This window comes from Salicibibacter cibarius, from assembly GCF_016495725.1.
Lineage (GTDB): Bacteria > Bacillota > Bacilli > Bacillales > Marinococcaceae > Salicibibacter > Salicibibacter cibarius.
The window spans coordinates 4,203,311-4,260,981 of the sequence record NZ_CP054705.1; the positions used below are offsets into that span (position 1 = coordinate 4,203,311).

At 46.4% G+C, this 57,671-nt stretch carries 62 protein-coding genes and 1 other RNA gene (2 of these 63 running past the window's edge); 4 read left to right on the forward strand and 59 right to left on the reverse strand.

The genetic code is table 11. The features are described 5' to 3' along the window. The 5 genes from HUG15_RS23230 to HUG15_RS21170 all read right to left on the reverse strand — a co-directional run. A protein-coding gene (locus HUG15_RS23230) for a C40 family peptidase (protein WP_246516427.1) crosses the window boundary here: on the reverse strand, positions 1-391 show its start. 704 nt of this gene lie to the left of the window's left edge; 391 of the gene's 1,095 nt are visible here — the first part of the coding sequence; its start codon is at positions 389-391; its stop codon lies beyond the left edge, outside the window. Between the two features lies 1 nt (position 392). Further along, on the reverse strand, positions 393-2,321 hold the full coding sequence (locus tag HUG15_RS21155) for a VirB4 family type IV secretion system protein (RefSeq protein WP_200129094.1): 1,929 nt from the start codon (positions 2,319-2,321) through the stop codon (positions 393-395). A 20-nt stretch (positions 2,322-2,341) separates the two neighbouring features. Further along, on the reverse strand, positions 2,342-2,977 hold the full coding sequence (locus tag HUG15_RS21160; protein ID WP_200125549.1) for a hypothetical protein: 636 nt from the start codon (positions 2,975-2,977) through the stop codon (positions 2,342-2,344). After that, positions 2,974-3,282 (reverse strand): DUF5592 family protein, encoded by a 309-nt coding sequence (locus HUG15_RS21165; protein ID WP_200125551.1) that lies wholly within the window; start codon positions 3,280-3,282, stop codon positions 2,974-2,976. Before HUG15_RS21165 ends, HUG15_RS21160 begins: the two co-directional genes overlap by 4 nt. Before the next feature lie 102 nt (positions 3,283-3,384). Continuing rightward, complete coding sequence (locus HUG15_RS21170; RefSeq protein ID WP_343073167.1) at positions 3,385-5,139, reverse strand: pLS20_p028 family conjugation system transmembrane protein; 1,755 nt, start codon at positions 5,137-5,139, stop codon at positions 3,385-3,387. Positions 5,140-5,254: 115 nt separating this feature from the next. On the opposite strand from HUG15_RS21170, the gene HUG15_RS21175 reads away from it, so the two are divergent. Then, complete coding sequence (locus tag HUG15_RS21175; RefSeq protein WP_200124195.1) at positions 5,255-6,490, forward strand: ISAzo13 family transposase; 1,236 nt, start codon at positions 5,255-5,257, stop codon at positions 6,488-6,490. 64 nt (positions 6,491-6,554) lie between these two features. Here HUG15_RS21175 and HUG15_RS21180 read toward each other — a convergent pair whose 3' ends face one another. The 13 genes from HUG15_RS21180 to HUG15_RS21235 form a co-directional block, all read right to left on the reverse strand. Further along, positions 6,555-6,719 (reverse strand): hypothetical protein, encoded by a 165-nt coding sequence (locus tag HUG15_RS21180; protein WP_200125555.1) that lies wholly within the window; start codon positions 6,717-6,719, stop codon positions 6,555-6,557. 21 nt (positions 6,720-6,740) lie between these two features. Then, positions 6,741-6,875 carry a hypothetical protein gene (locus HUG15_RS23450; RefSeq protein WP_281393571.1) on the reverse strand — a complete coding sequence of 45 codons (135 nt, stop codon included), beginning with the start codon at positions 6,873-6,875 and terminating at the stop codon, positions 6,741-6,743. A 78-nt stretch (positions 6,876-6,953) separates the two neighbouring features. Next, positions 6,954-9,503, reverse strand: coding sequence for a VirD4-like conjugal transfer protein, CD1115 family (locus HUG15_RS21185; RefSeq protein WP_200125557.1), 2,550 nt, complete (start codon positions 9,501-9,503; stop codon positions 6,954-6,956). Between the two features lie 93 nt (positions 9,504-9,596). Then, entirely contained in the window at positions 9,597-10,709 is a 1,113-nt protein-coding gene (locus HUG15_RS21190) for a hypothetical protein (protein ID WP_200125559.1), read from the reverse strand. A gap of 59 nt (positions 10,710-10,768) precedes the next feature. Continuing rightward, positions 10,769-11,044, reverse strand: a complete 276-nt coding sequence (locus HUG15_RS21195) for a hypothetical protein (protein ID WP_200125561.1) — start codon at positions 11,042-11,044, stop codon at positions 10,769-10,771. After that, positions 11,041-11,319 (reverse strand): hypothetical protein, encoded by a 279-nt coding sequence (locus tag HUG15_RS21200; RefSeq protein ID WP_200129116.1) that lies wholly within the window; start codon positions 11,317-11,319, stop codon positions 11,041-11,043. The genes HUG15_RS21195 and HUG15_RS21200 overlap by 4 nt, the downstream gene beginning before the upstream one ends. A 135-nt stretch (positions 11,320-11,454) precedes the next feature. Next, positions 11,455-11,886: a hypothetical protein gene (locus tag HUG15_RS21205; protein WP_200125563.1), complete on the reverse strand. Its 432-nt coding sequence runs from the start codon at positions 11,884-11,886 to the stop codon at positions 11,455-11,457. Positions 11,887-12,089: 203 nt separating this feature from the next. After that, positions 12,090-12,512 (reverse strand): hypothetical protein, encoded by a 423-nt coding sequence (locus tag HUG15_RS21210; RefSeq protein WP_200125565.1) that lies wholly within the window; start codon positions 12,510-12,512, stop codon positions 12,090-12,092. Between the two features lie 88 nt (positions 12,513-12,600). After that, a complete protein-coding gene (locus HUG15_RS21215) occupies positions 12,601-13,884 on the reverse strand; it encodes a replicative DNA helicase (RefSeq protein WP_200125567.1) in 1,284 nt (427 codons plus the stop codon). Beyond that, a complete protein-coding gene (locus HUG15_RS21220) occupies positions 13,871-14,206 on the reverse strand; it encodes a replicative helicase loader/inhibitor (RefSeq protein WP_200125569.1) in 336 nt (111 codons plus the stop codon). The genes HUG15_RS21215 and HUG15_RS21220 overlap by 14 nt, the downstream gene beginning before the upstream one ends. A 3-nt stretch (positions 14,207-14,209) precedes the next feature. Next, positions 14,210-14,950: a DnaD domain-containing protein gene (locus HUG15_RS21225; RefSeq protein WP_200125571.1), complete on the reverse strand. Its 741-nt coding sequence runs from the start codon at positions 14,948-14,950 to the stop codon at positions 14,210-14,212. Between the two features lie 57 nt (positions 14,951-15,007). Further along, positions 15,008-15,205, reverse strand: a complete 198-nt coding sequence (locus tag HUG15_RS21230; RefSeq protein ID WP_090396072.1) for a helix-turn-helix transcriptional regulator — start codon at positions 15,203-15,205, stop codon at positions 15,008-15,010. Further along, on the reverse strand, positions 15,196-15,438 hold the full coding sequence (locus HUG15_RS21235) for a helix-turn-helix transcriptional regulator (RefSeq protein ID WP_200125573.1): 243 nt from the start codon (positions 15,436-15,438) through the stop codon (positions 15,196-15,198). The genes HUG15_RS21230 and HUG15_RS21235 overlap by 10 nt, the downstream gene beginning before the upstream one ends. Before the next feature lie 177 nt (positions 15,439-15,615). Here HUG15_RS21235 and HUG15_RS21240 point away from each other — a divergent pair, with 177 nt between their 5' ends. Together HUG15_RS21240 and HUG15_RS21245 are read left to right on the forward strand one after the other, a co-directional pair. Continuing rightward, the gene (locus tag HUG15_RS21240) at positions 15,616-16,311 is read left to right on the forward strand and encodes an XRE family transcriptional regulator (protein ID WP_200125575.1); all 696 of its coding nucleotides are present in this window, start codon (positions 15,616-15,618) and stop codon (positions 16,309-16,311) included. A gap of 11 nt (positions 16,312-16,322) precedes the next feature. Further along, positions 16,323-17,384: a tyrosine-type recombinase/integrase gene (locus tag HUG15_RS21245; protein WP_200125576.1), complete on the forward strand. Its 1,062-nt coding sequence runs from the start codon at positions 16,323-16,325 to the stop codon at positions 17,382-17,384. 67 nt (positions 17,385-17,451) lie between these two features. Here HUG15_RS21245 and ssrA read toward each other — a convergent pair. The 13 genes from ssrA to HUG15_RS21310 all read right to left on the reverse strand — a co-directional run bounded on the left by ssrA (position 17,452) and on the right by HUG15_RS21310 (position 32,362). After that, positions 17,452-17,825, reverse strand: a transfer-messenger RNA (tmRNA) gene (gene ssrA, locus HUG15_RS21250). Between the two features lie 153 nt (positions 17,826-17,978). Further along, the gene (gene rnr, locus HUG15_RS21255) at positions 17,979-20,270 is read right to left on the reverse strand and encodes a ribonuclease R (RefSeq protein ID WP_200125578.1); all 2,292 of its coding nucleotides are present in this window, start codon (positions 20,268-20,270) and stop codon (positions 17,979-17,981) included. Between the two features lie 13 nt (positions 20,271-20,283). Continuing rightward, a complete protein-coding gene (locus HUG15_RS21260; RefSeq protein ID WP_200125580.1) occupies positions 20,284-21,033 on the reverse strand; it encodes an alpha/beta hydrolase in 750 nt (249 codons plus the stop codon). Positions 21,034-21,129: 96 nt separating this feature from the next. Beyond that, positions 21,130-21,363 (reverse strand): preprotein translocase subunit SecG, encoded by a 234-nt coding sequence (gene secG, locus HUG15_RS21265; protein ID WP_200125582.1) that lies wholly within the window; start codon positions 21,361-21,363, stop codon positions 21,130-21,132. Between the two features lie 324 nt (positions 21,364-21,687). Continuing rightward, entirely contained in the window at positions 21,688-22,779 is a 1,092-nt protein-coding gene (locus HUG15_RS21270) for a PRK06851 family protein (protein ID WP_200125584.1), read from the reverse strand. Between the two features lie 339 nt (positions 22,780-23,118). Next, a complete protein-coding gene (gene eno / locus HUG15_RS21275; RefSeq protein WP_200125586.1) occupies positions 23,119-24,402 on the reverse strand; it encodes a phosphopyruvate hydratase in 1,284 nt (427 codons plus the stop codon). A gap of 6 nt (positions 24,403-24,408) precedes the next feature. Then, entirely contained in the window at positions 24,409-25,959 is a 1,551-nt protein-coding gene (gene gpmI, locus HUG15_RS21280) for a 2,3-bisphosphoglycerate-independent phosphoglycerate mutase (RefSeq protein WP_200125588.1), read from the reverse strand. Next, positions 25,956-26,711, reverse strand: coding sequence for a triose-phosphate isomerase (gene tpiA / locus HUG15_RS21285; RefSeq protein ID WP_200125590.1), 756 nt, complete (start codon positions 26,709-26,711; stop codon positions 25,956-25,958). The genes gpmI and tpiA overlap by 4 nt, the downstream gene beginning before the upstream one ends. Before the next feature lie 15 nt (positions 26,712-26,726). Next, entirely contained in the window at positions 26,727-27,914 is a 1,188-nt protein-coding gene (locus tag HUG15_RS21290) for a phosphoglycerate kinase (protein ID WP_200125592.1), read from the reverse strand. A 90-nt stretch (positions 27,915-28,004) separates the two neighbouring features. Beyond that, a complete protein-coding gene (gap, locus tag HUG15_RS21295; protein WP_200125594.1) occupies positions 28,005-29,012 on the reverse strand; it encodes a type I glyceraldehyde-3-phosphate dehydrogenase in 1,008 nt (335 codons plus the stop codon). 21 nt (positions 29,013-29,033) lie between these two features. After that, the gene (locus HUG15_RS21300; protein WP_281393623.1) at positions 29,034-30,059 is read right to left on the reverse strand and encodes a sugar-binding transcriptional regulator; all 1,026 of its coding nucleotides are present in this window, start codon (positions 30,057-30,059) and stop codon (positions 29,034-29,036) included. A gap of 680 nt (positions 30,060-30,739) precedes the next feature. Further along, positions 30,740-32,071, reverse strand: a complete 1,332-nt coding sequence (rpoN, locus tag HUG15_RS21305) for an RNA polymerase factor sigma-54 (protein WP_200125598.1) — start codon at positions 32,069-32,071, stop codon at positions 30,740-30,742. Positions 32,072-32,107: 36 nt separating this feature from the next. Next, positions 32,108-32,362: a hypothetical protein gene (locus tag HUG15_RS21310; RefSeq protein WP_200125600.1), complete on the reverse strand. Its 255-nt coding sequence runs from the start codon at positions 32,360-32,362 to the stop codon at positions 32,108-32,110. Positions 32,363-32,753: 391 nt separating this feature from the next. Between HUG15_RS21310 and clpP the strand changes: the two genes are divergently transcribed. Further along, entirely contained in the window at positions 32,754-33,350 is a 597-nt protein-coding gene (gene clpP / locus HUG15_RS21315) for an ATP-dependent Clp endopeptidase proteolytic subunit ClpP (RefSeq protein ID WP_200125602.1), read from the forward strand. A 47-nt stretch (positions 33,351-33,397) separates the two neighbouring features. Here the strand turns inward: clpP and HUG15_RS21320 are convergent, their stop codons facing one another. The 28 genes from HUG15_RS21320 to uvrB form a co-directional block, all read right to left on the reverse strand. Next, positions 33,398-33,652 carry an HPr family phosphocarrier protein gene (locus tag HUG15_RS21320; protein WP_200129095.1) on the reverse strand — a complete coding sequence of 85 codons (255 nt, stop codon included), beginning with the start codon at positions 33,650-33,652 and terminating at the stop codon, positions 33,398-33,400. Positions 33,653-33,677: 25 nt separating this feature from the next. Next, the gene (gene whiA / locus HUG15_RS21325; RefSeq protein ID WP_200125604.1) at positions 33,678-34,616 is read right to left on the reverse strand and encodes a DNA-binding protein WhiA; all 939 of its coding nucleotides are present in this window, start codon (positions 34,614-34,616) and stop codon (positions 33,678-33,680) included. A 48-nt stretch (positions 34,617-34,664) separates the two neighbouring features. Then, positions 34,665-35,609, reverse strand: a complete 945-nt coding sequence (locus HUG15_RS21330; protein WP_200125605.1) for a gluconeogenesis factor YvcK family protein — start codon at positions 35,607-35,609, stop codon at positions 34,665-34,667. Beyond that, complete coding sequence (rapZ, locus tag HUG15_RS21335) at positions 35,609-36,445, reverse strand: RNase adapter RapZ (protein WP_425504066.1); 837 nt, start codon at positions 36,443-36,445, stop codon at positions 35,609-35,611. Before rapZ ends, HUG15_RS21330 begins: the two co-directional genes overlap by 1 nt. A gap of 52 nt (positions 36,446-36,497) precedes the next feature. Continuing rightward, positions 36,498-36,956: an NUDIX domain-containing protein gene (locus tag HUG15_RS21340; protein ID WP_200125609.1), complete on the reverse strand. Its 459-nt coding sequence runs from the start codon at positions 36,954-36,956 to the stop codon at positions 36,498-36,500. A gap of 319 nt (positions 36,957-37,275) precedes the next feature. Beyond that, positions 37,276-38,226, reverse strand: coding sequence for a thioredoxin-disulfide reductase (trxB, locus tag HUG15_RS21345; RefSeq protein ID WP_200125611.1), 951 nt, complete (start codon positions 38,224-38,226; stop codon positions 37,276-37,278). A 72-nt stretch (positions 38,227-38,298) separates the two neighbouring features. Next, entirely contained in the window at positions 38,299-39,351 is a 1,053-nt protein-coding gene (locus tag HUG15_RS21350) for a tetratricopeptide repeat protein (RefSeq protein ID WP_211202298.1), read from the reverse strand. A gap of 413 nt (positions 39,352-39,764) precedes the next feature. Continuing rightward, positions 39,765-40,028: a type II toxin-antitoxin system RelE family toxin gene (locus tag HUG15_RS21355; protein WP_200125615.1), complete on the reverse strand. Its 264-nt coding sequence runs from the start codon at positions 40,026-40,028 to the stop codon at positions 39,765-39,767. Beyond that, positions 39,997-40,257: a hypothetical protein gene (locus HUG15_RS21360; protein WP_200125618.1), complete on the reverse strand. Its 261-nt coding sequence runs from the start codon at positions 40,255-40,257 to the stop codon at positions 39,997-39,999. The genes HUG15_RS21355 and HUG15_RS21360 overlap by 32 nt, the downstream gene beginning before the upstream one ends. A gap of 236 nt (positions 40,258-40,493) precedes the next feature. Beyond that, positions 40,494-41,114 carry a bifunctional phosphoribosyl-AMP cyclohydrolase/phosphoribosyl-ATP diphosphatase HisIE gene (hisIE, locus tag HUG15_RS21365; protein ID WP_200129096.1) on the reverse strand — a complete coding sequence of 207 codons (621 nt, stop codon included), beginning with the start codon at positions 41,112-41,114 and terminating at the stop codon, positions 40,494-40,496. 2 nt (positions 41,115-41,116) lie between these two features. Continuing rightward, positions 41,117-41,875 carry an imidazole glycerol phosphate synthase subunit HisF gene (hisF, locus tag HUG15_RS21370; protein ID WP_200125620.1) on the reverse strand — a complete coding sequence of 253 codons (759 nt, stop codon included), beginning with the start codon at positions 41,873-41,875 and terminating at the stop codon, positions 41,117-41,119. Then, a complete protein-coding gene (gene hisA, locus HUG15_RS21375) occupies positions 41,869-42,609 on the reverse strand; it encodes a 1-(5-phosphoribosyl)-5-[(5-phosphoribosylamino)methylideneamino]imidazole-4-carboxamide isomerase (protein WP_200125622.1) in 741 nt (246 codons plus the stop codon). The genes hisF and hisA overlap by 7 nt, the downstream gene beginning before the upstream one ends. Then, entirely contained in the window at positions 42,596-43,249 is a 654-nt protein-coding gene (gene hisH / locus HUG15_RS21380; protein WP_200125624.1) for an imidazole glycerol phosphate synthase subunit HisH, read from the reverse strand. The genes hisA and hisH overlap by 14 nt, the downstream gene beginning before the upstream one ends. Beyond that, entirely contained in the window at positions 43,250-43,843 is a 594-nt protein-coding gene (gene hisB, locus HUG15_RS21385) for an imidazoleglycerol-phosphate dehydratase HisB (protein WP_200125626.1), read from the reverse strand. Next, complete coding sequence (gene hisD / locus HUG15_RS21390; protein ID WP_200125628.1) at positions 43,836-45,122, reverse strand: histidinol dehydrogenase; 1,287 nt, start codon at positions 45,120-45,122, stop codon at positions 43,836-43,838. The genes hisB and hisD overlap by 8 nt, the downstream gene beginning before the upstream one ends. Further along, the gene (gene hisG, locus HUG15_RS21395; RefSeq protein WP_200125631.1) at positions 45,119-45,766 is read right to left on the reverse strand and encodes an ATP phosphoribosyltransferase; all 648 of its coding nucleotides are present in this window, start codon (positions 45,764-45,766) and stop codon (positions 45,119-45,121) included. The genes hisD and hisG overlap by 4 nt, the downstream gene beginning before the upstream one ends. Then, the gene (locus HUG15_RS21400; RefSeq protein ID WP_343073139.1) at positions 45,759-46,949 is read right to left on the reverse strand and encodes an ATP phosphoribosyltransferase regulatory subunit; all 1,191 of its coding nucleotides are present in this window, start codon (positions 46,947-46,949) and stop codon (positions 45,759-45,761) included. Before HUG15_RS21400 ends, hisG begins: the two co-directional genes overlap by 8 nt. A gap of 568 nt (positions 46,950-47,517) precedes the next feature. Next, positions 47,518-48,003, reverse strand: coding sequence for a hypothetical protein (locus tag HUG15_RS21405; protein WP_200125633.1), 486 nt, complete (start codon positions 48,001-48,003; stop codon positions 47,518-47,520). Then, positions 48,003-48,509: an acyltransferase gene (locus HUG15_RS21410; RefSeq protein WP_200125635.1), complete on the reverse strand. Its 507-nt coding sequence runs from the start codon at positions 48,507-48,509 to the stop codon at positions 48,003-48,005. Before HUG15_RS21410 ends, HUG15_RS21405 begins: the two co-directional genes overlap by 1 nt. Beyond that, the gene (gene ppaX, locus HUG15_RS21415) at positions 48,506-49,156 is read right to left on the reverse strand and encodes a pyrophosphatase PpaX (protein ID WP_246516428.1); all 651 of its coding nucleotides are present in this window, start codon (positions 49,154-49,156) and stop codon (positions 48,506-48,508) included. The genes HUG15_RS21410 and ppaX overlap by 4 nt, the downstream gene beginning before the upstream one ends. Next, entirely contained in the window at positions 49,128-50,084 is a 957-nt protein-coding gene (locus tag HUG15_RS21420) for a nucleoside recognition domain-containing protein (protein ID WP_200125639.1), read from the reverse strand. The genes ppaX and HUG15_RS21420 overlap by 29 nt, the downstream gene beginning before the upstream one ends. Before the next feature lie 23 nt (positions 50,085-50,107). Beyond that, positions 50,108-50,968, reverse strand: coding sequence for a prolipoprotein diacylglyceryl transferase (lgt, locus tag HUG15_RS21425; RefSeq protein ID WP_200125642.1), 861 nt, complete (start codon positions 50,966-50,968; stop codon positions 50,108-50,110). 68 nt (positions 50,969-51,036) lie between these two features. Beyond that, positions 51,037-51,972, reverse strand: a complete 936-nt coding sequence (gene hprK, locus HUG15_RS21430; RefSeq protein ID WP_200125644.1) for an HPr(Ser) kinase/phosphatase — start codon at positions 51,970-51,972, stop codon at positions 51,037-51,039. 726 nt (positions 51,973-52,698) lie between these two features. Then, positions 52,699-53,049, reverse strand: a complete 351-nt coding sequence (locus tag HUG15_RS21435) for a phage holin family protein (protein WP_200125646.1) — start codon at positions 53,047-53,049, stop codon at positions 52,699-52,701. Beyond that, on the reverse strand, positions 53,049-53,246 hold the full coding sequence (locus HUG15_RS21440; protein WP_200125648.1) for a PspC domain-containing protein: 198 nt from the start codon (positions 53,244-53,246) through the stop codon (positions 53,049-53,051). Before HUG15_RS21440 ends, HUG15_RS21435 begins: the two co-directional genes overlap by 1 nt. A gap of 31 nt (positions 53,247-53,277) precedes the next feature. Continuing rightward, complete coding sequence (locus HUG15_RS21445; protein WP_200125650.1) at positions 53,278-54,462, reverse strand: DUF4097 family beta strand repeat-containing protein; 1,185 nt, start codon at positions 54,460-54,462, stop codon at positions 53,278-53,280. Positions 54,463-54,655: 193 nt separating this feature from the next. Next, complete coding sequence (gene uvrA, locus HUG15_RS21450) at positions 54,656-57,526, reverse strand: excinuclease ABC subunit UvrA (RefSeq protein WP_200125652.1); 2,871 nt, start codon at positions 57,524-57,526, stop codon at positions 54,656-54,658. Between the two features lie 69 nt (positions 57,527-57,595). Beyond that, positions 57,596-57,671 carry the final stretch of an excinuclease ABC subunit UvrB gene (gene uvrB / locus HUG15_RS21455; RefSeq protein WP_200125654.1) on the reverse strand. 1,907 nt of this gene lie beyond the right edge of the window, so only the last 76 of its 1,983 coding nucleotides appear in the window; its start codon lies off the right edge, out of view; the stop codon is at positions 57,596-57,598.

The following is a 57,671-nucleotide window of genomic DNA, read 5'->3' on the forward strand; positions in this document are numbered from 1 at the left end:
TCCACCCAACCCACGTACAAGGCATAAACTGCATGTGTCCTTCGGCCCCAACATCACTGACCCAGTCTTCTTCATCGCCCTCGGAAAAAACGGTCTCTACACGATGAACCGCCGCAAGCAATGCTGGCGGTACAGAAAATTCCGCGCCGGCTTCTTCATAAATCGGAATGTATTCTTCGGGGATTTCATCGCCGGACACACCGTCCACGGATTCAACATCATCATCTTGCTGTTGGTCAAACTGAGCCGCCAATGCCATAACCGCCACGACAACCGTGCCAATCAAACCACCGATCACGACAATAACGCCTAAGACAGCAAGTCCTTTCCACTTACTAGGAATCAAGGAAAAAAGGAAAACGAGGAACGCGATCATCGCAGAGGCAGACATCTTACGCCCCTCCTCCGAACAACGCCAATTCCTCCTCAGAGACTTCTACGGAAAAGCGTAGGTTTTTCACGGCCTGGATATTCAAAATCACATCCCCCGTTTGCAAATACGGCACTTGCGCGACCTCACTTTCGGATAACTGTCCGGCAAACACGCGCTCTAACATTTCCAGATTATTGCTGTCCTGCTGCATGATCCATTTATATTGGGTCAGCTCAAACAACGTTTTAATTTCTTCGACGAGCGTTTGGTCGGAGCCTTCCGGCACAAAATCCCGGATCGAGTGCGACGCATAGGTAAACCCGGCGAAATACTTACGAGCTTCCCGGACAAACGTTGTGAGAAATTCAAGGGCGTGGCCACTGCCTTTCTTGGTGTTGATGATGTGATGCGCTTCATCCATCAAGATGAGATACCGTTCCACATCCTCGAAGGCTAATTCTCCTTTGTTGTACGCCTCAAATTGTGGTGCTCCGTTGGTGAGCATCGCATCCCACAACAAATTCATCACGTTAAACAGTTGCGCTTGAAAAATTTCCGTTCGCATCTGACTGAGGCCACGGAGTTGGAAAACAACCACTTTTTCTTCCTGGAAATCAGCGATGCTGGATGGGCCATCAAACAAATGCTTATACGTTTCGACGATGTTTTGCACGTTCAGTTCAATCGTCTCTAACCGACGTTTGCGTTCCGGGCTCAGGGTTGATCGTTGTCTCCCTTGTTCTTCGTCCTCATATAATTCCTGGCGTATGAACGTCAAAAAATCTGAAAAGATGGGATAGGCATCAACGGATTGTTGGGTAATCGCTAAATCATGATCATCACTCCATAAATGTAATGATTTGTACAATTTCCGTAACATATTTTCATATTCTTTCAGTTCATTGTCAGAGGCTTCCGGGGCCAAAAATCGGTAAAACGAGACCATTTTGGATAAATGTTGCGTAAAAGACGTAAATTCATCTTTCGCCGTCCGATAGACTTGCAAGGGATTAATAATTCCGTCTGTGCCATCTAAGGATAACTTTTGCCCGCCTATTTCATCCACCAGACCTTGAAACTCGCCGGTGGCATCAAAGGCACGGACTTTGTGCTTTTTAATGGCATTATCGAGCGCGATTTTTTTCAAAAGCGTCGATTTTCCGGCGCCCATCGCGCCGATCACCACGGAGCTATACGACTTCCGGTCTTTATCCCGATGAAACAAATCAAAAACGACATTACCGCCGGTCATTGTCGTACCATGAAACGTTCCGGTGGGGTCATGCAGTTGGGTGAAGTGGAAAGGGAACCCCCCGGCTAATGTCATCGCTGGCATTCCTTGCCCTTGGCGGCGGTTGCGTTGTTTCGCTTGATCGGCATACGATTCATGGAGGGCTTTCCATTCCATATCCAATTCATTTAAAAAGACCGCGCCCCTAAAGTTCTCCCCTTCGAGCGCGGTTAAGACCACGTTGACGTTGCTTTCCAGTTGGTCTTGGGTCCGAGCACTCACGTAAAAGCGCAAATGCACCCGTTTAATGACCTCTCCTTCTTGATAGATGGAGGCATACAGTTCTTCTAAATCGTTTAAATCGTCTTTGGCCTCCAGTATATTGACACTTTCTTTTTCGGTCATCATCCGAGAGCTTTTCTCATCAATCCCTTTATTTAAGCCTTCGCGTACCTTGTGATGATCTTCCGAGGCGACATCGATGGTGGTGATGACGTTTTCCATATTGACGATGGACTCCAACCAAAAATCCTGCGTATTTTTCGGATAACTATACACATGGATGCACGTTTCATAGCCGTCGCCTTTGCGTATAAAACTTTCCTTAAAACTGACACCGCCTTGCGGTTGAATGTTGGCAAGCAAATAGGGATTATACCCTTTCCGTTCCGTCTCTGTGGCTTCGGTTGTATCTTTGCGTTTCCACGGTGCAAACATTTGTAAAAGACTCATCGCTATTACCCCCTCTGATGATCGAGTTTAGAGTTTTGATTATTGAGTTTATAAATCACATCTAATTTTTTCGTTGTTTCCAGGTTTTCCATAGGGATGGTTCGTTGCAATTTCCGGCGCGCAAACTGGCAACGCTCCGTTAAATCTTTCACCGTCTCCCCGTATACATAAAGATAAAATTCCCGATTGGTCCGGTGTTTCTCTAAAAATTCAAGTTCCGCCTTTTTCTTTTGTAAAAAGTGGTCAATGAGGGGCGAGTCGTTCGCGTCGATTTTCTTTTGCAAGTGGGAGATTTGAACGGCCATATTCACCGGGAAGTTGAGTGAGACGATCTTAATATCGGCATCAAACGCTCTTAGAAATTGTGTGAGTGCCAAAATATCAAATTCTGTTTCTTGATCACTTTGCGCGTACACATCTTTGCTTCGAACTTGAAACATGTCCGCATAACCACGATCGCCTTGCAAAACAAAAGCCCCATCATCGGTCATATCCCCGATCGGAAAAATGTCGGCGATTTTGTCCGGCACTCGCGCCCGTTTCTCTTTCGGTTTGGCTTTTGATCCGGTCTTTAACCCTCGTTTTGATTTCGATTGTTCATCAAAGAGAGCTTCTTGGTCCAACGTTTCTTCAACAATCATGCTTTATCCTCCTTCGCTTCGTCTTCATGGGGATCATGCGCGTGATACGTAGCTCGGTCACGACTGAGCATCATCCAAACTGCACTCAGCATCCGCATATTCGGATTCGTCTTGGGTTTCCAAAGCCAAAAGCCATACAAAGCGACCATAAAGATAATAAACGGAATGGTGAGCGACGGATGAATCATTGCGTGAAGAACAAAACCCATAACAAGCATCCCAATCAAGACCAATAAATCGGTTAAATAAAACCATTTATTCAGTTTTAATTCCGCCGTAATTTCGGTCGGGATTTTATAGTTCATGACATGGCCCCTTTCCAACCAAAAAACGCAGATTTCAAGGAAAGGAAACCTGCGCATTGGTTTAGTTTGATGTTCTATATGCGTTTGGATTGGTGACGGGCTTTACTGATGGTTTCTTTTACTCCGCCAATTCTCTGTCGTGTTTTTGCCAACTTGATAACTGCGTTTGCCGGTCTGTACGTAACGATTGTTGTTCCATCGGCGTGATACGCCATCGCCCATCACTTGGCCAAGGGTTCGCTTTTCTCCGGCTGACCGTTGCGGCATCGGAATATCGCTTGTGCTCGGCGGTTCTTCGCCGCCGGCGGCCGCCTGCATCTGTTGATTCAGCGTTGCCGGGCGTCGCTGTTTTGCGCCGCCTTGTTGGCGTTCGCTCTCTCTCATTTCAGAGTGTAAAGACGGGGTCTTGCCGCCTTGTGGGTTCGCCTGACCAGGCGTTTCCTTGCCACTGGCAGGTTGGGTTTGTTGGTAAGCCTGAGCATTAGCATTCGCCGTGGAGCCCTCGCCTTCGCTAGGCGCTGCTTGGGCGTTCGTCGGCGATCCTGCGCCTGGTGTTCCCGGCGCTGATTGACCTTTGGGTTGTGAGCCTTGTTGTTGCCCTTGACCTGTCGAGGCTTTCGTTGGCGATCCTTGTTGACCGGTCGCCCCGTTGTTGGTTGAACTTGCGCCTTGACCATTTGCCAATCCTTTGATGCCTCCGGCCGTTGCCGCCGCCGTACTTACACCGCCTGTGGCAGCGCCTTTCGCTCCTTTACTCGCTATTTTTCCAGCCCCCTGCATCACTGGTTTGGCAGCTTTTCCGGCGAAATAGGAACCGGCGGCCACCGTCCAGGCATTCCGTAAACCGGCGTCAATACCAAACAGTTTTTGCACAATGTTCGGGCCGTCGATCACGGCCAGGCTTCCGGCGATGATCGCGATTAAATATCCAAACCCACTCAATTGGTCCGCGATATACTCCGTGTAATACATATACATCCGCAAGCTGAGAAATACCATGATAATGGAAACAAAAATGCTGCCGATGTTTTTCAATATTTCTTTAAGACGTTGGCCACTACTAATATCCGCATAGGCCATAATCAGAGCGACAACTTTGTTAAACGCGAGTTCAAAGCACAACTTAGCGATTTTGATCGAAACCAAAATCATCGTCAATGCCATAACGCCAAGCGTAATTAAAGCTGTACCCCAATTGACATCCCAGCGATAATAGTTTTCGGGGAAGAAATCAAACCAACCGTCATCGCCAATACTGACAAGTCCTTCTTCGCCGTTGGATTCAATTCCAATCTTATTCGTTAATATTTCTTGGCCGCTATTGGAAAGGGGTTCTCCGTCTGCCCTTTCAAAGTCATCCGTAATCTCCTCATTTATATCAATTTGGTCAATGTTTTCCGGATCGACATGGTGTTGCGTATCCACATCCGGGCTTTGCCAGCCGGTTTCATCGTAAATGGCTACATCGGTAATATGGTCATGAACAATTTGATCGGCCATATCAAACGCATCGTCACCGACCGATGCCACTTCCACCGCATCATCCGTAAAGTCACTGCCCAGGTCCATGCCCCAGGTCAAAAGCGTCACCGTCATAATCGAAATGAAGATGTTGACCGGAATCTGGGAACGCTGCTGGTTTCTCTGGAATATGAGTTGATAACCAATAAAGGCGAGAGCAAGGGCAAGAAGAATATACAAAGCCGGTTGAATCATTCGTAAAAACGATTGCACCGGTTCGGTTTGAAAGAAGTCCAGGAGGACAAGAACACCATCAATCACGCCCTCCATGCCACTCACCAGTGCCCGAAAACCTAAAAGAAGCCACCAACCGACAAATCGGAATAGGTAGCTTATAAGGGATGTTCAAATAAATAATTAGTCAATTATGGTAATATACACAAAAGTATCCTTTGTATATGTTTTAATGGTAGTAACAGCAACCAAAAATATAACAAAGGATACTGATACCATGATACAGAAATTATCTAACGGATTCAAAGAAATTATGATAGAAACGATCGACAAATTAAAAAGTTCCGATAAACGCATCGCTTTAGCCAAGATCGCCAAAACCTATGGAGATGGAGGACAAACAGCTGTAGCGGAAACATTTCATGTGAGTAGAGATACGATAAGAAAAGGAAGTTATGAGCTAGAATCAGGGTTTCCAATCACAGATGCTTTTCAAGCAAGGGGTAGAAAGAAAGTCGAAAAAGGCCATCTCCCTCACCTGTTAGAAGATATCCAAGCCATTGTAGATGGCCAAAGCCAAACCGACCCCAGTTTCAACACGACTCAACTGTATACAAGAATGACCATTCAAGAAGTCAGAGATCAACTCGTTCTCCAAAAAGGCTATCAAGATGCAGATTTGCCGACCAACCAGACGTTAAATACCAAACTCCATCAATTGGGCTACCACCTCAAGAAGGTGCAGAAAACAAAACCGGTCAAGAAAATCGAAGAAACCGATGCGATCTTTGAAAATCTCCACGCCACTCATGAAGCTTATCAAGGAGAAAGCAATGCGGTTCGTCTTTCCTTTGATACCAAGGATCGAGTGAAAATCGGACCGTTTTCGAGAGGTGGAAAAAGTAGAGTGCGTGTAGAGGCCGCAGATCATGATTTTGGTCAGACATTTTTATCACTATTTGGAATCCTGGATATGTCCAATGAGCATGTCGAACTCACTTTCACGGCATCGAAAGTGACAGCTGATTTAATCGCTGATCAAATCGAAGCCTATGTTCACAAGTTGCGTTCACAACAGGAGGTGGATACCCTCATCATAAACGCCGATAATGGTCCTGAAAATAACAGTCGTCGAACACAATTCATGAAAAGAATGATTGAGTTTGCGGCTACCTACGACATCAAAGTCATCTTAGCCTATTACCCGCCCTATCACAGTAAATACAACCCAATTGAAAGGGTGTGGGCAGTGCTTGAGCAACATTGGAACGGGGCCCTTTTGAACACACAAGAGATGGTTTTAGGATTCGCTGAGAGTATGACTTGGAAAAAGAAGCACCCTTCTGTCACCCTTGAAGAAAACACCTATGAGACAGGGAAAAAAGTTGAAAAGAACGTAATGGATCAATATGAAAAGATGATTGATCGAGCCAAAGGGATCGGGAAATGGTTTGTGGAGATCCACCCTCATCAGTGTAAGGCAGCGTTATATATGGGCTTAAAGACACAGTGAATAAAATTGGGGGAAAGGGGAGGTGTATGTCCACACGTTAATATTCGTTCTGTAAGCCTAAATATCAATAAATTTGACACGATGAGTGGGGTGTGAATGACAATAAATCCCTCATCATTCGGCCTCGCCCCATTATTGGCTTGTTATTTTTCTTAAATTCCCTAATATCCCCGGTATTTAAGACATCCTCAAATTGGCGTAAGGTGTCGAGCAGTTCTTCCTCTTCCACCGTTTCCCTCCTTTCCTGACATTAGGCATCTTCCATAAAAGCATCTCGGTCTATATCAATCCTCTCTTCAATATTTTGAATCAAGACATCGACCAGCGCTTGATCCTGACCGGGTTGCAACGTCACCACAGCGTCTTGAAGGGCGATCGTGATCACCTCGCCATCCTCGATCCGATTGCGATAACGTTGGATGGTTTCATAATATTTGGTTTCATCGCTGCCTCCTTGTTTAAGCTAAATAGCTTCCTGGTGTATGTCTTGTTGCTTGTCATCCTTTATTTCTTCCGCGTTTTCCTCCAACGATGCATGATACTGATCAATCGTTTTTCGGATTGAGGCGTACGTGTTTTGATCGACCTCGTCAGAATCACCGAGCATCCGCAGGGTTTGCAAAAAGTCATTGACGGTCATCGTCTGCATCGTTGATTCTTCCGCATGCAAGCATGGCGCCACACGATTCATAACCATCGTCCATAACGAACCGGTTAAAATGTGAGATATGGCGGTTTGTTTCCAATCGTCCGGTTCGTTGGAGGGTGCGACTTGTGTCGGCGTTGTTGCCTTCGTTTCTTTGTCTGCCATCGCCGACAACATTCCTTCATCTTCGCTGTCAAAGCCAAAGTCGATGATGAGATCGGATAAACGCAGGTGACGATGGGGTGTATCGACTTCAATATCGGTGATCGATAACTCTGGATCGAGATTGAGATATTGATAAGCGTAAGGCATGCGTTTATTATAAATCGGAAACGGACGGATAAGTTGATCCCCGTCTTGCGTTTCGCGTTTCATCGCCCGAAAGACCACCGTACTGCCTTTTTCGAGCTCCATTAGTTCATTGGCGTCCAGCAGTTTTCGTCCCTCGGTGTTGTCTGTTTTCGCTTTTTTAAAGGAAAATGGCGTGCCGGACCTTGTTTCCACTTCCCGCGTTTCATTTCCGATTTTTTCTGAAAAGTTTTTGGCGGTTTCTTCGTCGCCGGTTTTTATATAGATGTGATTGCCGCAATTCCCGAGCACCGTATTTTTATCATCTTCCCCGTATTTTTCTTTGAGTTGAGCGTAACTCTGAACGATAAGGTGAAAACGAATGTTACGGCCTAGCGACACGGTGGTTTTGGACCCCATGCCGGAAATGGCTGGCATTTGCCCAAACTCATCAAGCATAAACACGACCTGACGCGGACATTCTTGCCCTTTGGCCATCGATGCGTGTTTGGCTAAGGAAAAGTACAGTTGATCGACAAACATGGACGGAAGTACATGCGTCGAATCATCATAATCCGGCGTAATCATAAATAAGGCGATCGGTCGGTCGTAACTGACCACTTCAGTGACACGAACATCGCTATGATTTTCCTGTTCGACTGTGGCTTGACCGGTTTCCTGATCCAACGTTTGGATCGTTGCCTCTAGGCATGTCTGTTGCTCTTTCACTTTCGTTTTTTGGTCTTGAGACAGCTTTTTGTATGCTTTTTGAGAATAAGGGTTGGGATCATGCTCAATGGTCAAAGTATCATGCTCATGGAGCGTGCCTTGAAAATGCACCACCCAATAGCCGCCCTCGCCCGTTTGGTTGGTCTCCTGCGTACCATCCGGAAACGTCACCGTGATTTTGGCAAAGGGGACCCCCTTTCCTTCGACGGACTGGCCAAACCCGACCTTTTTCAAATCAAGGGAGTTTTTCGCGGTCATTTTCGCCTGTTCACTCAATGTAAAGCGCCGCAGTTCCGCCATCGCTGTCGTAAAAATACCCGATCGCGTGTTGCCTTTGGCAAAGTTGCTCGTCGCATACTGCATCTTCGCCACGCTCTCCTGGGGAAGGTCTTGAAAGTATTGATCCAGGGCATTCACCGTCGCCTCCGGGTCCAAGGGATGCGGTATCTGCTTTGATCCGAGTTCCGATAACATATTGGACACGGTATAGAGCGTGATTTTTTCTTCCTCACCGTTTTGGATGCAATCCTCAGTGATCGCCAATATCATCGCATTCACAAGACTCATCGCCGAGTTTTGCCACATGGGATCTTTCACATGCGGATTATAATAGAGCATGTGTGTAAGCGACTCACACAACGTTTCCGCAACCGAGAAATTTCCTTCTTTGTAAGCGTCTTTAATGAGTTGCAAAGGGTTATAACTCATGCTCTGCATTGGATTCATCATATTCAACGCCAATACGTCAAAACCGCGCTGCTCTAATATCTCCTTAAATCGGACAAACAATTCGCCCTTCATGTCATTTAAAATCATGGACGGTTTCTGCTTGGCCCTTGAATAGGCATCAATGGTGGGGTCAACATATAACTGCCCCTTGCCGGACCGCGTCGTACCAATGACCAAGTTATGCACGGCATCATCATCGATATAAAGCGAGTGTCCCTTATGCGCGATGACGCCGCCGCCTTTGCCGTTGTAGGTTTTTTCCTTCTCCGGGATTTTTTTATACTGCTTAGCCACCTCTTGCTTAGTCGCAAACCGTTGTGAACCTTTTTCATCGCGTCCGATGGCCGCAAAGTTGCTCGTCAGTTTATAAATCGTGATCCCCACGAGGATAAGTCCTAAGATAGCCGTCATGCCATAAAACCACGGCACATCGGTTACTTGAACATTTGTGAAGAACGCCCATTCTATTTGTAAGGGTTCTTCGATATTCGGAAACATTCGAAAAAGCGCCCACGCTTCTTGTATAAAATTCAATAAAAATGTGCCGATCACTTGTACCACAGTAAACAAAATGATACATAAAGGGATCAGCACATATTTATTGGCGAGTATCGATTTCATGGGTGTTAAACATCCTCCCTTTCACCACGAATACTTCTTGGCCGGTTAATCCAATGGTTGAACACCCCCGTTGGTTAATCGTTTCGCTCCTTTCTAAATGTCTTCTATTTGTGCTTCCATATCTTCAATATCATCTTCCCATTCTTCGATTTGATCATCGTCCGGATCGTCGTTTTCGCTTTCTTCATCAATCTGCGTTTGAAGATCATCAATGTCTGCGGTTAATGCTTCATAGGCACTGATTTGGTCATTCAAGGACTCACTGTTGATGTCACTGGCTAGTTGTTTGGCTTCTTCTATATCGCCTGATTGAATATGGGCGTAGCCTAATTTTTCTTGCCGATTGGCATTCATCGGTACGTCTTCAATGGCGATGACATCCTCGTAACGCTCATCATCATACGCGATTTCAAAATCACCGACGGCGGTTTCATAGGATGCTTGAAATTCCGTGAGCGCCTCAAGGTTCTGTTTCTCATATATGGCATCAGCGACGGCTTCATCTGATTGACCATTGATTTGCATGGCTTCTTCGTAGGCTTCCTGCCCGATAAGCAAATGCGTGAGCACGGCGTCTTCTTGATCGCTTCGATCACTTTGCGCTTGCAAGGCTTCCACGGCCCCGTTAGCATCACCGGCCACCGCCTCAGCGTAAAGGGTTTTCATCTCCTTTTCGTCCTCGTACGATTCATTCATCGCTGCAAGCGCTTCGGACTGTTGGCTAACGACGGCCACCAGTCCGATCGAAAACACGAGGGCGAGCGTTGTCACGCCTGCGCCAACGCCTCCGATGATCCTTGCCTTCGGGCTTAGTCGGCTCCACCACGTTTGATTCTTCTCATCCTGTTGACGTAAGTGTTCGTTGATGTCGATCCGCACATCCGCCGGGACTGCCTGCGTCAGTTGATGGAGGAACCGATTGCGTTTTTCAATCTCGTCGTCGTTACGCATACGTCGTTCCATGAGTCGAAAGCAGATATGCTCATACAAATTGGCCGCGTATGAGTCACCCATTTGATATGTGCCAGCATAAAGTTTTTGACCATCTTCACCGTGGACGATGAAGTCTAAGGCAACTGATGATTTATTTTGTTTTTTCCAGCGTTGATCAATCTCCTGCGTTCGCTGCACAGCGTCCGCTAAAGGAAGGGATTGAAACGCAGGAATATGCTCACCTTCCAACGGTGAGGTGAAAAAAACGTGCACCTTTATCCCTCCTGGTTAAATTGTAATATTGAATAGCGTCATATGGCCTCCTCCCTGCTTTAGAAGGTGATGGAGCTTTCAATCCACTGAGAAATCCCGAGAGCGCCTAAGAGCATGACTAAACCGCCAGCAGCACCAACAAACCAACCGATGGATGACATGCGCCCCCGTGCGCCACCGGCCATGAGAAAATAAGCACCAATGCCAATTGAAATCGCCGCCACGACGCCACCAACGACTTGCATGCCTATGAGGATAGATTCACCCGTGCTTTGTATATTATCTACCGCACCTAAAATTAGCTGCCATTCTATCCATTGAATAATCACGCTCATGTGTTTTCCACTCCTTGTAATGGTGATGGTTGAGAGCTCTCACCGGTCTCATCTGTTTTTGCTTGGATTGAATCTTCTTTTTCCGACGATGGCTTTTTTGTTTTTCCTTCCGGTTTGTCATGATAGTGAAGTAAACTTTGAATCAAGACGTCTTGATGCTCACGAATGTACGACTGGTGTTGAGCGTGCAGCCAATCGTTATAATCTCCCCCTTGAATACTTAAAAGCGTCTGGACCAATTCTTTTGACTGTTTTACATCTCGCTGAGAAACCATTGAGATCCTCCTTTCTCGTTTTTAGGCATAAAAAAAGAAGCGTTTTTTACGCTTCATGATTTGTTTCCTTCCTTCACCTCCTTTTGAGAATATAAAAGGATGTATGTTACTCCTACATACACCCTGATTCATCGATTATTCAAATGTACGATCAAAATTTTGGATCTCTGCAGCCTTTTCTTCCTCATCCTCATAATCCACTTCACTTACAGATGTTCGTTCTTCTAATTCTCCATTTTTATAGTAGCTCAATGATTCATGAACACTAGGACCAGCAATTCCAATATCCTCTAATCCTTGTTCATTATCCGTCACTCGTTCATCCCGTGAATTTATTTCCTTGACGGGCATATTTTCAACATTTTCATCTACCATTTCAATAATCTCTTGGCGTTCTTCTTCGTCCTCAGTATTTGTCGTTAAAATAAAGGCTTCTTCATTATCTTGTAAATACGCCTCCATGTCATCTGGTGATAAAGATTCAACACCAGCACTCTCACTACAACCGGCTATTAACAAGGAAAAACTTATAAACCCTCCAAATAGGAAACCTTTGCTGTTCTTCATACAAATCCTCCTACCAAACATGTTAACGCCTGATTATGGATTTTGACGGTTAAACCCGGAACCCCAAGCGTCTCCTCTTCGACAGCTGCGTTTGAATACAACATCCGTAAACGATTTTCAATGATTACAAGAGGTAAATTGCTTTCCTCTATTATAAAATTTTATGATTGCGTGTGTCTAAAGATTTTCGATTGTTTCCATTGTTACGTTTGTAAACATTGTTCAGATTCAGCATTTACATACATGTCTTCGATAATACGATCTTTTCGCCTTTTGACAGCTGCAACCGATAGGTGATGATCTTTAGAAATTTGGCGCAATGTGTTTCCATTTAATAGTTCATCCAAAATGATTTGATCTTTGATATCAGTAATGGCTGTCGAATGGCGTTGAATAAATGAAACTTTCCATTTCAAGCTTTTCGTATGAGTATCATAGCGTTCCATCCTTTGTATTTCATAATAGACAGGGTCGGACGGCGTGCTGCCAGATGGGAGAGTCGCCTCAATTCCATATTTCGATACCATCGCTTGACTCACCCCCGTCATTTCTTGACGTTTCGTGATGAGGACGTTCATCATCCATTTATAATTCATAAGCGCTTCATGGATCTCCTTTTTATTCAAGATATAACCTCCAGTGGAAAGTGATAAATATTCACTGCGACCGACTCGCCATAACTCATCATTGATATTGATTCACATGGCATTCCTCTCATGCGGTATCATCAATATCGATAAATCGCCCGCATTCTTTCATAAAACCAAGATGGATCGTTCCGGTTGGTCCATTTCTCTGTTTCGAAACATCCACTTCTACTTGATTTGCATGATCGGCATCTTGATCGTAGTATGCCTCGCGATATAAGAAAGCGATCACATCAGCATCTTGTTCAATATTGCCAGAGTCTCTAAGGTCAGCCATCACGGGGCGTTTATCATGACGGTTTTCAACCTTCCTAGATAATTGAGATAAAACAATGATAGGAACATTTAGATCCGTCGCCAGGCGTTTAAGTTCGCGCGTAATGGCTCCTACCTCTAAATCTTTACGCTCAAATCGTCCGAGCCCCTGGATCATTTGTAAATAATCAATCACGATAAGCAAGTCATCATCCGGGTTTTCTCTTGCCGTTTGGCGGGAAATGGAGCAAATATCACTGATGACAGATGTATTCTCGTACATATTGAGCTTCCAATCCAATAGCGACGCGATCGATGTCGTTGCCCGATCGTAGTCTTCTTCACTAAAAAATCGAGAAGGAAACTTCCACTTTTGCCCATCGATATGGGTATCCGCCGAAATCATCCGCTGTATTAATTGCTTAGAGCCCATCTCCAGGCTAAATAAAAGACATCTTCCCTCGTTTTTACAATGGTTAGACCCTAGGTTTAAAGCAAAAGCTGTCTTCCCCATGGAGGGACGAGCAGCAACCACGATCAATTCTTTCCGTTGTAACCCGCCGGTCATTTGATCCAACGATTCATATCCTGTCTTGTAACTGTTTTTATTTTCATTTTGTGTACGACTCATATCGTCCGAAATTTCATATAGCCATTCCTTTAACGTTTTCTCTTGGTTGATGGCTCCCAAACGTTGAAGGTCGGTTAATTTCTGAGATAATCGTTGAAGCGCTGACTCGTTCGGCTGTTCCACATATCGAATCGCAGCTTGACGGCTTTCTCTGAGTCTGTACGCTTCAACGATTTTACGTTCATGATGGGTAAACGTTGCGATCGTTGCGACTGAACCAGCAAGCTGTGTCAGGTATTGAATCCCACCGGTTTGATGGATGGATTCACCTAAGGCTGTTATAACAGCAGCTAGTTCAGGTTCTGTTCCTTCCGCTTCGACCGTTCGCATGGCTTTAAAAATCAAGGAATGATTAGCTCTTGCAAAATGAGAAGGTTGGAGCATCGACACCTGAATCAATGGAGGTTCATAAAGAATCGACCCTAATATCGCTTGTTCGGACTCTATACACTCAATCAATTCCATCCCTCGCTCTCTCAGCCAATAATTTTTGGAGATTGATCACGAGTTGACGTTTACGTTCTTGAGACACTTTGGACGCCGCCAACTCCCATTCCCGCCATTTTTCAATGTTTTCGTTTGTTTGAACAGGGTACGCGGCAATTTCAGCAATGGTAGGTGGAAATGGGTTTTTGGTTACATGACGCTCCACATTGGCCATCACACCTTCATAATCCATTTTTAGAAGAGCGGGCATGATGATTTTGACTTTCTTTTCGCTAAGTTCGAATCGTGGATACACAGCCGAAATCGATTCCAAAATATCTATCGCTTGATTGTACTCCATGGATTACTCCCCCTTTTCTCGCATGCGTTGAAGCGTTTCTAAGCGTTGGTCTTTTTGTTTTGGGAAAGGAATGGTCTTTGAGGGTTGGCTTGTTTGTTTTTCGTATGCCTTGATATCATTAATTGTTTTTATGCCTTGTTGAGACCAATCCCTAAGAATGCTTTCGATATAAGCAAAGGATCGAGCATTTTGTTTGATGCCTCTTTTCATCGCAGCAACCACAATCTCTGCGGAGAAGGAGGAGCACCAATCGCTAATGGATTCGGTAATCATCGGTCGCATCACGCCAAAATTTTCTTGATAGATAACATACGGATCTTCGGCGCGTGTCTTTTCCTCATCTTCCACTTCTTCATAACCGTCTCGTTTCTGTTTAGGTATGGTCAAGGATTCGTCATTGGATTGGTATCCTGATGGGTATTCCGATTGGTATATGGATTGGTACCCTGATGGGTCAACTGAGTTGACTAAAGATTTCATTTGATAAGCAGGAGCCTTGTTCTTTTTGCCTTTCTCGTAGACAATCAGATCGTTATCAATAAGGTTTTTACGAGCATTGACCAACCCTTGTTTAGAGAGCCCTGTCAATTTCTCTACAGTAGAGTTGGGCGCATTGAATCGTTCTTTCCAGCCAGCCATATTGTTTATGGACATTAGTGTGTACCATAATGCAATTGCGCTGGTATCAAGATCGTTCAGTAGCAACCAATCCTTAAAAGCTTTTAACTCTTTTACATAATTCATAAAATCACCCTAACCGTATAAATCACATGCTTTTAAATTTATGGAATATTTCTTCTTTTAACGTCTAGATTTAGAAAATAATTCGTCTACTGTCGTATCAAAAATTTCAGCAAGTTGTTTTGCCTCACTTAAAGTAAACTCTTTTTTACCGTTTTCTTTCAAGTAATAGGTTTGTTTATGAATACCAATAACTTTTGAAATATTATATTGAGATAATCTTCTTTCCTTTCTGGCTACATATAAGTTTACATGCACGTTTCATCTCTCCCTTCATTTATACAGAATTTCTGTACTTGATCTTCAAAAAAAATGATCTCCTCAAATGGGATCTTACTCGCCATAACAAACTTTTGAGCATCATCCATCCTTAATATTTTCCGATATTTTTCATACTGAATGTATGTCTTTTTAGACATATTTAATTCATTTGCCATTTCTAATTGTGTCATCTCCCCTATCATTCGGGCTTGTCTCAGTGTGTACTTCATAAGATCACCCCCTTATTACATAAAACTTTAGTACATCATTTCTGTTATTACAAGTAAAATTTTCATTTTATCTGTATTTATAATGAAAAACACATCTATTTTATCATTTATAATGTACTTTTCTACATTTATAATGTATAATAGCAAAGCAGATGATATACTAGGAGGAGAAGATGAATGACCTTATCACGATTAATTAAAAAACTAAGGAAAGAACATCGGTTGACACAAACAGAATTAGCTAAAAGATTAAACGTAGCGCCTACAACCGTTTCCGCTTGGGAGCAAGGCTATAACAAACCTTTAATGGACAAGCTCGTAACAATGTCCAAGATGTTTGATGTCCCTATTCAAGATTTTTTCAAGGAAGAGAAAAAGGAAGAAAATGGTGTCAATCATTCTATACAAGGAGGCTCTTATGTTGCTGAACCTTCGATGAAATATCCAGTTCAAACCCGTGAATTGCCATTATATGGAGACATAGCTGCTGGGGCTTTGGCTATTGTAGAAGGAATTGCTGCAGAACGGCTAGAATATATAGATGTTTCTACACAATTGTTAGGGAAACATTCAAATGCTGACGATTTATTTGTGATGAAAGTGAATGGGGAAAGCATGAATAAAGTTATACCCGATGATTCCTATGTCATTTGCAAACCTATGAATTTGGAAAATATACAAGGCAATGATATTTTAATTTTTAGCCACGATAACGCCTATAGTATGAAGCGATATTATGAACAAGATGATGTGGTTATTTTTAGCCCAGAAAGCACTACGAATAAATATGAAGAAATTGAAATACCAAAAGATACTAGTAACACCTTACGTGTATATGCTAAAGTCATTGGATACTCTGTGATTTTGGATTAGGAGGGAAAGATATGCCAGTATATAAGGATAAAGGCAAAAACACGTACTATGTAAGAGTCAGGGTAGAACAAAACGACGGGACAAAAAAACACGTAAATAAGCGAGGGTTTAAGACAAAGCGAGCAGCTAAAGAAATGGAAGCAAAGTTACTGACAGGGGAAGAAGAAACGAACTCGATCACGTTTAGACAACTTGCCGAGCAATATTTAAATTGGTATGAAAAAAGAAGGAAGTTATCGTCATTCAATAAGAAGAAAAACATCATCCGAAACCATCTGATTCCGGAATTTAAGGACAGGCTTGCTGTTGATATAGTGGCGAATAATGTTATGGAGTATCAAGACAAGATTATCGGTAGTTATTCAAACGATTATTTAAAAACAATACATGTCACTTTGTCGGCAATCTTTACATTCGGCATCAGGTACAAAGGATTGAAGACAAATCCAGCAAGCGTTGCCGGAAACTTTGAATTAGAAGATAACAAACGGCTAAATTATTGGACATTTGAGGAGTTTAAAAAATTCATTGAGGTTGTAGACGACCTTACTTTTAGGGCATTTTTCTACACAAAATATTACAGTGGTGCACGTAAAGGGGAGCTGTTAGCATTAACTTGGAAAGATATTGATTTTAAAGATAATAAAATCTCAATCACTGAAACGGAATATGATCGGGAGGTGACAAAACCGAAAAGCAAATCATCTGAACGTAATTTAGTAATGCCCGATTTTGTTATGGAGGCATTAAAAGAACTTAAAAAAGATGCTGGAAAAACAGCACCTGTAAAATCGGATTATGTAGTGTTCGGGAAATTCTATACGAGTATAGCGACAACCACCCTTGACCGTCATTATGAGAAGTATATTAAAGCATCTGGAGTTAAAAGAATAGTGCTCCACGAGTTCAGGCATTCCCACGCATCATACCTTATAGATAAAAACGTCAACCCGATTGTTATCGCCCACCGGCTCGGTCACGCTGATGTGGCAACAACCTTGAACACGTACAGCCACATGTATCCATCTAAGCAAAAAGAAGCCGTAGAATTAATGGAAAATGACTTTTCGTGAGAACGTTTTTGTTTAAAATGTTCCCAAATTGTTCCCACAGCCTCTGTAACCCCTGTCATATAAGTATTGGTGGAGACGGCGGGAGTTGAACCCGCGTCCAGAAATATTGCCGCTTAAACGTCTACGAGCGTAGTCGCCGTATTATCATTCGCTGTCATTTCAGCCCGGCGACGGGCTTACATGCAGCTAGCCTGATTAGTCTCTTCTGCCGGCCTCAGACGGTGGCCGGTCAGCGTAGCCCGCTATGAGTGAGACCCTTCAGACTTCCACACGGGCGATGGAAGGAAGGATCCGCAACTGTTACGCAGCTACTGGTGCAGCTGGTGTTGCGAAAGTTTCTTTAGCTTTGCCAGTTATTATTGGCGTGGGCCTTTCTCGAGCATGCCCAGCTCGGCTCGCAGTTTAAGCTCAATCTATCCCTGTCGAATCCGTATCGTCCCCGGATCAAAAGCAGAGGTTTTCCCTCTGGACATAATATAATAACACGTTACCCAAGAGATGTAAAGGGGTATTTATTTTGTTTCACAGAAGGCGCGAGCGACACCATTACAAGCGCTCACGCCTTATCACATGTTCAACAGAAAGAGCTACCTATTAAGATTGCTTGCCTTTGCTTTTCTTTTTCTTCCCTTTTTTTCCACCGCCTTTGCCTTTCGCTTTATTTTTCGGAGGTTTATGATCCTCAGGTCGGTTGCGCTCCCCTTGTATGACCTTCGGTCCTTCCCGGGATTTTCGTTTTTTGCGTTCCGGCATGCCGACGATTTCAAAATCAATCGAGGGTTCGTCCATGTTAACATCGAGGACGCGTACATCGACACGGTCACCGATGCGAAACATGTTTGCAGTTCTCTCTCCGATTAGGGCGTATTGGCGTTCGTCGTAATGATAATAATCATCGGTCAAATTACTGACATGGACAAGGCCTTCAATTGTGTTTTCCAAACGGATGAACAAGCCAAAATTTGCTGCACCACTCACAAAGGCCGGAAACTCTTCGCCGATCTTGTCTTTCATGAACTCTGTTTTTTTTAAATCATCCACATCCCGTTCGGCATCAACGGATCGGCGTTCCATGGCCGATGAATGTTTGGCAATGTCCGGAAGCCTTCCTTGCCAGTGATCCACAGTCTTTTTGCCGGTTTGATTTTTCACTAGGTACGTACGGATTAGACGATGGACAATCAAATCCGGATAACGGCGAATCGGCGAAGTGAAGTGAGTGTAGAAATCAGCTGCCAATCCAAAGTGCCCGATATTCGCCGGGTCGTACTTGGCTTGTTGCATGGAACGCAGCATGACCGTGTTGATCACCGTTTCTTCCGCTTCTCCTTTCACCGCTTGCAACACTTCTTGCAGCGCCCCGGGATGAATGGAATCCCCGCGTCCTTTCATCACATAGCCGAAGCTCGTAATAAATTCGAGGAAACTTTGCAATTTTTCTTCGTCCGGGTCTTCGTGTATACGGTAAATAAACGGAAGCTTCAACCAATGAAAATGCTCGGCAATGGTTTCGTTTGCCGCCAGCATGAACTCTTCAATTAACCGTTCGGCCACGGAACGTTCGATGATACGGACATCGACAGGATGGCCATCCTCATCCATCTCGACGTTCGCTTCTTTAAAATCAAAATCGATCGCTCCTCGTTCAAAACGCTTGTTTCTTAATATGCCGGCCAATTTTTCCATGTCCTCAAAAAGCGGCACAAGCGCACGGTATCGTTCTCTCGTCTCTTCATTTTGATCAACGAGAATTTCTTTCACTTCCGTATACGTCATGCGTGCAGAAGTGCGGATGACACTTTCAAAAATATCATGATCGACGACATCCCCTTCGGGGCTAATCTCCATTTCACAAGAGAGGGTGAGACGATCCACTTTCGGGTTCAACGAACAGATGCCGTTGGACAACCGATGCGGGATCATCGGGATAACACGATCAACGAGATAAGAACTCGTCCCACGGTTCTCGGCTTCCACATCAATAGCGGAGCCTTCTTTCACATAGTAACTGACATCGGCAATGTGAACGCCGAGACGATAATTGCCGTTGTCCAGGCGCTTTACTGTTACGGCATCATCAAGGTCTTTAGCATCGGCACCATCGATGGTGACAATCGTTTCCTCTCGTAAATCATGACGTCGCTCGATTTCCGCCGTTTGAATCTCATCAGGCGCAGCAGCCGCTTCTGCCTGCACGTCTTCCGGGAATGCCCCCGGGAGTTCATGCTTATGAATGATTGACAAAATATCGGTACCGGGATCGTTTTTATGCCCGAGAATGGTAGCGACTACCCCTTCGGCCCCCATGCGGCCTTCCGGATATTTCGTTAGTTCAACGACCACTTTATGCCCATCGGCGGCACCATGCTCCTGGCCTTTCGGAATAAAAACATCTTCATACAAACGTTTATCATCGGGGGTAACAAACCCATAACGCTCATAGTCGAGAAACGTCCCCACAACTCGGGTCGTTCCCCGTTCCAGAATGCGAACGACCGCGCCTTCGGACCGATCGCCGGATTGTCCTCCCGATCGGGATTGAATGCGCACAAAAACAGTATCTCTGTTCATGGCACCAGCAAGATCGCCGGGGGCAACATACACATCATCTTGCCCGGAATCTTCAGGCAAAATAAAAGCGAAACCTTTGCGATGGGCTTGTACAGTCCCTTTAAGCAAGTTCATTTTTTCGGGAATGCCGTAGCGATTGTTGCGCGTACGGACTAACTGGCCGGTGTCTTCCAAATGGTTCAACGTTTTCATTAAGTCCTTCCGGTTATTTGCTGAATCCATTTCCAAAGCTTCTTGTAATTCATGTACGCTAACCGGTTTTTTTGCTTCGTCGCGAATATGGGCAAGCACCGGTTCTATTGTTTCTTCAACCATCGTTTTCACTCCTCTACTCCCAATCTAATTGTTCCAAAAATGAGAGAATCTGTTCATATACTTTTTCTTTTTCGTTCCATAGCGTAATCACATGCGGCGCACCCTTATAGCCTTGTACATGTTTTTGGCGGGAGGACACTTCGTCGTAGATCACATGTGCACTATCCGGATCGACCATCTCATCCTTGCCGGCTTGAATGATTTCAATCGGAACCTTTATTTCATGGAGCTGTTCCCGAATCGTGCTGATCAATTCGGGGATAGCAGACAACACCGGGTCGGTGTCATTTTTGAAATCAGCCATTTCATTTTCAATGGTCTGTTCATCTTTTTTCTCATATCGTTTGTATTCTTTGGCATACTGTAAAAGCCCGTTATATAGGCGGTGATCCTGTTCTTTCGTGATGGCGGGCGCGCACATCGGAATAATGCCATTCACCTTGAACGTGTATCCGGCTTTTAACGTAAACAAACCACCGAGAGAAAGACCGCAAACGGCAATATGCTCAAACCCCTGTGCCCGTAGGTATTCGTATCCTTCTTTCACGGCTTTCCACCAGTCTTCGGGACCCGTTTCCAATAACTGTTCGGGCGGAACGCCATGTCCGGGGAACATGGGCGCGTGTGTTGTGTACCCGTTTTTTTGCAGGAAGCGACCGAGCATGCGCACATCCGCCGTTGATCCGGTGAAGCCATGCAAAAGCAAAACAGCGCGCCCGTTATCGCCATTAAACGTAAACGGTTTCGGGGGTACGATTTTCAATGATTCTTTTCCTCCTCCATTACGTATGCCTAATTATGTTTCCCGTCTTTCGCTTCTGATAATCCTAAAAAAACAACGGGAGCGTCCCCCGTTGTTTTATTGCAGAAAATATGCCAGTAAAATAGTGCCAATGAAAAATAGCACGGCGAGCACAACCGTTGCTTTCGCCAGAAAGGATTCAACCCCTCGTGCTTTTTGTTTCCCCATTAATTGTTCCGCTCCGCCGGAAATGGATCCGGATAAACCGGCACTTCTTCCCGGTTGCATGAGGACAAGCGAAATCAGAGTGATACTTACAATAATTAATATGATCGTAATGATGGATGCCAAGTGCGTCACCTCCTGATCAATCCGCACATCTAAACCTATACCAACTTTATCATACGGAATAAAAGCAGACAATAGCGACATGCGAGGGGAGGTGTTCGGGTAGTCTACGCCATTTTTGCCTCCACAACCTCCGATTATGCTTCGGATGTCGACCTAACGCCTTTCTCGATCTTTAGTTAGGGCTTCATCCTTCTTTTTTGACGACCTAACGACCTTCACGGTCTACAGTTAGGTCTTCATCCTGCTCCTTTGACGACCTAACGCCATTCGCGAGCTTCCGTTAGGGCTTCATCACTTCCGCATATATAATCGGCACCCTTCCTATCACTTGATAAGATTGATGATTTCCGTTGCTAGTTCTTGCGCTTTTCGGTTAATGGGTTGAAAGTTCATCGCTTGCCCATAATATTTTTCCAATTCATCGTGGACTTTTTTTGCTTCACGCAAATAATGTGTCCCTTGTTTCATCCAATTCTTGTAAGACGTGTCCGTTTCGCGGATCGCATCGGCCTTCTGCTCCTCGATAGATGGATCCATACAACGCAAAAACATATCGACAACTTCGTCATTTTCCCGACTCGGCTTAAATGGATGCGGGTCCGTTCCATCCAAAATAGCTATTTGCAACGCCGGAATGATCACCATATCTACGCTTTCCGGATCAAATGCACAATAATAATACTCAACGCCGTAAGCCTTATTTTCCGCATGTTTCCCGATTCTTTTCATCATCGATGATTTTCCGCTACCGGCACGCCCCTTTAAGATGTATCGTTTGCTCACATCTTCCGTTAGATTACCATAAAAATGAACCGGCCCTTTAGGTGTGGCCGCGCCGAAGAACCGATGCTTGATTGCTGGGACCTGCTCGACTTCCCCGGTTTTGGAGAAAATTTCCCTAATCAGTTCCTCCGCCACTTGATCCGCTTTCTGAAAGTCCATGGCAGTTAAGTAAATAGCTTCTAAATCGTCGTGCACGTTCCGGGCCTCAGCAAATGCCGCATATGCTTTGGAAAAAGCATCCTTATTTTTATCGGTCAATGCCACGATATCTTCTCTGTGTTCCTCCAATTTGGTATCGTCTCGAAAATCGCCCAAATGAACGATATCATCAATCACACCCGGATACTTGGGATCCATCATGTGCGGTGCTGTTCCATCTACGATCCCAACCTTTAAGGAAGGAATGATCACACCGTCAAGCGAGCCATTGTCGGATGAACAATGAAGAAATTCAATCGATTCGCCTTTTTCTGCCACAGCGTTGCCGACATGTCTGATTAGCGTCGACTTGCCCGTTCCCGGTCCGCCTTTTAATATATAAAGTTGTTCGAGCCCTTGCACCGCTTCTTCATAAAGCGAATAAAAGCCGAGGCTGGAGTTGCTGCCGGCATAGTAATTTTTAATGTTACCCATCGTGCTCCCCCGTTCCGTTATAAGGCATGGATCTATTGATTAGCCTATGCGGAGGGAGGTGTTTTCGTTACAACACCGCCGACTGTCATGAGATGAAAGGCGTTGCTTGAAATCCCCTAAACCCGATTTTGTCCCACATGCAGAAGGAAAACGGTTCCCTACGGTACAATAAACCAAATTTTGTCCCACTTACGGAAAGATAATAACTCCTAATGGTACAATAAACTCGTTTTTGTACCACTTGCGAGTGGAAGACGGCTCTCAATGGTACGATAAACCTGTGCCGGGTCCGCGCAAACCAAAGATGCCCAAAGGATCTCCCCTTTAGGCACCTCTATTTCACTCATCCAACTGATAAAACGTCTCTTTTCCCGGATAGATGGATCGGCCACCGAGTTGGTCATGGATGCGTAGAAGTTGATTGTATTTGGCAACACGGTCGGTTCGCGATGGGGCGCCCGTTTTGATTTGCCCCGCGTTTGCAGCAACGGCAATATCCGCAATGGTAGCATCTTCCGTTTCCCCGGAACGATGGGAAATCACAGCCGTGTAGCCGGCTTTTTTCGCCATTTCAATCGCGTCAAATGTTTCCGTGAGCGTTCCGATTTGATTCACTTTGATCAAAATAGAGTTTCCAACGCCGCGCGTAATGCCTTCGGACAGCTTTTCCGTATTGGTGACGAACAAATCGTCGCCAACAAGCTGGACCCGGTCGCCAATCGTGTCGGTTAGTTTTTTCCATCCGTCCCAATCATTTTCATCCAAGCCATCTTCAATCGAAACAATCGGATACTTATCAACGAGCCCTTTATAAAAGTCGATCATCTCATCGGCACTTTTTGTCACGCCTTCGCCTTTCAAATGATAGTTGCCATCTGCATACATTTCCGATGCAGCTGCATCCATCGCGAGCACGACGTCTTCTCCGGGTTTGTACCCTGCTTTTTCGATGGCTTCAATGATGACTTCAAGCGCTTCTTCGTTTGATTTTAGATCCGGGGCAAATCCGCCTTCATCGCCGACAGCGGTATTATATCCTTTTTCTTTTAATACTTTTTTCAAGGTGTGGAAAATTTCCGCTCCGATCACAACTGTGCTCCGGACATCCGTTGCGCCGACCGGCATCACCATAAATTCTTGTAAATCAACGCTATTGTCGGCATGTTCACCGCCATTTAAAATATTCATCATTGGCACGGGCATGGTTTTTGCATTAAAGCCGCCGAGATATTCATATAATTCAAGGCCCATTTCTTGGGCAGCTGCGTAGGCACAAGCCATCGATACGCCGAGGATGCTGTTCGCACCCAGCTTTTCCTTGTTCGGAGTGCCGTCAAGATCAATGAGCAAACGATCAATGCCGAGTTGATCGGTTACGTCAATGCCAACGAGGTGCGAGGCGATTTCTCCGTTTACATTTTCCACTGCTTTGAGCACGCCTTTCCCCATTAGACGGTCACCGCCATCCCGAAGCTCCACCGCTTCATGCTCGCCGGTGGACGCTCCGCTCGGGACAAGTGCTCGCCCAAGAACGCCTTCCTCTGTCACCACTTCAACTTCAACTGTCGGGTTCCCCCGGGAATCAAACACTTCCCGGGCAAACACATCCGCGATCATTGTCATCCTTCGTCATCCTTTCTCAGCCTTTATTATTAAATTCCGTCCTGTCATTTCGGGAGGTTGGGCAATGCCCATCATCGCGAGCAATGTCGGCGCCAAATCGGCGAGAATGCCATCGCTTCGTAATTCCATGCCCGCTTTTGTGACGATGACCGGCACCGGATTTATCGTATGTGTTGTCATCGCGGCTCCGTTTGCTTCCGTCACTTCATCGGCGTTGCCATGATCTGCCGTTACAATTGCGGCACCGCCTTTTTCGTGAATAGCGTCCACAATTCGCCCCAAATGCTTATCCACAGCTTCTACCGCGGCAATGGTTGGTTCCAATTTTCCGGAATGCCCGACCATATCGGGGTTGGCAAAATTAAGGACAATCGCATCATGCAAATCGTTTTCAATCGCGTCCAATAACGCTTTTGTTACCTGCGTCGCACTCATTTCCGGTTGCAAATCATACGTGGCGACTTTCGGAGAGTCAATTAGGATTCTTTCTTCTCCATCAAAGACTGTATCCATGCCGCCATTCAAGAAAAACGTAACATGGGGATACTTTTCGGTTTCCGCGATGCGCAGTTGCGAATAACCGGCGTTGGAAATAGTTTCCCCGAGCGTGTTCGGGAGTTGCAACGCTTCAAAAGCAACATCGGCGGTAAATGTATCATGATAGTGCGTCATCGTCACATCATAAAGGGTGCGCGGTTGCTTCTCGCCTCTGTCAAAAGGAGTGAACGTTTCCGCAACTAATGCTTCCGTCAGTTGAATGACACGGTCCGGCCTAAAGTTAAAACAAATGACGGCATCCTCATCGGAAATGGTTGCGACGGGGCTTTCGTCTGCCGCTTGCACAACGGTCGGTTCCACAAATTCATCATAAATCCCTCGTTCGTATGAGCGGTCAACGGCTGCCAACGGATCGGTTGTTTTGTTTCCTTGTCCGTAAACAAGGACATCGTATGATTTTCGGATCCGTTCCCAACGCCGGTCACGATCCATTGCATAGTACCGCCCGTGCACGCTTGCCAGTCGGCCGACACCTATGTCATCCATTTCTGTTTGCAGTTGTGCAATGTAGGTTTTCGCACTTTGCTGGTCCACATCTCTGCCATCCAGAAACGCGTGGACGAACACGTTGGATATGCCTTCTTCTTTCGCGAGCTTCAGGAGAGCAATAACGTGATCAATGTGGCTATGAACCCCGCCGTCCGACAATAAACCATACAGATGAAGGGAACTGTTCTTTTTCTTCACATGGTTTATAGCGTTATGAAATGCTTCATTTTCAAAAAAAGTTCCGGCTTGAATGCCTTTGTTAATCAATGAAAGATTCTGATACACAATGCGGCCGGCGCCAATATTCATATGGCCGACTTCGGAATTCCCCATTTGACCGGCCGGAAGGCCTACCCTTTCGCCTGAAGCCGCAAGGGTCGCGTGGGGATACGCATGCCATAAATGGTCAAAATTAGGAGTCCGGGCTTGCCCTACAGCATTGCCATATGTTTCATCCCGAAGGGCAAAGCCGTCAAGGATGATTAAAGCGTGCGGAGCTTGCTTTCTCATTGGGCAGCCTCCAATAGCGAGAGGAATGAATCCACCTTGATACTGGCACCGCCCACGAGCGCCCCATCAATATCTTCATCCGCCAAGTATTCCGCGATATTTTCCGGTTTGACACTGCCCCCATATTGAATGCGGGTGGCTTCTGCCGCTGAGTGACCGTATTGGTCACGAATGTATGCACGAATGGTTCTCGCCATTTCTCCGGCCTCCTCGGGATTTGAGGATTTTCCGGTGCCGATCGCCCAAACAGGTTCATATGCAAAGACGCATCCTTTCACCTGCTCGGCTTCCACTCCCTGCAATGCTTGCTCCAGTTGCTTACGCACGACTTCATCTGCGCGGCTCGCTTCCCGTTCTTCCAATTTTTCGCCGATACATACAATCGGGGTCATACCATGTGCCAAGGCTGCATGAAGCTTTCGATTCACCCGTTCATCGGTGTCATTGAACATTTCGCGCCGTTCGGAATGGCCGATAATAACAAGGTCAATACCGATCGATGTTAACGTCGGGGCGCTGATTTCACCGGTGAAAGCGCCATGGTCCTCTTCATGCATGTTCTGTGCACCGATCCTTAAATCGGTTTCCTTAGCTTTTTCCGTCATTCCTTTCAACGATAACGCTTGCGCGCAAACCGCGCTTTCCACTTCTTCGTTTGAAGGGACGCGATCCTTGACGGCATCGACAAACGCCAGCGCTTCCTTATCGGTTACGTTCATTTTCCAATTTCCCGCGATAAATGGTGTCCGCATGAGCATCACCTCTTATTATTCTGTTTGATCGTCAATCGCCGCAATTCCGGGCAACGCTTTCCCTTCCATAAATTCCAGTGACGCGCCGCCTCCCGTGGAGATATGGCTCATTTCCGCCGCGAAACCGAACTGTTCTACGGCTGCCGCAGAGTCTCCCCCGCCGATAATCGTAAAACCGGCAGTGTTTGCCAATGCCCCGGCCACTTCTTTCGTTCCTTCGGCAAATGGCGCCATTTCAAAAACACCCATGGGACCGTTCCATATGACGAGGGAAGACGCTAGTATTTCCTCTTTATAGGCTCTCACGGTTTTCGGACCGATATCAAGGGCTTGCCAATCGGCAGGAATGCCATCGATATCCACGATTTCGGTCGTTGCATCTTCCTTAAAATCATCGGCAACGGTTGCATCAATCGGGAGAAGTAATTTCACACGATTACGCGCGGCTTTTTCCATAAATTTTTCAGCCAATGCGATTTTATCTTCTTCGAGCAAGGATTGCCCGATTTCATACCCTTGCGCTTTCACAAATGTGTAAGCTAAGCCACCGCCGAGCAACAGAGTATCGACTTTATCAAGAAGATGATCGATAACCTCAATTTTGTCTTTCACTTTCGCGCCGCCGATAATGGCGGTAAATGGACGATCGGGATCGTTCAAAGCCGATCCGAGAACGTCGAGTTCTTTCTCAAGCAAAAAACCGGCCGCAGAAGGCAGATGGCGGGCGATGCCTTCGGTAGAAGCGTGAGCACGGTGGGCTGCGCCAAATGCATCGTTTACGTATACGTCGGCAAGCGCTGCCATTTGTGCGGCTAGTTCAGCGTCATTTTTTTCTTCCCCTGCCTCAAACCGCACATTTTCCAATAACAGAATGTCCCCGGAAGCTAGTTGATCAAACGTTTGTTTAACGCTTGCGCCGACGACTTCATTAACCTTGTGAACCTTGATTTCCAACAGTTCTTCCAACCTGCGGGCAACCGGGTCCAAACGCAACTCCTCTGCGACTTCTCCTTTCGGCCGCCCCAAATGGCTCGCGAGGATGACTTTCGCTCCTTTTTCCCGCAAAAACCGAATCGTAGGCAAGGCTGCACGAATGCGCGTATCGTCGCTTACCTTTCCGTCTTGCAAAGGAACGTTGAAATCAACCCGGCAAAATACGGTTTTTCCGGTGACTTCGAGGTCATGAATGGTTCTTTTCTTCACGTTAGGCCCCTTCCTCTCTTATGTATGGTGGAAAGAGAAAAGCGGGAGCAAAACACACGTGTTCTGTCCCCGTTTTTCTTCTTCTGCCTATTATAACCCTTTTTGTGCCATATGCGCGACCAAATCTACGACACGGCTGGAATATCCGAATTCATTATCATACCAGGCAACGACTTTGACCATGTTTCCTTCCATCGTTAACGTTGACTGGGCATCTATCGTGGCGGAATGATCGTTGCCGTTATAGTCACTGGAAACGAGCGGTTCTTCACTATAGCCGATAATGCCTTTCATCGTCGTTTCCGCTAATTTTTTCATTGAAGCGTTCACTTCATCAGCTGTCACATCGCGGTCCAATTCCGCGACAAAATCAACAAGAGACACGTTTGGCGTCGGAACACGAATCGCGTTCCCGTTCAGTCGCCCTTCCAGTTCAGGGAGGACGAGAGCGACAGCTTTGGCGGCTCCGGTTGAAGTTGGAATGATGTTCTCGCCGGCAGCCCGCGCGCGACGATAATCTTTATGCGGCAAATCCAAGATTTGCTGGTCATTTGTATACGAATGAACGGTAGTCATAAAACCTCGGCGAACCCCAAATTCATCATTTAAGGCTTTCGCGAGTGGCGCGAGGCAATTCGTCGTGCATGAAGCATTCGAGACAACGTCGTGATCCTCAGGGGAATAATCGTCGTCATTAACCCCCATAGCAAACGTTTGGTCTACATTTTTACCCGGAGCCGAGACGAGAACTTTTTTCGCGCCTCCTTCCAGGTGTTTTGCCGCATCGTCACGTTCGGTAAAACGGCCTGTCGATTCCACGACGATTTCAACGCCGTGCTCGTTCCAGCCGATGTTTGCCGGGTCTTTTTCAGATGATACATGAATTTTTTTCCCTGAAATAATAAGGTCATCCCCGTCAACATTCACCTCTTCCGGAAGTGTTCCATGCACGGTGTCATACTTTAGCAAATGGGCAAGCATGTCCGCGTCTGTCAGGTCATTGATGGCAACGACTTCAACGTCGTTATTTTCCATCGCTGCCCGAAACACCAAACGTCCGATTCTGCCAAATCCATTGATTCCTACTTTTGTTGTCACTATAAATTCCTCCTTAACAAATTAAAAATTAAAGGCTTTAATGGCCTCGGCCGCACCTTCGTCGGTGATCAGCAAATCACTTGGGCGGTACGTCATGTAGGCGATAATCGCTTTAGCTTTTGACGCCCCGCCGGCCATGGTGATGACCTTTTGCCTTTCCCCAAGCTCATCAAGTTGCAAGCCGACTGTTTTTTCCTTTTGAACAACGTTTCCATTTCCATCAAAATAGTAACCGAAGCTTTCAGCGACAGCGTTTAACGTTTTTAAGCGATCAAGTTTTTTTTCATCCGCATTTCTTCTCGTAGCCATCGTACGGGCATCGCCTACACTATGGATAACCATGCGCGGGGAACGGATCAGGCTCAGCAGTTCTTGAATCCCAGGTTCTTGCGTTAGCGATTCATAAGCGAGGTCGCTTAACTGATCGGGCACATGCAATAATCGGTACCGGGCATTGGCACTTCTCGCCAACGCCGCGCAAATCGTGTTCGATTGCAAATCAACATTTTCCCCAAGGCCTCCGCGAGCGGGAACAAATGTAACCTGTTGCAAGTTGGGATGAGGAGAAACGGATTCCGCCAACGTCGCGAGCGTCGTCCCGCCTGCCACGGCAACGACATCGTCGGGGCGGAGGGTTTGAATCATCTCGCTGACACAGGCACGACTCATTTCTTTTTTCACCCATGGTTGGCCATCGCTGTCGCCGCTCGTCACAATCACGTGCGGAATGTGAAGGAATTGCTGTAAATCAGCTTCCAACCGCGAGCGTCCGGAAATGTTTTGCATGCTCGGTCCCAACTCATCAAGCAACGTACGCCCCTCCTCCGTCAAATCCATCCCTCCGGATTTCACTTCCAAAAGGTTTTGTTCCTTGAAAAGTTCCACCTCGCTACGAAGGACACGTTCCGATATTTGTAATGCTGCAGCAATCGTTCGCCTGCCAACCGGAGCACTTACACGGATAAATCGCAGAATATCAAAACGACGATTTAAATTTTCCAAAATGTCCGGCTGTAGTTTCTTTTGCCATTTTAGAAGATCAAGCACGGAGAACATCACTTCTTTTTTACCGGGAACAATTTCGTCCCTGCGAGTCAATTTCGTTCCCGATGTAGGTTAACTCTATTATAGATCATTCTCCTTTTGCTTGCAATGTTAATGTAACCTTTAAAAGAAACCCACATGTTTTCGGGGAACAGCGAGACTTTTAAACGCGGGCATTGAATAATGCTTTATCGCGATAGTATCGTTTATTTTTAGACCCGGTGGGGATTCATGATCGGTGTATGACGACCCAATTGTTTTCCAGCTGATGGTTTCGGGCTTCATCAGCGCTTTATGGCGACCGATTTAGTTCGCTCCTGCTGATTTCGGGCTCCATGGACGTTTCATGGTGACCCAATCGGTTCACATCTGCTGGTTCCGGGCTTCATGAGCGTTTCATGGCGACTTAGCGGTTGCTTCACGCCGCATGTTCGAACATTTCGGCAGATGGAAATGCTTATATTGCCTGAACCTGCCCCTAGTTCGGACAATATTGCCGGATTCTATTACAAAAATGTCCAAACTCCCCTTTGATTCGGACACTTTTTAGGAACCAAGCGCTCTTAGTGTCCGAACTGCCCCCTACTTCGGACACTTTTGAAGAATTGAACGCACATAATGTCCGAACACCACCCCCCATTCCCCACCCCACTCACCAAAAAAACCGCCCGGCCACGGGCGGTTTATGCAAAACGTTTTCGTTTGGATGAAGCCTGAATGTTGAGTTCATCACGGTATTTGGCGATCGCGCGCCGAGAGATTTTAACCCCTTCTTCCTGTTTAAAACGATCGGCGATTTTCTGATCGGAGATTGGTTTTTGTTTATCCTCTTGCTCAATCCAACAACGGATGGATTGTTTCACCATCGTTGCCGATACGTCTTCGCCGTCATTGCCGGCAACACCTTTACTGAAAAATGCTTTTAACTCATAACATCCGCGGGGTGTTTGTACATACTTCCCGTTCGTCGTGCGTGAAACCGTCGATTCATGCACGTCTGCCCGTTCCGCAATATGTTTAAGCGTCATTGGGCGCAACGCGCCGTTTTCCAAAAAACTTTGCTGATACTCAACGATTGCTTCTGTTACGGCACGAATTGTTTGTTGCCGTTGGTCAATGCTTTTCAACAGCCAAACGAGTTGTTTGTATTTGGAATGAGCGTATTCATACGTTTCTTTATTGCTTTTTTGTTGAAGAAGATCTCGATATTGACGATTCAAACGAATCCTCGGCAAGGAATCATCATTTAAAACGACCGTCCACGCTCCATTTTGTTTTTCTATATAGACATCCGGCGTGATATATTCCGCTTCACTTTCACTGAACCCTTGGGCAGGGCGAGGATTAAGGGTTTGGATAAAATCATGGGCATCTTGTATTTCTTCGAGAGTAATTTGCATTTCTTCCGCCAACCACTTCCATTTTTTCTCTGCAAACGCTTGCAAATAATGGGACACAATCGTTTCAACTACCGGGTGCTCCTCGGGAAGCGCTTGCAATTGTAACAGTAGGCATTCCGATAACGAACGCGCCCCTACGCCAATAGGATCAAGCTGTTGCAAAAGGCTGCATGATTCATGGAAACGGTCGGGGGTGATGCCGAGTTCCATTGCCGCCTCTTGTTCACTCACAAGTAAATAACCGTTTTCATTTAAATTATGGATAAAATACTCCAGATGTTCCTTGGTCTCCTCGTCATAATCAAGGATTCGAAGTTGATCAATAAGATGAGCCGTTAAACCTTGCCGACCATTTCCCAAACGATCAATGAAGGGCTCTTTCCCCTGTTCCCCACTGCTTTCTTCACGATCGTTCCAAAGCACAGGGCTATCCCGGATCACTTCATCCCTGTTCGATTCACTGACATCCAGCAATGGATTTTCTAACGCTTGTTCTTCTATATATTCAGATAATTCCAATGTAGAGTATTGCAACAAAGAAATGGCCTGTCGCAATTGCTGGGTCATTACGAGATTCATCGTTTGTTTTTGAATAAGTCCCATTTCAAGATTCATGGCGCGCCCTCCTAGTTTGTAAGCGCTTTCTATGCGTTATTGCTGTTCCAACCACGAAAAAGTTAAGCGGACGGTGTGCGTTTGCTTCTTTTGTAAATACTCGCTGTTGACCGTTATATGAGAAGGGATATGGGCTTGCACATACGTGCGATCATCCTGCAAGAAATCAAATGAACCGGTTGTTCTTAACGCTTCTGCCAGCCTTTCAAGTTCGGCGGCTGCTTCATTCGCCGCCAATTCCTGCTCCCGGGCATACAGTTCCGTTTGCTCTAAGCGCTCTTGGCCAAACATGGCATCCCCTCCGCGACTATTACAATTTTTCCCACTGTCAGAATGTATAAATTATTCGAATGATAGTATACCTTCGCCACCCTTGCGATAAGTCAAGTTTTTCTAATGTAATTATATCGCATTTAACAACCAGAAGCTAGTGGTGTTTGTCATACGATCTACTATCGGTGTAAAATTGCTTCCCGTGGATATTCTCATATTTCCCGCGGGTAATCGGTTATTTCTTTCTTCCGATACTGATCCGCATCCGGAGAAAACGGTTTGAAGTTTACGAAAAAAGGTAAATATAGTAGTGGGCAATGCATGCAATGCATTTGACCTTTATTGACCAATAAGGTATGATATGAGCAGTAACCTCATATTGCAAACGAAATGAAGGAGGATTAGATTTATGCATCTAATACCAACAGTTATTGAACAAACGAACCGCGGAGAGCGTGCTTATGACATTTATTCGCGACTGTTAAAAGACCGTATCGTTATGCTCGGATCAGGCATCGATGACAATGTAGCCAATACAATCGTCGCGCAATTGCTTTTCCTCCAAGCGGAAGATCCGGACAAAGATATCTCCCTTTATATTAACAGTCCCGGAGGGTCCATTTCCGCAGGCATGGCCATTTACGATACGATGCAGTACATTACGCCGAAGGTTTCGACCATTTGCATCGGCATGGCTGCTTCCATGGGCGCTTTCTTGCTCAATGCAGGAGAGATGGGCCAACGTTTTGCCCTCCCGAACAGTGAAATTATGATTCACCAACCGCTCGGAGGAACACAAGGGCAAGCATCCGATATTGAAATTCATGCACGTCGCATTCTGGAAATGCGGGAGAGGTTGAACAATATCTTCGCCGAGCGAACAGGCCAACCGCTCGAAGTCATCCAACGCGACACAGACCGTGATAACTTCATGACTGCACAGGAAGCACAAGAATATGGGCTCATTGACCGTATCTTCGATAAGAATGAAGGCACGGAAAAATAACTGATCCCCTTCCCCACCAAAAAACCACGCGATCTGCGTGGTTTTTTTCATTCCTCACTTACAAATTGCGCAAGTGCTTTTACTGCTTCTTCTTCATCACCGCCATCTGCCGATATGCGAATCGTTGTTCCATTGCGAACGGCAAGACTCATTACCCCCATAATGCTTTTGGCGTTGGTCTCATGTGTCCCTTTGATAAGGTTGATATCCGCATGAAAGCGATTGGCTTCCTGCACAAATAGGGCGGCCGGCCGCGCCTGCAAGCCCATTTTTAAATTCACTGTCACGTCACGCTCGATCATCGCGACCCATCCTTTCTGCTGTTTATCATCCTTGCGGCAACGATTCGCGATTGCGGATTCTTTCAGCCAATTCATCGATTTTTCGCAAACGATGATTGACCCCGGATTTGCTCACCTTTCCACTCTCTGCCATTTCACCTAGTTCCTTTAAGGTAACATCCTGGTGCTTCACACGAAGTTCGGCCATTTCACGAACTTTGGAAGGCAAACTTTCCAAACCGATTTCTCGCGCGACAAGCTCTATATTTTCCACTTGCCGCAAGGCAGCCCCTACCGTTTTGTTCAAATTTGCCGTCTCGCAGTTCACGAGTCGATTGACAGAGTTACGCATGTCTTTCACAATCCGAACATCTTCAAAATAGAGCAGTGCTTGATGAGCGCCGATAATATTGAGAAATTCGGCGATTTTCTCGCTTTCCTTAATGTAAACAATATACCCTTTTTTTCTCTCCAGTACACGGGCATCCAGATCAAACGTCGACATTAACGCCAAAAGCGACCGATTGTGTTCTTTATAATAAGAAAACAATTCCAAATGATAGGAGGACGTCTCCGGATGATTGACGGATCCACCCGCGAGAAAAGCTCCCCGTAAATACGCTCTTTTGCAACAATGATTCTCAAATGTATGTTCTGAAATCGACTGCGCGAATGTATGCCCGTTGGCCGTCAAATTTGTATCAGCCAAAATTTCTTTTACCAGCCGGTACACGCGAACGATGTAAATATTGTTCTTCTTTAATCGCATTTTTTTACGAACGACGAGTTCGGCCTTCATGTTTTCATATCGCTGCTTCAAAAGCGTATAAAACCTTCGTGCAATTGCTGCGTTTTCGGTTGTTATATCCAACGTCGCACGCGATTCCGAAACATTAAGGGTACCGGTCATTTGGATGAGTGCGGAAAGTTCCGCTTTTACACAGCAATCATCTGCACGGATCTGTGTGAGTTCTTTTTTCGTCATTGCCGCAAACGAAGTCAAGGCACATTCACCACCTTTTGCCAAACTTCCTTAACCTTCGAGAATCATTCGGGCAATTTTGTCGGCATTATGGCGTAACACCGGACTGTCCGTATGAATAAAATCATCTTGGACCACATTCAAGCCAAGGGCTTTTAAATAGTCTTCATCATAAACCACAGCCTCCGAACCTTCCTCGGCATATCGTTCGATCATTTCCGGTGAAATCGTTCCATCATGGACAAAAATTTGCTCAATCATTGATCCTCCGATATGGGCATGAAGTGCCTTAATATGATCGGAAGCTGTAAATCCATCCGTTTCCCCGCTTTGCGTCATGACATTGCAAATATAGATTTTATCCGCTGACGACTGGCTTATTTCTTTGGCAATGCCGGGAACGAGCAAATTGGGCAACACACTGGTATATAAACTCCCTGGCCCCATAATAATTTTATCTGCTTGTCGAATCGCCTGAACGCTCGCCGGCAATGCCTCGGGGAATGCCGGGTCGAGGAACATTTCATCGATTTTTTTCCCTGCCTTCGGAATATTGGACTCTCCCCGAACGACACTGCCATCGGTCATTTTTGCCACAAGTTCAATGCTGTTATTGGACGCGGGCAGCACCGTACCGCGTACGTTGAGCACAGCGCTGAGCTCGCTGATGCCACGTGCAAAATCACCGGTGATGGACGTCATGCCTGCAATCAGCAAGTTGCCGAGCGAATGCCCGGTAAGCCCTTCTCCATTTTCAAAGCGATGCTGAAATAAACGTTCAATTAATGGTTCAACTTCCGCCAGTGCCACGAGCACGTTCCGAACATCTCCGGGCGGTGGCACATTTAACTCCTTGCGTAACCGTCCGGAACTTCCTCCGTCATCGGCCACGGTAACGATTGCCGATAGATCAATGGGATAGGTTTTTAACCCTCGCAATAAAACGGACAATCCCGTACCGCCTCCGATAACAACTATTTTCTTTCCATTCGTCACTAGCTTGTTTCTCCCCTGTCCTTATGTTCGCGATGGCTTTTATACACCAAGTAATGCTTGGAATAAACATCAGCAAGATGCTCCACAAGTGTAACGGAACGGTGATTCCCGCCGGTACAACCAATCGCGATGATCACTTGGCTCTTTCCCTCTTGCTTATAAAGCGGCAACAGAAAGGTAAGCATGTCTTCCAGCTTCGCGAGAAATTCCTTCGTATCCGCCCACTTCATTACATATTCAGCCACGTCCGAATCCATCCCTGTTAACGGACGCATCCGCTCAATATAATGAGGGTTCGGCAAAAAACGGACATCAAAAACAAGATCGGCATCAATCGGAACCCCGCGTTTAAACCCAAAGGACATGAAATGCACGTTAAAGGTCAATTCCTCGGGAGCGGTGAATAATTTGTTAATTTCCGCGCGTAGCTCTCGAGGGGTTAGCGTTGTCGTATCAATATGGTGACGAGCCCTGCCCTTGATCTCATCCAGTATTTGCCGTTCTTCTTTGATGCCTTCCAACAGTGGTCCGGCCGGAGCAAGCGGATGTGAACGCCTTGTTTCTTTAAATCGCTGCACAAGCTTGCTGTCCTCTGCGTCGAGAAATAAAATATGTGTGTGCAAATTCGGCTTATCTCCAAGCATGCTCACCGACGAAAACACTTGTTCAAAAAATTCCCGGCCCCGTAAATCCATGACGAGCGCGACACGGTTCATCGACCCGCCTTCCACAAGATCCAACAATTTCGGAATCAAAGCCGGCGGCAAATTATCGATGCAAAAAAAACCGAGATCTTCAAGGCTTTGCACGGTGACCGTTTTTCCCGCTCCCGACATTCCCGTAATCACAACGAGCTGGATATCATCTTTCACGCCAACATCTCTCCGTTCACACTGTTTCGAGCTTTACATCGAGCAACTCGTAATCAGGTGTGTAATAAAATGTACCGAACAACATGCCTTGTTTTCCCAAAAGATGTTTGAATAAATCTTGATCCCCCAAGGCCATTGGCAAAGAAAGGACATTCGTTTCTTTTTCCCAAAATAGTCTGCCTTCAGGTGAATGTTCCAACATTTCCCCTTGATGTTTATTCGCAAAAAAAGAAAACATCATCCACTCGGAAACTTTCGCATACCTTTCCTGAATGACAATCGTAGAAACTGCCCGCAATTGTGGGTTCAGCAGTTCTATTCCGGTCTCTTCCATGAACTCCCTGCGCACGGTGGCAAGTGGGGTTTCTCCGTCCTCCATCTTCCCGCCGGGGGCGACAACCCAGTTTCTTCTGGGTTTTTGCAACAATAAAACCCGATCCTCATGTGTTAACACGCAGTTTGCCACACGCCGCATGTTCATCACCTCACATTAATTATAACGTGAACCGATGCATCCCACAAATCTAACCGTCTCCAATCCATCTACATGTGCACCCCGTTTTCGATTAGAAAACTTGGCTTTCGACAAGTTTTTATGTTGAAAGCCTTAGTTGCACTTATGTAGGTGAAAAAGTTGGTTTATGCTTTCTTGCCTACCAAAAAAATACGCAAGGTGATGTACCTTGCGCATCCAAAATATATATAAGGGGGGTCAATTAACGTACTTCTATCATAACGTTTAATTGTTTCACAGCTGTTACAATAGCATTAAAAACGAATAACTTTTTTTGCACTTATGCCTCTACCGTCTTCTCCAATTCTTCGACATAAGACTGTGCGTTTTGCGCCGCCAAACTGCCATCGCCGGTTGCTGTCACAATTTGCCGCAACGTTTTTTCGCGAATGTCACCTGCTGCAAAAATGCCGGAACGATCGGTTTCCATTTCTTCGTTCGTGACGATATAGCCTTCTTCGTTCGTAATTCCCAAATCGTTCACGGCATTATTGAGCGGGAGCAAACCGATATAGACGAAAACGCCCTCGGTTTGGAAATCATATTCTTCTCCGGTATTCACATTGACGAGGGTGACATTGCTCACTTTTCCATCCGTATCATGGATTTCTTTGACAACATGATCCCATTTAAAATCAATTTGCTCATTGACAAACGCCCGTTGTTGAAGAATTTTCTGTGCACGCAGTTCATCACGGCGATGCACGACCGTCACCTTTTTGGCGAAACGTGTGAGATACACGGCTTCTTCAACAGCGGAGTCCCCGCCGCCAACGACGATAATTTCTTTATCCCGGAAAAATGCACCGTCACATACGGCACAATAGGAGACCCCGCGGCCGCCGAGTTCTTTTTCCCCTGGGATGCCCAGTTGTTTATATTCCGCCCCTGTAGCAACGATCACCGCGCGTGCTTTGTACGTTTTATTCCCGGCATGGATCGTTTTATATGCGCCGTCGTCTTCGATCTTTTTAATATCCCCGTAGGCATACTCAGCACCGAATTTACGTGCATGCTCAAACATTTTATTCGATAAATCGGGACCGAGAATGTGCGAATACCCAGGGTAGTTTTCCACATCCTCCGTGTTTGCCACCTGCCCGCCGGGAATCCCCCGCTCAAGCATTAATGTTTTCATTTCTGCGCGAGATGTGTACACTGCAGCAGTCATGCCCGCGGGACCCGCCCCGGCAATAATGACATCATAGATGGTATCTGTTTCTCCTGACATCGACCGATGCTCCTTCCAATTACCTTCTGTCTCTATATTATCCCGCTTTTCGGTTAACGTCTATTCATCTGCTCAGTCCAATCCGAACGATAAATCGTGTAGCTGCTCACACTGTACTTCATCGCTTTTCAGGGCGCGTGTTTGCCATGTTTTTAATAGCGTTGCTGCTTTGTGATCGCCGTGATCACGCGCAAGCTTCCAGGCTTTTTTGCTTTTTTTATTGTACCCGCAATGAAAAGCGGCCACTCCGTAACGATAAAAAAATGTACCTCCTGTTTCCGGCGGACTGTGTTTTTGTAAAAAATGAAACAATACAAGCGCTTGCTCGTATTCCCCGAGCCGACAAAGCGTCGCTGCCAATTTATGCATATGGCCTTTATTCAATGGCGTTAACTGCCTAAGTTTCTTTTTCAGCGGTTCAACTTCCCGGTCCATACGCTGATCTTTTAGCAATAACGTCAACTGGCAAAGGGCAGGCACATACATCACTTCCTCCAACAGGGAACGCAAGCAATGCATCGCCTCATCACTGCGCCCTTGAAGATGGAGGGCTCTCGCGTATTGATTGTAGGAAGCATAATGGGCGGGATAATCCATCATTAATCCTTTGAGCAAACGCTCTGCTTTTTCATAATTTCCCTCGTTGATGAAGCGCCCGGCACGCTCGTATTGTAAAATAAAGTCATCGGGGAAGGCCGGCTTCTCTTTATATTCATCGGCAAAAAAATCTTCATCCCCATCAAGTTTTACCAGCTCAAGCAACTCTTGCGCATCTTCCACAAACTCCCCATCAGGCGAGGAGGACAAATATTGCAGCGCCGCTTCCTTTGCTTTATCGAAAAGTCCGAGAAAAGCATAGTTGTTGGCGAGAAAATAATAACAATCATACATGGTCTCATCTATATGGTCCAAGATGTGTAAAAGGGTCTCATTGGAGCGCTCATGCTCACCCATGTCGGATAATATAGCTGCAAGTTGACAATGAAAAACCCCTTCCAGGGGCCTTAATTCAATCGCCCGCTTCAAATAACGGATCGAGCGATTCCACTCTTTATTTTTATAAAACGCGATTCCCCGGTCAAAAAAATATTCCGGGTTTTGAAGATAAGGGATCAATCGCCCCATGCGTACACACGCCTTCCACATACTTTTAATCATCGTTATTGTAACATAGTTTATGACGCATCCCAAAAGATGGTGCGTAGGTGTTGCTTTAAACAAACCCGCTCCGTTTACGGAAGTTCAGTGAGTTATATGGATTAATTGATTGATTGATCGATCCACCGCGTTTATTTGCCTTCAAAAACGATGTTATTGATAATGAAAATAGAAAAGGCATAGGATTAAAAAAGACCGCAGGTGCTGCGAACACCAACAGTCTCCCAATAGAACATGTCCTTTACAGGGCGATGTTCACTCTCGAAGAGTAACCACCCACGGACTCACAACCTCAGGGGTGGTTACTACTTTTTTGTGTCTTCATTTGCATCTTTGGTAAGCATATATACTAGCGTAGCAACGCCTATACAGATCATGCGCTATTTATAAATATCTCCACGGTTACCAACAGCTTGGATAAAAACCACATGCTCCTGGTGGTCAATATTAAAAATCACTCGGAATCCCCCGATTCTTAACCTGTATAAATCCGAATGACCTTTAAGCTTTTTAATATCTCCTTGAGGAGGTATTGATGAAAGTCCTTTTAACCCAGTTGCAATTCTTTCTTGGGAGGTTTTATCTAATTTAGCAATGAATTTAACTGCGGTCTTATGGTAAATCAACCTGTATTCCGAAGTCACGCTTTGCATCCTCCCCTGAAATATATCCCTCTTTACTTTCTAATTGTTTAATTTCCTCTTTAGTCAACGGGTCACTATCGTTTTCCAATTCATCAATATCCTGCCATGATTTGGGCTTTTGATTCCTTGAGCGTTCAATCAAAAACTCCATAAAATCAAAAGCTGCTTTCTTATCTTCACTGTTTAAAGATTCCACCATTCTATACAAATCCTCTTTACGAATAGCCATTTTTTCACCACCACCTTTGCTCGTATTCCTCTCTTTATATTGTACACCATCTTTAATGAGAAATTAACAGCATTTCATTCACATGGGTGTTGATTCATTAACCGCGCTAAAGCTCCCAATTGCAGAGAATAAGAAACCCCCTTTAAAAAATTACATTAAAGGGGTAAACATTGAACGGCCGATCTTTATATTTTAAGGGCACAACAACAGAAACCAATGCGAAAAAACGCTCGCCATTACTTCCCATGCCGCTCCCTTAACGTATCCAACACATGGTCGAGGGACAACTGCTGTTCCTCAAGCAATACGAGTAGATGATAAATAAAATCGGCGCTCTCCCACGCCAGTTCTTCTCCGTTCCGATTTTTTGCCGCTATAATTATTTCGGAAGCTTCTTCACCGACCTTTTTTAAAATTTTATCCACGCCTTCTTCAAATAAATAGGTGGTGTACGCTCCCTCCGGACGCTCGTGATTCCTTTCTGCAATCGTTGCAGCCAAGCTACGCAAAATCTCGAGATCACCTGATTCTTGCGGTACCTCTCCATCATAATGGCTTTCCGTAAAACAGCTGTACGTTCCGCGATGACACGCCGGACCTTGCGGGTGCACGAGCACGAGGAGGGCATCGCGGTCACAATCATAACGAATATCGCTCACCTGTTGCACATTTCCGGACGTCTCGCCTTTATGCCAAAGGGTTTGGCGCGAACGGCTATAAAACCACGTTTCCTTCGTATCGATCGTTTTATTTAGCGATTCCCGGTTCATATACGCCACGGTCAGCACTTCCTTGCTGTTCATATCTTGCACGACCGCAGGTATTAATCCGTCGACATCAAAAATAATTTCATCCATATTCACCGTACGTTCACCCCTTGTTTCTTTAGCGCATCTTTAACTTCCGAGACAGCCGTTTCCTTGTAATGGAAAATGGAAGCCGCCAATGCCGCGTCCGCACCGGCTTCCAGAAAGACATCGGCAAAATCTTGCAACGCCCCCGCGCCTCCGGAAGCGATAACCGGAACGCTCACGGCCTCGTTTACCGCGCGTGTAAGCGGCAAATCATATCCCGTTTTTGCGCCATCTTGGTCCATGCTCGTGAGTAAAATTTCTCCCGCGCCTTTTTTCACGACCTCTTTTGCCCAATCCGTGACTTCCAGATTCGTCTCTCGCCGTCCTCCGTGGGTATAGACGCGCCAAGATTGCAACCCCTCGTCCCATTTGGCATCAATGGCGACGACGATGCATTGGGAGCCAAAAAAATCCGCCCCTTCCGCGATCAAGTCCGGATTTTTCACCGCCGCCGTATTTAGCGATACTTTATCCGCCCCGGCACGCAGAATGTGGCGCATATCATCAACGCTGTTAATGCCGCCGCCGACCGTAAACGGAATCGCGAGTGTGCCGGCTACTTCCCGAACGACATCCACCATCGTTTTCCGCCCTTCATGGGACGCCGATATATCCAGGAAAACGAGCTCATCCGCCCCTTCCCGATCGTAATAAGCCGCAAGCTCTACCGGATCTCCCGCGTCTCTCAACTCTACAAATTGGACGCCTTTGACTACCCGGCCTTCTTTTACGTCCAAACAAGGAACGAGCCGTTTTGTTAACATGTTCGTTTCACCTCTTTTAACGCTTCGGACAAATCAAGGGCTTCTGTATACAGCGCCTTGCCGACAATCGCCCCGCTCACGCCTTCCTCTTGGTAACGCAACAACGTTCGCACATCGTCCAACTCGCTTACACCGCCCGATGCGATAACATGGGCGCCGCTCGCTTTTGCAAGGGCGGCACTGGCTTCCACGTTGGGCCCTGTAAGCATTCCATCCTTTTCGATGTCGGTAAAGATAAATGTATCCGCTCCGGCAGCTGCCATTTCAGCGGCAAGCACTTCTGCCTCCACATCCGATGACTCCAACCAACCGTTCACAGCCACCAGGCCATTTCTTGCGTCCAGGCCGATCACGATTCTGCCCGGATAAGCCGCAAGCATTTTCGCCGTGAAATCGGGATTTTGCACTGCAACCGAACCAAGGATCACCCGATCAACCCCGCGGGAGAGGTAATGTTCCACGTCTCGTTCCGTGCGAATGCCTCCGCCCACTTGAACACGAGCAGATGTTTCTTCAACAATACGAAAAATGGCCTCATCATTGACCGGATGTTTATCGCGGGCACCGTCCAAATCAACGACATGCACCCAAGTCGCGCCATCTTCAACAAACCCCGCTGCCATCTGTGCCGGATTGTCTCCGTAAATCGTTTCCCGATTGTAGTCACCTTGCTTTAAACGCACACATTTACCATTACGAATGTCGATGGCCGGAAATAAATTAAAGGCTGTCACTCGTCTGTCCCTGCCTTTCTTTCACGTAAGTCACGTAATTGTTCAACATTTGCATCCCGAGTGTACTGCTTTTTTCCGGATGAAATTGGGTGCCGAAAATATGATTCCGACCAACCACCGCCGGCACTTCCCCGTCATAATCGGCCGTTGCCACGACGACCTCTGCCGTATCGGCATGAACGACATAGGAATGCACAAAATAAACATGTCCTTCTTCCGTGCCTTCGACGATGATATGGGTAGGTTGACGATATCGAAGGAAATTCCATCCCATATGGGGCACTTTATAGTGAATACCGGCCCTCGTTTTCCCCGGAAAACGGCGTATCTTCCCGGGTAACAGGTCAAGCCCTTGGCTGATCCCATTTTCTACGCTTTCGGAAAACAATAGCTGCATGCCGAGACAAATGCCGAGCAACGGTTTTCCTTCCCCAACCAATTGTTTGATAATGGTATCCAGTTTTTTTTCTTGGAGAATGGCCATGGCATCTTTAAAAGAACCGACACCGGGCAAAATCAAGCCATCCGCGGATGCCAATTCCTGCGCTTTTTCCGTAACGACGTAAGGCGTGTCCAAACGCTCAAGCGCTTTGCTCACGCTGTATAAATTCCCCATCCCATAGTCTACGATTGCGATCATCTACAAAACCCCTTTCGTGGAGGGGACCCCCTTTACGCGCGGATCGATTTCCGCCGCTTCCGATAAAGCCCTAGCCAGCGCTTTAAAAATAGCTTCAATAACGTGGTGCGTATTCCGACCGTAATGCACGATGACGTGCAAGTTCATGCGAGCCTCAACGGCAAATTTCCATAAAAATTCGTATACAAGCTCAGTATCGAACGTTCCTACTTTTGCAGCGCCAATCTCTCCGCGAAACTCAAGATGGGGGCGATTGCCAAGGTCAATGACCACTTGGGCAAGAGCATCATCCATGGGAATGTGAACGGCACCATACCTCCGGATGCCTTGCTTGTCGCCAAGGGCTTCTTTAACCGCCTGCCCCAGGCAAATCCCAATGTCCTCCGCCGTATGATGGTCATCCACTTCCACGTCGCCGCTTGCTTGTACGCGTATGTCCATCTGTCCATGCCTGGCTAAGAGATCAAGCATGTGATTTAAAAACGGAACCGGCGTCTGAATATCCGCCTGGCCGGAACCGTCCAACTGCACGTCGAGTTCAATATTCGTTTCCCCGGTTTGCCGTTTCACCGTTGCTTTTCTTTCGTCACTCATGTTTGGAGGCCCCCCTTTTTTGACGGATTTCCACTGCCCGGGCGTGGGCTTCAAAACCTTCCACACGCGCTAGCGATGCAATCATTTCGCTGTTTTGGGTAAGTGCATCCTCGCTATAATGAATGATGCTTGATTTTTTGAGGAAGTCGTCGACCGTTAACGGACTTGAGAAACGAGCCGTTCCGTTCGTCGGCAACACATGGTTCGGCCCCGCAAAATAATCACCGACCGATTCCGCACTGTTTTCACCGAGAAAGATAGCACCTGCATGCTTGATTTTTCCAAGATATTGAAACGGCTCGCTGCAGAGAACCTCAACATGCTCGGGAGCCAATGTATTGACAACATCAACCGCTTCGTTAAGATCGGCAGTCAAATAAATGGCGCCGAAAGTGTCAAGCGCTTCTTTGGCAATAGCTGCCCGCGGCAACCCTTTCAATTGGCGCTCTACTTCCGCAGACACTTTTTCCGCGAGCATTTCGGAAGGCGTAACGACAATAGCCGTCGCCCGTTCTTCGTGCTCGGCTTGTGACAGCAAGTCAGCGGCTATATAGTCCGGGCGGGCTGAATCATCAGCGAGAATGACAATTTCACTCGGACCCGCGATCATATCTATATCCACTTGGCCAAACACTGCCCGTTTCGCTAATGCAACGAATGCATTTCCCGGACCGACGATTTTATCCACCGCTTGCACGGAATCCGTTCCATAAGCCAATGCTGCAATCGCCTGTGCCCCACCGGCTTTCAGGATTGTTTCAACACCTAGCTCGGAAGCCGCTACCAAAACGGCCGGATGCAAACGTCCCGATTCATCCGGCGGAGATGTCATCACGATACGTCCGACATGTGCCACTTGCGCAGGGATCACATCCATCAAAATCGTCGAAGGATAAGCAGCTTTGCCGCCCGGCACATAAACACCGACGGCATCCAACGGTGTGATTTGCTGCCCAAGGACAGTGCCATTTTCCTTCGTCGTCATCCAAGATTGCGACCGTTGTCGCTCATGGAAATCACGAATGTTGGCGATCGCCTTCCGAATCGCTTCTACTGTCTGTGTATCCATCGCTTCATACGCTTGTGCACATTCCGCTTCGCTCACAAACAAGGAATCGAGTGCCGCACCGTCCAATTTTTTCGTGTACGCCCGTAATGCTTCGTCGCCATTTTTTCGAACTTCCGCAATTATTTCGTCCACAGTCGCCTGTGTTTTTTCATTGCCGCTGTCAGGGTCTCGGCGTAAACTGACATGTTCATCCACTTGAATGATTTTCATGACGATGAGCTCCCCTCCTTAATGACCGCCGATAAACGTGTAACGATATCGTCGATTTGCTTATCTTTCATCCGATAACTTACCGGATTGACAATTAACCGGGACGTCACGGATGCGATCGTCTCCAGCTCGACGAGCCCGTTTTCCCTTAACGTTTTTCCGGTGGAAACGATATCGACGATTCGCTCGGCTAGGCCAATTAAAGGGGCAAGTTCAATCGACCCGCTTAGCCTGATGACTTCCACTTGCTCCCCTTGCGCTTTAAAATATTGGGTCGCGATGTTCGGGTACTTGCTCGCAATTTTCGGTGCCACCCGCTCCTTCCTTTGCTCCGGAAGCCCGGCGACCGCCAAGTAACAAGCGCTAATGTGCAAATCGAGCACTTCATACACATCCCGCTGTTCTTCAAGCAAGACGTCTTTTCCCGCGACGCCGATATCGGCAACGCCGTGTTCCACATACGTGGGCACATCCATCGGCTTGGCCAGAAAAAATTTCATCCCGGCATCCGGGGCTTCCACAATCAGCTTTCGGCCCGCCGAAAAGTCCTCTTGCAAAGGGTATCCGGCGTTTCGGAGAAGGTCAGCCGCCTCTTCAAAGATTCTGCCTTTAGGCATGGCAAACGTGATCCAATCCTTATTCATCATGTTTCCCCCTCTCCGATTCGCCTGTCAATGAGAGAATTTCCGCATATTTTTCCCGGAAAGCATCAATGTCCGGTACACTTTCAATATTTTGCATGACAATCGCTTCACCGACGTTTCGGCGACGATTCGCTTCCTGCAACGCTTCTTGTTGATGATCTTTATTAAAAAGAATGAGCGTCGGGCGTTTTTGCAAATATCCCTCATTAATATGATTTAATGCTTCCAACAATCGATCCAAACGTATCCCGAATCCGGTTGCGCTAGCCGGGCGTCCAAATTTTTCGAGCAATTCATCATAGCGTCCACCACTCGCGAGGGGAAAGCCAAGCGGTCCGCCATACCCTTCAAAAACAATCCCGGTATAATAATCGATTTGGCCGACGAGGTTTAGATCGATTTGAATGACGTCTTGGACGCCCAAGTCTTGCAAAATTCCCCATAATTCTTCCAGATCGTTGATGGCTTGATGTGCTTTCGAACTATGAGCCAACGTTTTCGCACGATCGAGAATCTCCGGACCGCCGCGTAAGCTTTGCAGTTGGTGGAGACGGCTTTTATCAGCCTCAGCAATCTCCAAACGATCAACGCGTTGCCGGTAGCCCACGAAGTTCTTTTCATAAAGGTAACGTCGGAGCTCTTCTGCTATGTCCGAATCCCCGATGATTTCCTCAAAGAGAGCATTCATATATTTGATGTGCCCCACAGCAAGACGAAACGGAGACAGGCCGGACGCGCGTAGATTAGACGTTAACAAGGCGAGCATTTCCCCATCGGCGTACATAGAATCGTCTCCGACAAGTTCAACGCCAAATTGGTCAAATTCCGCCCGCCTGCCTCCCTCATGCTGTTGAGCCCGGTATAAAGCGTTGCAGTAGGAAAGGCGAAGCGGCAAGGGTTCTTCTTTCATGCTTGAGCTTATGACCCGAGCGATCGGCGCGGTCATATCCGGCCGCAAGACGAGTGTTTGCCCTTCTCGGTCCAGGAGTTTGAACAATTGCTCGTCACGAATCGCCGAAGCATTCCCAACCGTTTCGTAATACTCCAATGACGGCGTTTGGATGGGGCGGTATCCCCAGCTTTTAGTTTCCTGTTCCATATATCTTCGCACCTCGCGCGCGCGTTCATACAGCGCGGGGAGCGTATCAATCATTCCCAGCGGTTTCTCAAACATCAGTGGCATGTGCCCGGCCTCCAAAATCCTTTAGTTCGCCAAATCCTTTAGTTCGATAGAGAAGTAAAATGTTTATGTATGTTAGTTTACACTTGGAACTTGAGTGCCGTCAACGCATATATCAGGATGAAATCAGGTATGCGCACCATTTTGGCCACGTTTTCATAGGGCTTCAGCATCTTCCAATGTCCGAACAAATAGGCGAATCACTTTTTATTTTAACAGTTTCTGAAGGGACATAATTTCAGGACGGCAATATTCGTTAAAACCTCTGACCTCCATTTGCATGCCATACAGGCTTGTCGACCATGCATTCTCTGCGTAATACATGCCTTCACGGCTTGTTATCCCTCTCAGAGCTGCTCGACCTTCGTTTGAGGGATTACTTCCCTTCGCTTGTTCCTCTCAGAGCAGCTCGGCCTCCGGCTGAGGGATTACTTTGTATTTCCAAGTAGAACGGAGCTTGGGGAAAAATGAACTAATGTCAACTCTACCTGTATGGGCCTATTATTTTGCCACATCCACACCCGATATGAACACTGCAGCTGTTCGCTTACTCCAAACCGCCCATATAAATTCACGCCGCGTGCGCCTGATCAACAGGCCTTTCTTCATTATTCCTAATCACAAACGTGGCGATTACCCCGACAAGGCCTAATGTTAATATTGAAAAAACGAGAAGAATGACGTATTGATCACTATACTTCCCGAATAACTCAAAGAGGGCATACAAAACAAGCCCGATTGTGGTTAACGATAATAACATGGATAATATAACAATCGGCGGAAAAATCATCTGCAGAAACATTAGCGGAATTTGCGCCGCGGCTAACCCGATCATCAACCAAGGAAGAACGTCCCGAAATCCAGCCGACACGCGATCCCACACCACCATACCGAGCGTGTAATACTGGGCGATTGGGATAAATGCGAGCCAGGCATTTGCGATTTCATTTCTACTGGCAAGCCGAAAAAGACCGAACGCAAACAAAAGATAGAGCGCAATTCCTTCCGCGAAGATGAATAGCACGAAGAAAAACATGAGTAAGATGATTGCCTCCATTAAGTCTCCTTCTCCTTTTGTGTTTCTTCCCGAATAACCTGCATCGGGTTCCCCCCAACAAAAGTTCCGGCAGGCACGTCTTTATGCACGAGCGTCATCGCCGAGACGACTGCCCCATCGCCGATCGTCACGCCGGGCAGGACCAATGATTGGGCGCCGATCATGACATTATCGCCGATTTGAATGTCCCCGAGACGATATTCATCAATTAAATATTCATGGGTGAGCAGCGTCGTGTTGAAGCCAATCACACAGTTACTGCCCACCGATATCTTCTCCGGAAACATCAAATCGGGCGTCACCTTCAAAGCAAAGGCGGTTTTTGCTCCGACATTCATGTGCAAAAACGTTCGATAAAGCCAGTTTTTCACACTTAGAAAAGGCGTGATACGGGCGATTTCGATGACAATGAAATTTTTTACAACTTTAAAAAAAGGAACCGTTTGATAAATATGCCAAAGGGAATTGTTTTTAGAAACGTGGTAACGATCGGTCCGGCGGGTCATTGCCCAGGCACTCCCAAAATGCCGAGAAGGTCGCGCATATCATCAAGAATCACATCCGGCTTGTGTTTCCTCATCGCGTCAACGCCCTTTATCGACCAGGCAACCGCGGCGGTTTTCGTCCCCGCATTTTTCCCTCCTTCGATATCATGCACATTATCGCCGACCATAAGCGTCTCTGTCGCTGTCGCCCCCAACGCTTTCATTGCTTTCTCCAACGGTTCGGGGTGGGGTTTGGCATTCTCTACATCATCGAGGGTGATTACCGTCTTAAAAAAAGAGTTTATCCCCATCAAATTCAACCCTTTCCAAGCAGTCTCCCCCCGTTTCGTCGTCACAATTCCTAATCGGAATGATGCAGACGCCAATTGTTCTAAGGTTTCACGGACACCTGTGTATTCTTTGACTAATTCATCATGGCGGGCATGATTGTGTTCACGATACATCGTCATCATTTCTTCTGCCCGGTCTGTGTCCAGGTTATGAAACGTATCGGCCAATGACGGTCCGATAAAATCAAGGATATCTTCCCGCTCAAACCTACCTGGATAATAGTGTTCGAGCGTGTGGACAAAAGATGCTATAATCAAATCGTTCGTATCGATTAGCGTTCCATCAAGGTCAAAAAGAACTGTATTCACGTCGTCCATCAACATTCGCCTCCTGTTTTTCCAAACGGTTCCAGAAATAAGCGATCGCCATCGTTAGCAAAATTGCGGTCACTACCCGAATGATGAGCAGCGGCAATACCGGAATCCCGAGCGGAATGAAAATGAGTGTGTCTTCTACGATACCATGACAGGCAACCAAAAAGATAAAAACGAGGTATAAATCTTTTTTCTTCACACCGTTTTCCCTTGCCTCTTGAATCATGACCCCTGCTCCGAAAGCGAGCCCAAAAAAGATACCGGATGCCAACGTCGTCGATGTGTTGGGCTGTATGCCGAGCATGCGGGTAAAGGGTAACATCTTATTGGAAAACCAATCCAACATGTTGAAGTCTTTCATGACCTGAACGATCATCATAATTGGAAACACAAAGACCGCGATTGTCACAACACCCATGGCAGCACTCGATGCCGCTTCCAAAAGAACATCCAACCACCCGCTGACTTCAACAGGTTCCGTGCCGCTGACAAAGCCATATTGTGCCGGTTCGTTCCCGCCTTGCCAGATCCAGTGAATGAGAAAGGCAGATACGATGGCAAGACCGATGCGTACCGCCAAAACGACGGACATGCGTATTCCCAATTTGACTGCAACCGCCGATTCAACAAACAAATTGTGTGAAAAAGAAAGCATTACGGCAAGAATAAATACTTCTTTTACCGTAAAATCAAACGTTAAAATCGAGCCGATAGCTGCATATAAGTTTAATACATTCCCAAGGACGAGCGGGATGGCCGCCTCCCCGGGCAACCCTATCCAAGACATAAACGGCGCCAATTGCGCCGCAAGCCAATCCAGGGCCGGCGTGAACGACAGAATAGTCACGGCAAAGGTGATCGGAAAGATGATCTTCGCCAATGTCCAGGTCGTATCCAGCCCTGATTTCAGACCCCTTTTCAGCGTTTGCATGTTATCTTTCCCCTAATCAAAAGTCACTTTTTCTTCTTTTTATTTCGGTTTTTTTTCATAAGTTTCTCGTCTTTGTCCCAATAACGCGATTCGATGATCCCTGTCTTGCGATGATAAATCATAAAAATGATCGCACCCGCGATAAGCACGACGGAAATAATTTGTGCCGTTTGCAAAAGGTCTCCGATCATTAAGCTGTCCGTACGCATTCCTTCGATAAAGAAGCGGCCGAACGAGTACCAAATGACATACGTCAAGAAAATGCTTCCGCGACGTAAATTCATTCGCCGTAAAACGAAGATCAATAATGCAAAGCCGAGCACATTCCAAATGCTTTCGTACAAAAAGGTCGGATGATGATAGGCGCCTTCAATAAACATTTGATCAATAATCCAATCCGGCAACATGAGGTTTTCCAAAAATGCCCGGGAAACCTCTCCCCCGTAGGCTTCTTGGTTCATGAAATTGCCCCAACGGCCAATCGCTTGCCCGAGAATGATACTGGGCGCGGCAATATCGGCCAGTTTCCAAAAGGAATACCCGCGCCGTTTGGCAAAAACAATGCCTGTAATCACGGCCCCGATTAATCCTCCGTGAATGGCCAAACCGCCTTCCCAAATGGCAATAATTTGTGCCGGGTTTTGCGCATAATAATCAAATTGAAAAATGACATAATAAAGACGGGCACTGATAATCGCAATCGGGACTGCCCAAATAAGCAAATCGGCAAATAAATCATCCGGATAGCCGTGTTTTTTTGCTTCCCTCGCTGCTATTACATAGCCTATGGCCGCCCCCAGCACGATTAAGATTCCATACCACTGGACCGGAAACCCTCCAATTTCAAAGGCTACGGGATCCAGCGGCTGTGCATGAAAAAGCATCCGGATGGCCACCTCCTTTATTTGATTCTTTTCCGATGTATGTTAGTACTTTTGATTCGGAGACTGCATTAAAATTCATCTCGATCATAATCTTCGATCACACCCATCAATTTGTCCGAAAATTCCTGTGCTGCATTGATGCCCATGCGCTTCAAGCGAAAGTTCATGGCAGCGACCTCCACAATAACAGCCAAGTTACGCCCCGGGCGCACCGGAATCGTATATTTGGGGATATCCGTTTCAATGATTCTCATCGTATCTTCGTCAATGCCTAACCGATCGTAAGCCTTATCTTCATCCCAAAGCTCAAGGTGCACGTTAAGGGTGATCCGTTTAAAAGGCCTTACCGCCCCGGCACCGAATAACGTCATCACATCAATGATGCCAAGCCCTCGAATTTCAAGCAGGTGCTTAATCAGTTCAGGAGGGCGCCCCATCAATGTATTCCCGTGCTGCTGACTGATTTCCACCGAATCATCGGCAACAAGCCGGTGCCCCCTCCGCACTAAGTCCAGTGCCGTTTCACTTTTTCCAACCCCACTGGCCCCGGTAAGCAAGACACCGATCCCGTATATGTCTACAAGGACGCCATGCACCGCCGTCGTTTCCGCGAGCTGCGCTTCAAGAAATTCGGTCAGTTGGCTACTGATTCGTGTCGTCGTATCATTGGCACGCATGATCGGAACGCCGGATTTTTCGGAGATACTCAGCAATTCCGCCGATGCTTCCAGCCCTCTGGATATAATGACGCCGGGTGTATTGGCCGTACATAATTTATCCAAACGTTCCAATTTCACATCGGTATCCAACTGTTCAAGAAACGTAAGCTCCGAGCGGCCCAACAACTGTAACCTTCTTCGCGGATAATAGGTGAAAAAACCTGCCATTTCCAAGCCGGGACGAGAAATGTCACTCGTAGTAATCAGCCGGTAAATCCCCTCTTCACCGCTTAATAATTCCAGTGAGAAACGATCAATCAAATCTCTTGCCGTGACCTTAGTCATCTTGTTCCCTCCGAACTTGGATGTGGCATCCCGGCGGATCAGATTTCAGAGGTCAGATGTTGGAATCCAGACTTCCAACATCTGATATCCGGAAAGGCTTCCGGCTTCCGATTTCTGACTTCCGGAAAAATGGGCGACTAACACCCCGATTGGTTCAACTAACCATCAGTGGTCAACACTAAAATCTATAGTCATCGCTACGGAAAAACACTACGCTAGCGTGTTTCATTACCATCATTATCCACTGGTATCAACGATAGATTTTGGTGAAGTGCCACCGTCAGAAGAGAAGCCCCCCTCTGATGAAAGTTACACTTTATAAGTAGTGAAAGCGACATGTATAATGATCACACGTTATTTATTGTAGCATGTTTTCCATCGATAATGGTATGGTCGAGGTCTACGAGATGAATAAAGATCCCACAACCGTTTCATGGCAACCATTATCGACCGATCTTTGATCATTTCGGAACTCATGAACGCCTCATGGTGACCCTAGCGGACCGGATAATACTCGTTTCGGTAGCCATAAACGCTTCATAGCTACCGTATATTCCGTATAATACGCGCTCCGGGCGTCATGAACTGCGTCCATATTAGAAAACTTAGCTTTCGCCAAGCTGTATGGCCAAAAGCCTTAGTTGCACTTACGTAGGTAAGAAAGTTGATTTATACTTTCTTACCTACTAAAAAAAGAGCACCCCTCGCTTAGCAGGTGCCCTTCGATTAAGCTCTCGCCGGTTTTAAAACGACATTAATCATCGCGTTTAGAATAGCCATTACGACCGCTGCCAATATAGCTGTTCCGAATCCATCAATGACAAACGCGCCGCCCATAATCCACGCGATTAACATAAGCATGGCAGCATTGATGATAAAGAGAAAAATACCTAATGTCAGCACCGTAACAGGCAGGGTCAAAACAACGAGTATCGGACGAACAATCGAATTGACAATCGCGAGCAGGACAGCGGCAATCAAAGCTGCCCAAACGTTTTCCAATTCAAAACCGGTGAAGATTAATCCCGTGACCATTAAAACAACAGCATTGATGATAATGTTAAAGAGGCAACCCATTATGAGCGAAAGTCTCCTTCACTTGGCACCAACACGGTGAGCAACAAATAAACAAGCAGCGTGATCCCAAGGCTGATAAAAAGGCTGATCACAGCCACTATCCTAATAATGACCGGATCAATATTAAAATATTGGCCAATGCCTCCACAAACGCCGGTAATGATGCGGCTATTGGCGGATCGTACAAAACGTTTCATTCATCTTCCACCTCCCTGGCTTGTGATGCATTTAACGATTATCGGTTTTCACCGATACGGACCCTGTTTTCGTGCCGGCGTCCACCCGTAATACGGTTGATTTATCCGGGTTGGAAACGAACGTTAATGTTTTTTGGATAAAATCCCGTTTTTCATCAAGCACTTCGACATTTGGAAGTTTCCAATGGTAGTTCCCGACATTTGTTTTCAATTTTCCTTCCGTGCGAATGTCTTCCGGAACAGCGAGGAAAACAGAGCCGGTCGTTGCCGTTAACGAAACATGGCCGCCTTCTTTGCCGTTAAAGTGGCAATTAACGGAACCATTCACGGATTCGGCATCAATATCTTCAATGTTTCCATTAATATCAATGCTTCCATGTACGGTGCGCAAATCGGCACGCTCGCTTGTTGCCCCGTCAAGGTCAATGGAACCATTGACCGTTTCCACTTCAAGCACATCGGCACGAACGTCTTCCATGTTAATGGTTCCGTTTACGACTTTCGCCGACAAAGCTATACTGTTTAGCCCATTCATGTTCAAATGGCCGTTAAACGTATACAACGATAGTTTTTCAAAGCGTTCACGCGGCACATATACCGTGGCCTGCAATTTGATTTTTTTCGATTTTGTATAAAAGTGGAGCACTTCCTCAACGGTCTCAAACACCGTGTCTTCAAGAAAAATACGTCGGGCATCCTCTTCGCTTTCCGCCTTGTAGACTTTGGCGCTACACTCGATTTTTCCATCTGCTCCATCCCATGGTTGAATATCAACCGATCCATTTTCCAGCGACAATTCAAAAACTCGCTCCTGCATGTTCGTGTGTTGAAAAATATGATTGATTTCCTGCGCAGAGCCAAAATTGAAGTCGAGGTCGAGCTCTTTGATTTTATGAACCGCCGAATCCACAAATTCCGTAAACCAGCGCGCACCTTCAGAAAAAGGGGACCCTTTTGCATCCCGTTCTTCACGGTAGTTTTTCCATGATTCATCGTGATGGCGATTACTTTTATCCCAATCAATCCTCGTGCTTAAATCCGTACTGCCGGACGTTTCGGTTTTATCTTCTTCTTTGCTTTTGCGCGTTGTTGCCGAACTTGTCGTCGTCTCTTTTTCTTTCCCCGATGACAATGCCTTAATCAACTTACTTCCATCTTCCGGACTGATTTTGCCATCTTCCACCATCTGCAGAATCATTTTACGTTCTTCTTGCATGATTTTTTCCTCGCTTTCATTTTAAAGGTTGTTCAAAAAGGCCGGGAAAAAAGCAATCGAATTCTCACGTGCCAAACAACGTACGCTCCGATGCTCGAAGCTACGCTTCCAGGACCTTCTCGGCTTTTTTGTCCTCCTTTTTGAACACGCATGTCGCATGCGACCATGAACTGTCCAGCGTCGGTTGAAAAAATCACTTGACGACGGCTTCATTCTTTTCCAACGCTTCCATTCGTTCGTTTTCCCGCTCTAAAATCGGCTTTAAAAAACGTGCTGTATAGGAGTGTTCAACGTTAGCGACTGCCTCGGGGGTGCCTGTTGCGACGATCTCACCGCCACCATCACCACCTTCTGGCCCGAGATCAATAATATGGTCCACTGTTTTAATGACGTCCAGGTTGTGTTCGATAACGATAACTGTATCTCCATTATTAACGAGGCGCTGCAACACTTGCAATAGCCGGCGGATATCATCCATATGAAGGCCGGTCGTCGGTTCATCCAAAATGTAAAGGGAGCGGCCGGTCGTGCGCCGATGCAGTTGGGAGGCCAATTTTACCCGCTGGGCTTCCCCACCGGAAAGCGTTGTTGCCTGTTGCCCAAGTTTAATATACCCGAGACCTACATCTTTCAACGTTTGCAGTTTCCGGTTGATTCTGGGGATGTTCTCAAAGAATTCCACCCCTTCGTCAACAGTCATTTCCAGTACTTCCGCAATATCTTTTCCTTTATAGCGGATATCCAACGTCTCCCGGTTGTAACGTTTGCCGCCGCACTCTTCACATTCCACGTATACATCAGGCAAAAAGTGCATCTCTATCTTTATAATGCCATCTCCCCGGCATGTTTCGCAACGCCCACCCTTTACGTTAAAGCTGAAACGTCCTTTTTTATAGCCGCGCACTTTTGCTTCGTTGGTCATGGCAAATACTTCACGGATATAATCAAATACACCGGTGTACGTCGCCGGATTGGAGCGTGGTGTACGTCCGATCGGTGACTGATCAATGTTCACGACGAAATCGAGTTCCTCCATGCCCTTGATTTCTTTGTGCTTCGCGGGCTTTTCTTTTGCCCGGTGCAATTTCTTGGAGAGGGATTTTCGCAGTATCTCATTAATGAGTGTGCTTTTACCGGAACCGGAAACGCCGGTAACGGCATTAAAAACACCGAGGGGAAGATCAACATCGATATTTTTCAAATTATTCCCGTCCGCACCTTTGACCGTAAGTTTGCGCTTTGTCGTTGGTCGGCGACTTGTCGGTAATGGTATAAATTTTTTCCCGGATAAGTAGTTGCCTGTTAAGGATTCGGGATGTTCACGAATGGTTTGCGGCGATCCTTCTGCAGTAATATATCCTCCTTGCAAACCTGCGCCGGGGCCGATGTCCACAATATGATCCGCCGCGAGCATCGTATCTTCATCATGTTCAACGACGATAACCGTGTTTCCTAGGTCACGCATGTTTTCAAGCGTGTGGATTAAGCGCATATTATCACGCTGATGCAAACCGATGGAAGGTTCATCAAGGATATAAAGAACCCCCATTAACGCGGAACCGATTTGGGTAGCCAGCCGGATTCGTTGGGCTTCCCCGCCGGACAAGGTCCCGGCCATTCGGCTCATATTCAAATAATCGATGCCCACGTTGCTCAAAAATCCTAGTCGGTTGTTAATTTCCTGGATGATAAGGCGGGCAATCTGCATCTCTTTTTCCGATAAATCTAGCGTTCCCATGTAGGCTTTAGCCCTGTCGATGGACAGGTCTGTCACTTCACCGATGTGCTTCCCATTGAGCAAAACGGCAAGCGCTTCATCTTTTAGGCGATGACCCCCGCAAGCTTGACAAGCCTTCCGGACCATAAACTGCTCCATCTGTTCACGCGTATAATCCGATGAGGTAGAGTAGTATCGTCTGGATACGTTTTTCAACACGCCTTCAAAATAGATTTTGCGTTCCCTTACATTGCCGAACTCATTCTCATGCCGAAAATGAATCTGCTCTTTTCGGTTGCCATGCAGTATAATTTTTTGATCCTGTCTGGACAGTTGCTCAAACGGCACATCCATATCGATCCCAAAATGTTCACAAGCGGCAGCGAGCAGTTGCGGGTAATAATCGGAACTTGTCGGCATCCATGGAAGGATGGCATGCTGGCGCAAGGTAAGAGATGGGTTCGGGATAACCAACTCTTCATCGGTTTCCAGCTTGGAACCAATGCCGTCACAGGTCGGACAAGCACCGGAAGGATTGTTAAAAGAAAACAACCTTGGCTCCAATTCATCAACGGAAAATCCGCAATACGGACAAGCGTGATGTTGGTTAAACAATACTTCTCCCCCGTCGATGACATCAATAAGGACGCGCCCCCCCGATTCTTCCAACCCTGTTTCCAGTGACCCGGAGAGACGGGATTCCACTCCCTCTTTTATAATTACCCGATCAATGACGACTTCAATAGTATGTTTCTTATTTTTTTCCAAGGAAATGTCTTCGGACAAATCGCGGATCTCCCCGTTCACACGTACGCGCACAAATCCTTTTTTCTTTAAATCCTCAAAGACTTTTACATGCGTGCCCTTTCGTTCGGCTTCCAAGGGAGCGAGAATTTGAATGCGCGTCCGTTCGGGATAACCCATCAATTGGTCAATCATTTGCTGGACGCTTTGCGACGTAATGGGAATGTTATGGTTCGGGCAATACGGAACACCGACACGCGCAAATAATAACCGTAAATAATCATAGATTTCCGTGACCGTCCCCACTGTAGAGCGCGGGTTTTGGCTTGTCGTTTTTTGGTCAATGGATATGGCCGGGGATAGTCCTTCGATCGAATCTACATCCGGTTTATCCATCTGTCCCAAAAATTGCCGCGCATAGGAAGATAACGATTCCACGTATCGCCTTTGCCCTTCGGCATAAATCGTGTCAAACGCCAACGACGACTTACCCGAGCCCGATAGCCCGGTAAAAACGATCAACTTATCTCGGGGAATCGTAAGATCTACCCCTTTCAGGTTATGGGAACGCGCTCCTTTTATGCTGATACTCTCATTGGCCATGGTTCCGGTCACTCCTTGTACTAAATGTGAGAGGCGAGAGATGGGAAGCGAGAAAGACCTCTCGTACCTTTATGATGTTTTCTTTCCCTTTAATTCAATCATCGTATCGCGAAGTTCCGCGGCACGTTCAAAGTCAAGTTGCTTC

What these genes read in the sequence shown, in the direction of transcription:
- HUG15_RS21160 (WP_200125549.1), bottom strand. Translation starts at nt 2,977, where the DNA reads ATGATTGTTGAAGAAACGTTGGACCAAGAAGCTCTCTTTGATGAACAA.
- hisH (WP_200125624.1), bottom strand. Translation starts at nt 43,249, where the DNA reads ATGATCGCAATCGTAGACTATGGGATGGGGAATTTATACAGCGTGAGC.
- HUG15_RS21405 (WP_200125633.1), bottom strand. Translation starts at nt 48,003, where the DNA reads ATGGAGGCAATCATCTTACTCATGTTTTTCTTCGTGCTATTCATCTTC.
- HUG15_RS21165 (WP_200125551.1), bottom strand. Translation starts at nt 3,282, where the DNA reads ATGAACTATAAAATCCCGACCGAAATTACGGCGGAATTAAAACTGAAT.
- gpmI (WP_200125588.1), bottom strand. Translation starts at nt 25,959, where the DNA reads ATGAGAAAGCAAGCTCCGCACGCTTTAATCATCCTTGACGGCTTTGCC.
- rnr (WP_200125578.1), bottom strand. Translation starts at nt 20,270, where the DNA reads ATGGTTGAAGAAACAATAGAACCGGTGCTTGCCCATATTCGCGACGAA.
- hisG (WP_200125631.1), bottom strand. Translation starts at nt 45,766, where the DNA reads ATGAATAAGGATTGGATCACGTTTGCCATGCCTAAAGGCAGAATCTTT.
- HUG15_RS21205 (WP_200125563.1), bottom strand. Translation starts at nt 11,886, where the DNA reads ATGAAGAACAGCAAAGGTTTCCTATTTGGAGGGTTTATAAGTTTTTCC.
- ppaX (WP_246516428.1), bottom strand. Translation starts at nt 49,156, where the DNA reads ATGGACGACGTGAATACAGTTCTTTTTGACCTTGATGGAACGCTAATC.
- clpP (WP_200125602.1), top strand. Translation starts at nt 32,754, where the DNA reads ATGCATCTAATACCAACAGTTATTGAACAAACGAACCGCGGAGAGCGT.
- rapZ (WP_425504066.1), bottom strand. Translation starts at nt 36,445, where the DNA reads ATGTCGGGAGCGGGAAAAACGGTCACCGTGCAAAGCCTTGAAGATCTC.
- HUG15_RS21195 (WP_200125561.1), bottom strand. Translation starts at nt 11,044, where the DNA reads ATGAGCGTGATTATTCAATGGATAGAATGGCAGCTAATTTTAGGTGCG.
- HUG15_RS21215 (WP_200125567.1), bottom strand. Translation starts at nt 13,884, where the DNA reads ATGGAATTGATTGAGTGTATAGAGTCCGAACAAGCGATATTAGGGTCG.
- HUG15_RS21175 (WP_200124195.1), top strand. Translation starts at nt 5,255, where the DNA reads ATGATACAGAAATTATCTAACGGATTCAAAGAAATTATGATAGAAACG.
- lgt (WP_200125642.1), bottom strand. Translation starts at nt 50,968, where the DNA reads ATGCTTTTTCATGCACAGCCGCTGGATCCCGTAGCCTTTGAAATTGGA.
- rpoN (WP_200125598.1), bottom strand. Translation starts at nt 32,071, where the DNA reads ATGAATCTTGAAATGGGACTTATTCAAAAACAAACGATGAATCTCGTA.
- uvrA (WP_200125652.1), bottom strand. Translation starts at nt 57,526, where the DNA reads ATGGCCAATGAGAGTATCAGCATAAAAGGAGCGCGTTCCCATAACCTG.
- hisD (WP_200125628.1), bottom strand. Translation starts at nt 45,122, where the DNA reads ATGAAAATCATTCAAGTGGATGAACATGTCAGTTTACGCCGAGACCCT.
- HUG15_RS21155 (WP_200129094.1), bottom strand. Translation starts at nt 2,321, where the DNA reads ATGTTTGCACCGTGGAAACGCAAAGATACAACCGAAGCCACAGAGACG.
- HUG15_RS21440 (WP_200125648.1), bottom strand. Translation starts at nt 53,246, where the DNA reads ATGAAACGTTTTGTACGATCCGCCAATAGCCGCATCATTACCGGCGTT.
- HUG15_RS21400 (WP_343073139.1), bottom strand. Translation starts at nt 46,949, where the DNA reads ATGCCACTGATGTTTGAGAAACCGCTGGGAATGATTGATACGCTCCCC.
- hisIE (WP_200129096.1), bottom strand. Translation starts at nt 41,114, where the DNA reads ATGGATGAAATTATTTTTGATGTCGACGGATTAATACCTGCGGTCGTG.
- HUG15_RS21360 (WP_200125618.1), bottom strand. Translation starts at nt 40,257, where the DNA reads ATGGCTATTCGTAAAGAGGATTTGTATAGAATGGTGGAATCTTTAAAC.
- HUG15_RS21435 (WP_200125646.1), bottom strand. Translation starts at nt 53,049, where the DNA reads ATGGGTTGCCTCTTTAACATTATCATCAATGCTGTTGTTTTAATGGTC.
- hisB (WP_200125626.1), bottom strand. Translation starts at nt 43,843, where the DNA reads ATGAGTGACGAAAGAAAAGCAACGGTGAAACGGCAAACCGGGGAAACG.
- HUG15_RS21410 (WP_200125635.1), bottom strand. Translation starts at nt 48,509, where the DNA reads ATGACCCGCCGGACCGATCGTTACCACGTTTCTAAAAACAATTCCCTT.
- HUG15_RS21235 (WP_200125573.1), bottom strand. Translation starts at nt 15,438, where the DNA reads ATGAAGTACACACTGAGACAAGCCCGAATGATAGGGGAGATGACACAA.
- trxB (WP_200125611.1), bottom strand. Translation starts at nt 38,226, where the DNA reads ATGTCAGGAGAAACAGATACCATCTATGATGTCATTATTGCCGGGGCG.
- HUG15_RS21240 (WP_200125575.1), top strand. Translation starts at nt 15,616, where the DNA reads ATGACCTTATCACGATTAATTAAAAAACTAAGGAAAGAACATCGGTTG.
- HUG15_RS21320 (WP_200129095.1), bottom strand. Translation starts at nt 33,652, where the DNA reads ATGATCGAGCGTGACGTGACAGTGAATTTAAAAATGGGCTTGCAGGCG.
- eno (WP_200125586.1), bottom strand. Translation starts at nt 24,402, where the DNA reads ATGACAATGATCGCGGATGTGTTTGCCCGGGAAGTGTTTGATTCCCGG.
- HUG15_RS21270 (WP_200125584.1), bottom strand. Translation starts at nt 22,779, where the DNA reads ATGGGTAACATTAAAAATTACTATGCCGGCAGCAACTCCAGCCTCGGC.
- HUG15_RS21350 (WP_211202298.1), bottom strand. Translation starts at nt 39,351, where the DNA reads ATGGGGCGATTGATCCCTTATCTTCAAAACCCGGAATATTTTTTTGAC.
- HUG15_RS21445 (WP_200125650.1), bottom strand. Translation starts at nt 54,462, where the DNA reads ATGCAAGAAGAACGTAAAATGATTCTGCAGATGGTGGAAGATGGCAAA.
- whiA (WP_200125604.1), bottom strand. Translation starts at nt 34,616, where the DNA reads ATGACGAAAAAAGAACTCACACAGATCCGTGCAGATGATTGCTGTGTA.
- HUG15_RS21185 (WP_200125557.1), bottom strand. Translation starts at nt 9,503, where the DNA reads ATGAAATCGATACTCGCCAATAAATATGTGCTGATCCCTTTATGTATC.
- HUG15_RS21225 (WP_200125571.1), bottom strand. Translation starts at nt 14,950, where the DNA reads ATGAATTATGTAAAAGAGTTAAAAGCTTTTAAGGATTGGTTGCTACTG.
- HUG15_RS21245 (WP_200125576.1), top strand. Translation starts at nt 16,323, where the DNA reads ATGCCAGTATATAAGGATAAAGGCAAAAACACGTACTATGTAAGAGTC.
- HUG15_RS21420 (WP_200125639.1), bottom strand. Translation starts at nt 50,084, where the DNA reads ATGCAAACGCTGAAAAGGGGTCTGAAATCAGGGCTGGATACGACCTGG.
- hprK (WP_200125644.1), bottom strand. Translation starts at nt 51,972, where the DNA reads ATGACTAAGGTCACGGCAAGAGATTTGATTGATCGTTTCTCACTGGAA.
- HUG15_RS21220 (WP_200125569.1), bottom strand. Translation starts at nt 14,206, where the DNA reads ATGGAGTACAATCAAGCGATAGATATTTTGGAATCGATTTCGGCTGTG.
- hisF (WP_200125620.1), bottom strand. Translation starts at nt 41,875, where the DNA reads ATGTTAACAAAACGGCTCGTTCCTTGTTTGGACGTAAAAGAAGGCCGG.
- HUG15_RS21340 (WP_200125609.1), bottom strand. Translation starts at nt 36,956, where the DNA reads ATGCGGCGTGTGGCAAACTGCGTGTTAACACATGAGGATCGGGTTTTA.
- HUG15_RS21200 (WP_200129116.1), bottom strand. Translation starts at nt 11,319, where the DNA reads ATGGTTTCTCAGCGAGATGTAAAACAGTCAAAAGAATTGGTCCAGACG.
- HUG15_RS21310 (WP_200125600.1), bottom strand. Translation starts at nt 32,362, where the DNA reads ATGTTTGGCCAAGAGCGCTTAGAGCAAACGGAACTGTATGCCCGGGAG.
- tpiA (WP_200125590.1), bottom strand. Translation starts at nt 26,711, where the DNA reads ATGCGGACACCATTTATCGCGGGAAATTGGAAAATGAACGTAACCGAT.